Here is a 57,671-nt window from a genome sequence, read left to right as displayed (position 1 = left end):
AGTCGTGAAGTTTTGGCGCATTTTCCAAAATAGATTGGGTCTTCGCATCTTTTGAATCCAAGATACGTAATGGATTCGTGCTTAAACGGCGCTGAGAATCTTCATCTAAATCTGCTTTATGTGATTCTAAGAATTCAACCAAGGCTGCACGGTAAGCTGCGCGCTCATCCGACTCACCCAAAGTATTCAGCTCAAGCTGAACTTTATCTGCAACGCCCATGCGCTTCCACAAACGCGCAGTCATCAAAATCAACTCAGCGTCTTGATCCGGCGTCGCAACACCAAAAGTTTCTACGCCAAACTGATGGAATTGGCGGTAACGGCCTTTTTGCGGTTTTTCATAGCGGAACATTGGCCCCACATACCAAACGCGTGGCGCCGCGCCGCGCAGCAGATTGTGTTCCAGCATCGCGCGAACACAGCCAGCCGTGCCTTCCGGACGCAAAGTCAAAGACTCAGGCGGGTTGCCTTTATCCAAGAAAGTATACATTTCTTTTTCGACGATATCGGTCGCATCACCGATAGAGCGTTTAAACAGATTGGTCTGCTCAACAATCGGCAAGCGGATTTGCTGATAGCCATAAGCATCCATTAATGATGCCAAATGCTGCTCAAGACGTCTCCACGCAGGTGTTTGCGTTGGAAGGATATCGTTAAAACCTTTAATTGCGACAATTGAACTCATGATTTACTGCGTATAATTTCTTTAGATTTTGCTTCTTCAAGCGCCTTAACTCGTTGACGAACCATTGTTTCGATTTCATCAACCAACTGATTTGTGTCAATTAAATGACTTTTCTCGCCATTACGATACACGAGTGAGCGCGGACTTGCACCTACCACGCCAATATCGGCTTCTTTGGCTTCGCCGGGACCATTGACCTTGCAGCCAATGACCGAGACATCCATTGGGGTACGAATATCTTCCAACCGTTCTTCCAATGACTGCATGACTTTAATCACGTTAAATTCTTGACGTGAACAGCTTGGGCAGGCAATAAAGTTGATGCCGTTAGAACGCAGGCTCAATGACTTTAAAATATCAAAACCGATTTTAACTTCTTCTTCAGGCTCTGCCGCCAATGAAATACGCATGGTATCGCCAATGCCTTCCATCAGCAGACCGCCCAAAGCAATCGCTGACTTTACAGAACCTGTGCGGTATACACCGGCTTCAGTCACGCCTAAATGCAGCGGATTATCAATCTGCGCTGACAGCAACCGGTAAGCATCCATGGTTAAAAATACATTCGATGCCTTGACTGATATTTTAAACTCCTGAAAATCCAAGCGGTCTAAAATATCAATATGGCGCATGGCGGATTCAAGCAAGGCTTGACCCGTAGGTTCACCGTATTTTTTTTGAATATCTTTTTCCAAGGAGCCAGCATTAACACCGATGCGCATGGAAATATCGTTATGTCTGGCTGCAGCGACAACTTCACGGATTTTTGCTTCTGAACCGATATTGCCCGGATTAATACGCAGGCAGTCTGCGCCCAAATCTGCTACACGCAGCGCAATTTTATAATCAAAATGAATGTCCGCAACCAATGGCACAGTCACGCGTTTGCGAATTTCACCAAAGGCTTCCGCGGCGTCCATGCTGGGCACAGAAACACGCATGATATCTGCGCCGACATCAGCACAGCGCTGAATCTGCGCAACGGTGGCATCAACATCACAGGTTTCAGTATTGGTCATACTCTGAATGCTGATTGGCGCATCGCCGCCGACGTAAACGGAACCGACACGGATTTTACGGGTTGGACGGCGCTTTATTGGATTTACAATCATGGTTTCACTCTGCCCTCAGCCATTAACGTGATAAACGGAAATCTGCTTTGCCGTTTACGGTATATGGTGACAATGAAATCGCTTCATTATTTAAACTTAATGACACAGCAGCGGCATCATCCAAACGGATTTGGAAAGGCGGCTCACCCGACAGGTTCAGCGTAGACGCCTGACGCCCTGTCGCTAAAACTTTTCCGGTTGAATCCACAATATGCACAGATGTTGGATGGCTGAATTGCAGGGCCAATTGATCCCCTGATGCTGCTGCGCCATTCTCTAAATTTAAAACCTGCACTTCCGATGATTGAGAAGCATCTGCAGCATCCGTACTCGAGCTGTCCGACATGTTTTGAACAACAGACATCAATATCGCCAGAACAGCAATAACAGCCGCTGCGATTAAGCCGCGTTTCAGCCATTTACGGTTGCGGTCACGGTTTGAACCAGGCAGCTTACCCATAATTTTAATGGGCGAATTATTCAATGCATGGTTCGGCAGCATGCCCGTATCATTGGCGTAGATTTCATCAAAACGCTGGATAATATTGGTTGCATCAACCTTTAAGAATTTAGCGTATGTCCGGTAGTAACCCTTGATAAATGTTGCTTCTGGCAGTGATTTATAATCATCCTGCTCCAGTGCGGTCAGCGTTTTCACAGGAATATTCAATTCCTTCGCCGCATCATCCAGCTCCAGCTTTTGAGCAATGCGGATCTGACGCAAGTACTCGCCTGGGCGCTGTACATTTCCTAACGCATTTGGAGCTACGCTCGAAGTATTCGATTGCGGTGAATTAGGATTTACTTCCATACGGCCTCAGTACTGTACTGTAATTGCAAATAACGCTGGTATTCAGGGCTTTGCGGATAAAGCGCACGCAGCTGATTCACCAGCTCCTGCATCCCCATTTTGTCCCCATTCGCACGCGCAGTGCGTATACCGATCCAAAGCGCCCGGGCGCCTTGGTTCTGTTGTCCCACTGCACGCACGAACTGTTCATACATTTGCGTAGCGGCAGCGTTTTGCTGGTTCAAATAAAAAATTTCCGCCAACTCTAACATTGAAACATAGGAATCACGATTGGCTTGCAAAGCCTGTTTGAATGTTTTTTCAGCATTCGCAACATCGCCCAGTTTCAAGTAAATTCGGCCTGCGTTTTCAAGCGACCGCGCACGCTGATCATAGCCTAAAGTGGCGCCAGCGATGGTCAATTGCTCAAGCGCGTCATTATAGCGCTCAACTTGATACAAATACGTACCATAGTTGTTACGCGCCTGTGCATTTTTAGGCTCTATAGAAATTGCACGGCGGAAATATCCGTCCGCTTTTTCCATATTCAGCTTGCTGCCTTCCTGCTGCAGCAAAACGCCCATCATCATATTGGCCTGCGCATCACGCGGATTCTGTTCCAGCGACTGATCCAGAGCGCGCTTAGCCGCATCCAGATCACCTGATTTAATATATTCAACTGCCAATTGAGTGCGTACTTTAGCGGCTTTTTCCGGATCTTTTTTGCTCAATGTTTGTGGTGTCTGACATGCCGTCAGCATCGCCGCTGATAAACAAAAAGACGTAATAAAAGCAAATTTGCACGTTAAGGTTCTCAATTGACTGCCTCTTTATTATCCTTGCGAGCGCAGAATCTCGTTTTGCTGCGCCACTTTTTTCTTCCACTGCTCTGCGCGGCGGGTACGGTCTGCAACTTGCCCCACAAGCTGTCCGCACGCAGCATCAATATCATCACCGCGTGTCTGACGAATCGTACACACAAAACCGGCATCAGACAAAGTTTTTTGGAAAGAAATGATCCGGTTACGGCTTGAGCGGCCATATGGCGCATGCGGAAATGGATTAAATGGAATTAAATTGATTTTGCTTGGTAAATTTTTCAGCAGCCTAATCATTTGCTGTGCATGTTCAGGATGGTCATTCACGCCATCCAGCATCACATATTCAATGGTGACATGCTTACGCGAGCTTTCATTGCCGTCTTTGGCAATATAGCGCTGACAAGCCGCAATGAGCTGTTCCAGCGGATACTTTTTATTGATCGGCACCAATTCATTGCGCAGCTCGTCATTTGGCGCATGCAGTGAAATTGCCAAAGCTACATCAATATCTTTCACCATTTGATCAATTTTAGGCACAACACCAGACGTTGACAGCGTCACACGGCGTTTTGACATGCCGTATGCGAAATCATCCAGCATGGTGCGCATAGAGTTCAGTACAGCATCATAGTTCAGCAACGGTTCACCCATGCCCATCATGACGACATTCGTCACTGAACGTTCGCGCTCAAGCACAGGCACGTCTTCCATATATGAATAGTTGGCCATCCACAGCTGGCCAATAATTTCCGCTTGGCTCAAATCACGCTGGAATCCTTGCTTGCCCGTCGAACAGAACGAACAGTCCAGCGCACAGCCGACTTGCGAGGAAATGCATAAAGTCCGGCGTAAACCGCTGCGGTGTTCAGCAGGAATCAGCACCGTTTCAACCAGTGACCCTTCACCATCCCCGACACGGAATACCCATTTTCGGGTGCCGTCTTTTGAATAGTTTTTATGCACCACTTCCGGCGCTTTAATTTCACAAATCTTTTCTAATTTTTCACGCAGTTTGCCTGAGATATTAGTCATCTGCGCAAAATCAGTCACAAAGAACTGGTGAATCCACTTCATCACCTGCCCTGCACGGAACTTTTTTTCGCCCATGTCTTCGAAGAATTTTTCCATTTGCGGGCGCGACATGCCAAGTAAGTTCACTTTCTCCACAGCAATTTGCTGTGCAGGAGCGGATGGAGATTGCAGCTGTTCAGCCGAAACTGCAGATACAGCGACTACTTCAGTACTCATGTGTATTACCTAAACCATGTCTAAAGATGAAAGGAGAAGCTCAAAAAAAGAGCAAAGCTTTATTCAGAGAATAAAAAAACCAGATAAGTATAATAACACTTATCTGGTTTGAATACTTCGAATTAACGAGTACGCGGAGCAATCTCAGTTTGAGCGAAGAAGTAGTTCACTTCACGGTCAGCAGAGGCTACAGAGTCAGAACCGTGAGCAGCATTTTCATCGATGCTTACAGCGAAATCAGCGCGGATAGTGCCTGGAGCTGCTTCTTTAGGGTTAGTCGCGCCAAGGATGTCACGGTGTGCAAGAACTGCATTTTCGCCTTCAAGAACAGAAACAACCACTGGACCAGAAGTCATGAATGCAACTAGGTCAGCAAAGAAACCGCGTTCTTTGTGCTCAGCGTAGAAGCCTTCAGCTTCAGCTTGAGTCAAGTGTTTCATTTTAGTTGCAACAATTTTAAGACCAGCTTTTTCAAAACGGGCAAAGATGTCACCGATGTGGTTTTTAGCAACTGCGTCTGGTTTTACGATAGATAAAGTACGTTCGATAGCCATGATAGGCTCCTTAAGTCATAATGTTGACAGAAAAATTTGGCGCATTATACCGAATAATGCGCTATTTTCTGCTTTTGGAATGTAAAAAAATGGTTTTTTTCGACGCAGTGTCAGCTTGCTTCATCAATCCATGCCATTTGAATGGCTTCCAGCAAACCTTCTGTTGATTTTTCAGGATTATCTGAAAATTCCGGCAAAGCGCAAACCCATGCATGCAAATCAGTAAAACGAACCCATTGCGGATCTACATCCGGATGCGCGTCATACAGCTCAATTGCAATATCAATCGTATCTGTCCAGCGTAAGCCCATGCGACTCTTCCTAACATCCTATAAATGATTCCAAGTACTTTATCAAATTTCAAAAAAACTGCCTAAACTTTCACAGCCTGTTCAGCATTTTTTTTCAGGCTTTCTCGAGGCGATTTCAGCGCTATAAAATAATATTCAGCCATGGCGCAATCAGCACAATGGCTGATGCCACCGTCCCGCCAATGATAGCGCCGACCGCCACATCACTTGGATAATGCAGCCCCAGCACCATGCGGGACAATGCCACCAGCACCGTAAACGGCAGCATTAAAATCAGCAGCACAGGCTGTACATAGCCCAAGACCGTGGTCGCCATTACTGCATGCAAGGTATGTCCTGACGGAAAACTGAAATGATCCAGCGGGCGCTCACCCAGACGGATGACCTGATGCACTTGATAAGGCCTCGGACGGACGGTTTTTTTCTTCAGCACCTTATAAATACTGGTTCCAACCGAGCCGCCCAGCATCAGATACAGCAATTGCAGGCCATACATCAGCCCCTGCAATATCCATACTGCGCCCAGCATGACATACCAGAATATCCCATCACCCAAGCGGCTGATGACTTTAAAAAATTGCGCCACCCGTTCTGAGCGGGAAAATGTATTGAGGTAAATACAGCCTTTTAAATCGAGATCGAGCATTCTTATTTTCGCATTTTTAAGTCTCATTATTCTCTCCTCGGGCGCCTGACTGTGCTTAAATCATCTCGGGATGATCCTCGCTGCCGAGTATAGCGCCTGTTCAAATTGCTGAACTGGGTATTGCCAGCCAACACCCTGAATATCTTCTCTCGCCTTTCTTCCCATATTTTTAAGCATAGTCCGATCCGGCAATTGGCAAATGGAACTGATAAATGATGCCGTATCGCCCAGCGTGCACAGCCAGCCTGAGTACTGATGGCAGACATGCAGCTGCGGGCTTGCATAGTCGTAGGCGACTACCGGCAGTCCGCTGGCCATCGCTTCCAGCACGACATTGCCAAAAGTTTCCAGCTGACTGGCAAAAACAAATGCATCTGCGCTGGCGTAGGCTTCGGACAATTGATGACCGCTTAAACTGCCCATAAAAATCACAGGAGCTGACTGACTCAAGCGCTGCAATTTTTCACGCTCAGGACCATCACCAACAATAACCAGCACAGTTTTCTGCCTGCTGACCTTTTGTCTGGCGATGAAAGCATGAATGATCACATTAACCTCTTTTTCAGGAGATAGCCTTCCGACATACAGCAGCACGGCAGTTTGCTCATCCGCACCCCATCTCTGACGCAACTGACCCGAGGCATATTTAGGGTTAAAGCATTCGACATCAACACCGCGCCCTACCACAGCCATCGGACAATGCACCCCTAAATCTTGCAAAGTTTGTGCCGTGTCTTTACTGGGCACACAGGTTAATTGTGTATTATTGTGAAACCAGCATAAGTACCGCTGAATAGGCTTCAATAAAAATGCCAAGTCAAAAAAGCGGCTAAAATCTTGAAAAGCAGAATGAAAACCGCTGGAAACTGGAATATTCTTGGCCTTAGCCGCCTGCAGCGCAGCCAGACCCAGCGGCCCTTCAGTCACAACATGTACTACATCTGGGGTAAAATCATCTATCGCGCTGGATACCTTCAAAAACTGCGGCCAGCCAAATTTCAGAGAGGGATAGCGCGGGATCGCCTGCGCCATAACCAAGCATTCTTTATTCGGCGAAAATTGACTGCAGCCCATTTTTTGCTGCGGGCGGATTAAAAGAATTTTATGTCCCTGCTGCTGCAAACCTTTGCATAATTGCAAAAGCGACAAAGCCACGCCATTAATTTCTGGCGGCCATGTTTCAGTCACTACCGCTATTTTTAATTTTGGGCGCACAAGCTCATTCAGAGTACGGTGATCATTTTGAGTATTCTGTATATTTTTATGCTTAAAATAAAACTTAAAGCTTTCTGGAAAATCTTGTTGTTTTAAATGACCAAATACAGAGACCGGTTCCATATTTTACCTATCATTTGAGTTTTAACAGAAGTATAGCCAGCATATCTTTCACTTTGATGATGCTTCAATGACACTCCCAAGACATTGCGTATACAAAGTCCTCCCTCTCAACTGCACACCCCCAGATATTAAAGGTAAAAAAACAGCCGCCTCACATGCAATTCAGCGGCTGATGATCACTAGGGCTAGATCAAAAGAGGAACAGCTTAAAAAGACAGACTAATAAACACCACGTCGCGGTAAATGCCTGCAGGCGTATTGATGGTCGGAGCTTCCAGCAATTGCACACCGACTACATATTTATTGTCCTTGCCCGGGGAGTTCGGCGACAGCATGGCATTCCATTCGCTTTTATTTGCGCCCTGTATCCACATCCGGGTGCTCAGCTTATAGGCGCCATTGCTGACAGCGCTTTCCCCTTGCGGCGAGCGCAGGTTCATGCTGGTAAAGCGGATGCTGTAGGACTGATCGCAATTGATGCGGAAGCTCGAAGCCGCTTGGCTTTTGCGGTAAGTTGAGAGGCGCATGTCCCGCTCCGAAATTGCGCCTAATGAGCAGAAATTTGCATGTGCCATCGCGCTGCTTGCCGCAGCCGCGATAATCAGCAATGAGATAAGACCTTTCATGATTCATCTCCTTATTTGCATAATAGATCAACTGTTTTTGAAGCAAACTGCTCCAAATTTTTTGATGGAATCGTCAAAACAGAATGACAAACCCTGCCACCTGTAGTTTTTACTGTAATTGGATAAGTTCCGGGTTTGAGTCCGTATAGATATACTTTCCCTTCTGCATCAACTGGAGAATATTCACCGCTTTCAAGATCTGTATACACTTCACTGGCGCGGGCGAATGTTTCACCGTTTTCGTTCAGCAGACGGGCAACAATGAGTTTGGTTTGATAAATTGGAAAGTTGATGACATAGCCGCGTTTATCCAAACCAATCATTTTTTTACTTGAATAATCAATTTTATCATCCATCGTTATTTGATCTTGATTGAATGAAATGTCATACGTGATATAAGGCACGATATTATGAATAAAGAAGGTGCCGTCTTTTTGGGTTTTACCCACAGGCGATAATGAGCGGTATACTTCTACATCAGGATAATTTGCGACTTTGACCAAAGCAAAAGCATTGTCGACATATCGGGTCAACGCCATTTTTCCGCCCATGGCCACCAGCGCGCCGCGGTAAGACAGCTGCTTGGAATCATAATCAGATGATTGCTGCACCTGAGCAGTCATTTCGCCATAATTGGTTTGATATGCACCGTAAGCCTGATAAGTCACATCACCTTTGCGCTGGCTTGCGCCCAACAAGTAATCCAGACCACTTTCACCTACAGAACTTTGCACATATTGCAGACGGCTGAAATCTTCTGTGGAATGCGCCGCATAAACACTGCGCCCCTTGCCAAAGTTATAATTCAAGGAAAAATAAAAACCCTGATCATCACTGGAGCCGCCGACATCTGCAAAGTTTTTAAAATATGAAGCGCCAAGTGACAGATTTGAATTTACAGTTTTGGTCACGCCGACATTCAGGATTTGGCTGTCCGCCGAAAAACCTTCCGCATTATTGTTATATTTGCGCTCAATATAGTTGAAATTTAAACTGCTGAATCCGAGCCAATCATAAACATTAAAGTATGCCAAAATATCAAATTCAGGTACGCTCAAATTATCTGAATAGCCCAGCATTTTGTAATGTTCCGAAGCATAAGCGACCGATGCTCCTGCCGAAAATTTATTCCATGTGCGTGACAGCGATGTTCCAATCGAATACCCCTGCTCACCAAATGCATCACTGCCTGCCAAATACAAATCGACCAATGCAAACCGTGCAACGCCTTGCGTCCACATTAAGCCTAAATTTTTAATATCATCACTATAAACCGCATTAAAACCTAAAGTCGTTGAGGCAGTCATACCTCGGCGAAAATATAGGTTGGTGAAAAATTCACGGTAATCATCATCCTGAGTATCATAGTTGTAGCGCAGCTTACCCAGTGTAACATTGTACTCATTTAATTTGGGCAGCAATAATCGGTTGTTAATCATCAGCGGAAAACTTTGAACAGTCCGGTTGCCTAGAATATCTTCCACCACCAGCTGAGCATCGCCTGCCTGCTGAATATTCGCCCCTGTTTGCAGCACAAAATCACCGGGCGTCACCTGTTGCTGATAAATACTGACACCATTGATCAGCAAATCAACTTTGGACGGCAATGCAGCGCTTCCGCGCAATGTAGGTGCATTCCAATATACAAAATCCGGACGGTCTGTAAAATTGGTGCCAAAACTGATCCCGCCATAGCGCATTGAGTTTACAAAAGGATTCAGGACTGTAGTGCTGTCGCCCACCACAAGCTGCGTATAATTTTTAGGAAAATCTATTGAGAAAGTACTGTTCAAGCGCGTTACGCTATTTTCTTTTTGGTCTTGATCTTCAAAACGTTTTGCAATGAATGCCTGATTGAATTGCCAATAATCTTTAAAAATACCGATTTCCGGCAAGATGCTGTACTCTTTCAAATCTTCCGTGTGATCTAGAAAAACATCATAATTAATGTAAGCGCCGAAAGATGCCCGGTCAGGCTGCGCTAGGCGTTCTGCATCCAAGTTGTTCGAATAAAAATAGTTTGCTGGAAAAATAATTTTAATAGCTTGTGCGCTTTGGTCGTATTCCGACTGCACATCCGACGTAACAGTAGAACAGTAATCTGACCGCTGCGGATTTTTTTCCATTAACTCCACTTTAATTGACAGCTGCCTTAAAACATCACATTCAACATACCGATTCTGATCGTCTTCAATGACTAAAATTTCTGTTTTCCGGTCTATGCCATTGATCCAGACATTACTCAAAATCATATTATTTTCAGCAGCATGAATTGTCGTAATACACAAAGCGCTTGCCATCATACAAGGGAGAACTGCAATGATTCTGATCATGACTGTCACCTCATAAGACGATCTCTAAAGGCTTGTCACCTTTATCCGTATTTATTTTTAAAGTATATTTTTGCTGGCTTTCCAATTTCACTTGCCCCATGTCAAATTCATTTTGCTTATTGGCCAGCAAATACGTCATATTATTCGATGTAGCAATTGCTTTTCCGCTCGCATCTTCAATGGCTAAATCTTTAATCTGTATATGAGACGCGGCTTTATTTTGAAGGGTAACGATTAACCGGTTTGCACGGTAGCTAATACTTGGTGCGAGGCTTGCGCTTTTCTGTTCCCCTGCAAACAATGGCATAGAAATATTGAATAAAAAGTTCATCGCGCTTTGATCTGCGACTGGCGGAGTTTCATTAAATATAACCCGCCAAGTTCCTTCTTCCTTCAAATTCATTGCTCTAACTGGCTGAGGAAAGCCGACGCGCACAACCTGTTTTGATTCAGGCTGCAGCACAAAGTTTTTAGGATTAATCAATATATCCGGATCTGGAATATAGACGTCTTCGCCTTTTTCATTTTGTGACCATTTCACTGCGGTCGCTTCAAAGATTTTAGGTGCATCTGAACCGGTATAATCAAAAGTCACGGTTGCACTGCGCTGATTATTTTTCTCTGAAACATAAAGCTGAATAGGTGTTACCTTTAGGCCTGCATGTACGGCCGCCGATATGCAAAAAACTGAGGATAACGCTGCGCCCATTAATAATTTATTCATCGCCTGCCCCTTATTTTTTTATTGATATAAAGCAAATTCTGGTGAAGAAACAGGCCTGTCCGAAAACAAGCCTGCTTTTGAACTGTAATCGTGTTAAAGCTTAGAATGAAACTTTAATACGGTATTGTTCTGTATAAGTACCGACTGGTTTAGTTACACCAACTTCTGGGCTTTTCACTTCAACGTTATACGCTGTCCAACCGCCCAAAAGGTAAGGTTGATTAGGTGTTACACCCATAGGGATAACAGTGCCGCCGCGTGTAGTTTTGATAGTGATTGGAATTGAATTTGCACCCATTTTTAGATTGCTGTTGTTAGCAGTACTGAGCTCAATTTTATATGTGGCATTCGCGCCAACTTTAAATGAGCCATTTTTAGTATCGCCGCCAGCTTTATCTTCAAGTACAATTTTTGGTGTTAATACTTGTAGTTCGCAATGCGGATCTACTTTTAATTCAATGTCAATTTTGCCTTCGCAATCAACACTGCATCCTGAAGGGCCTGAAGGCTGACCGCCTCTATCCTCATCGCCTGCATAAATTGCTGTTGAACAGGCACCTAGTACTAATGCTGCTAAAGCAGTTTGGGTCATTTTATTCATGATTAATTCTCCATAAAATTATTATCTAGCCACCACTTCTTCGAATCGGATTGTTTAGCTCTTTGTGATCATTAGTCATCTAATCAATCTTCATTTCTCCCGAGGGCATAACCATTGTTCAACAAAATTTAAATAAAATAATTTATATGGCATTTTTCACACAATATGTGAAATCAATCACACTTTTACCAGTAAATAAAAACAAAATCCCTGTTTATTAGATATTTAAATTTATGATTGAAGGACAAGGCGGTGGCCAACCGATGCTATAAAATCTGAGCATTGCCGCGACGAGTATATTTTTCAATCACTAAATCAATGTATTTTCATCATTAACGCTTATTTTTCTCAGTTACATTAATTAACATTAAAGAGCAATTTTTCTCCATTTTTTTATGATTTGCTTATATTTTATTTGAATATTCAAGTATTTATTGAAATAAAATCAATTACATTTTCTAATTCGATAAGTTTTACAAATACTAATACCCAAAAATAGGGATTGTTTTTAACTCAAAAACTGGGTTTTTATGACTAAAAATTACACAATCTGTCACATATTTACAAAAATAACTGTGCTGTTTCAAATTCATTCTAAAGAGCAAACAAAACAAATTCTTAAAACTTAATTTTCATTTATTGGATTTATACCGTATTTATTTTTTTAATTACCTACAAAGCTACTTAGCGCCCTTTTCTGACACACCACAAAAGAATTTTATTTTCAGCCATTTTTATGCTGTATCAACTTCTCTCCAATGACAATGTAAATTCACAGAATTCATCGATTAAAGATCTCAGTCAAACTGGATATTGCCTAAAACCTTGAGTTAAATTTCCATACTCAACAGCTCAACACTCAACACTCAACACTCAACACTCAACACTCAACACTCAACACTCAACACTCAACACTCAACACTCAACACTCAACACTCAACAAAATACAGGTTTTAGCCTAAATTGATCAACCAATTAAGCTAATTCCCTAAAAAATTGAGTTTTCCAATTCCTTTAAAATAAAAAAAGTGCAGATCTAAAAATTTCAAATCTGCACTTTTATATATGAATATGATCAGAATTTACGGTCATTCAACACTGAATATTTTTAGGGCTAACCCGATACTCGTTTTATCATTACTCATTCTGCACACGGTTCAGCAGCCCATTTGTCACTTGATAAACCTGACCCTCTCCGAAGTCTATTTGCTGCTTATCGCCATGCAATGCAGGAAATCCAGAAATCTTCTCCAGCTGCGGTGAGCGCTGAAACTGCTTGGTTTTAGGATTATACATCCAATAAATAAAGCGCTTATCTTCAACTTTTTTATTATCAGCCGTGTCTGCCAGCACCACATCATAATAGCCGTCAAAGTTAATATCTAAAAAACCGATACTTCCTGCAAATGCCGTAAAGCCTGTCAAACTTTGCATTACCGTATTATTGGTTTTATTTATAATATCGATGCGCTTCAATGCTTTGCCATACGGCTGATCCGCTCCTTCTGCGCCATAGAACTTAAACACCACCACAGGTTTATCTGCCGCCTTAAATGCTGGCTCAAAATTAATGCCTTTGTTCAGAGTTTTATCTGCAGAAGTCAGAACCGCCGACAGCAACCCTGTATTTGCATCCAATTGACCGCTCAGCTCATACTTTTGCTGAACCTCAGCTTCATCCATACTGTCGATACTGACCGATTTCAGATTAAGCTGATCGCCCTTTTGACTCCCTTTAAAGGCAATGCTTCTATTTTCCGTCAAGTCCTTTAAAACACCATGCGGATTCCAAATACCTGCGTATAAATCCAAAAAGTAACGGTTATCTGCCGACCGCAGCATCCGCTGCATAGACACCCGCACATTATGCAATGTTTTATATTCACTGCCAGGAACAGCAGCCGCATTAGCGGCAGCTGCAGGAGAAACTTCGGCAAAACTGGAACTTGAGCAGATAAATGCCGCAATACAGAGGAGATTTTTTATTTTCATTGACCAGCCACACTCAAAAAACAGAATGAATTATGAGTAATGTATCACAACATTTTTACAACAGAAGACTTGTCTATATAGGAGTTTTGAAACAAAAGCATGGCCAACAGTATTTAAAATGTATGGTTAATACATTCAAGCCCCATTATAAAGTTCTAAATCAGCTAAAAAACCAAACAGCATAAAAAAGCCCGCTCAAATTGAGCGGGCTTTCGTATCAAATCAATGCTTCAAGAGATTAGTTTTTCTCTTTATCAACGATTTTGTTTGCTTGAATCCAAGGCATCATTGAACGAAGCTTATTACCTGTAACTTCAATGCCATGAGCAGCATTTTGACGGCGGCGGGCAGTCATAGAAGGGTAGTTCATCGCGCCTTCATTAATGAACATTTTCGCATATTCACCAGATTGAATGCGTTTCAATGCATTGCGCATCGCTTCACGAGACTGCTCATTGATGACTTCAGTACCAGTAACGTATTCGCCATATTCAGCGTTGTTTGATACTGAGTAGTTCATGTCCGCGATACCGCCTTCGAACATCAAGTCAACAATCAGTTTAAGTTCGTGCAAGCATTCGAAGTAAGCCATTTCTGGCGCATAGCCAGCTTCAACCAAAGTTTCGAAGCCCATTTTAACCAATTCAACCGCACCGCCGCAAAGAACCGCTTGCTCACCGAACAAGTCAGTTTCAGTTTCTTCACGGAAAGAAGTTTCGATAATGCCTGTACGGCCGCCGCCTACACCAGAAGCATAAGAAAGCGCAACATTGCGGGCATTGCCTGAAGCGTCCTGATGAATTGCGATTAAGTCAGGAACACCTGAACCGCGCTGGAATTCTGAACGTACAGTGTGACCTGGCGCTTTTGGAGCAACCATGATTACGTCTAAGTCAGCACGCGGTACAACTTGGTTGTAAAGAACAGCGAAACCGTGAGCAAATGCTAAAGTTGCGCCTTCTTTGATGTTCGGCTCAATCACGTCACGGTAAAGCTGAGACTGGAACTCATCTGGAGTCAAAATCATTACCAAGTCAGCTTGAGCAACAGCAGCAGGAACTTCTGAAACTTTAAGACCAGAATTTTCAGCTTTCTTCCAAGAAGCAGAACCAGCGCGTAAACCGACAGTTACGTCAACGCCTGAATCTTTAAGGTTAAGCGCGTGCGCGTGGCCTTGCGAACCGTAGCCGATGATCGCTACTTTTTTACCTTGGATGATTGATAGGTCTGTGTCTTTATCATAAAAAATTTGCATTGCTGTCTCCGCTAAAATGCTTTGTTTCCTTACCTTAAATTAGTGAATTTTCGATTGAACACTAAATTAAGTCCCCCTTTCTGCAAGGAAAGAGGATGTATTTATTAAAAATTAGATTGTTAAAACTTTTTCACCGCGCGCGATGCCAGATACACCTGAACGCACTACTTCAAGGATGGTATTTTCTGCTAATGCATCAATAAAGCCATCAATCTTTTCCGTCGTACCGGCAATCTGAATGGTATAAGTTGTCGGTGTAACATCGACAACCTGCGCACGGAAGATGTCCGCTGTGCGCTTAATTTCCGCACGCGCAGCGCCCAATGCTTTGACTTTGATCAGCATCAGCTCACGCTCAATATGCGCGCCTTCAGACAAATCAACCACTTTTACCACTTCTACCAGCTTGTTCAGCTGCTTGGTAATTTGTTCAATCTTGTGGTCATCGCCATAAGTCGTCAATGTCAGGCGTGACAGTGTCGGATCTTCAGTCGGCGCAACATTCAATGTTTCAATGTTGTAGCCGCGCTGAGAAAACAGCCCCACTAAGCGTGAAAGCGCACCGGCTTCGTTTTCAACGAGTACAGAGATAATATGTCTCATTTTGTACGCTCCCCTTTGCCCAACCACATGTCCTGCATTGACTGACCCGCAATAAGCATCGGATAAACATGCTCTGTACGGTCAACCATTACGTTAATGAATACGCATTTATCATTGATCGCCATCGCTTCAGCCAGCTTAGATTCAAGCTCATCCGCATGGTTAATTTGAATGCCGACATGGCCATATGCTTCCATCAGCTTAGGGAAGTCAGGCAATGAATCTACATAGGAACTTGAGTGACGGCCTTCGTAGTTCATATCCTGCCATTGTTTCACCATGCCTAAAGCTTGGTTATTCAAGCAGAGAATTTTGACATTCAAGCCATATTGCTTGCACGTCGACAGCTCTTGGATACACATCTGAATTGATGCTTCACCGGTAATGCATACCACTTGCTGATCCGGGAAAGCCAGCTTGGCCGCCATAGCATACGGCAAGCCCACCCCCATCGTGCCTAAACCGCCAGAGTTGATCCATTGGCGCGGGCGCTTGTATTTATAATACATTGCGCCAAACATTTGATGCTGGCCAACGTCTGACGTAATAATCGCTTCACCATTGGTGATTTTGTCCAACGCCTCAACCACTTGCTGCGGCTTCATCCCGCCGTCAACTGCCGGCTCGTAACGTCCGCCATGCACTTGGCGCCACTCATCAATCTGTTTCCACCAGTCGGCAATCGCTTCCGGATTCGGCTTAGAAACATTCAGCTGCTTCAGTTGCGCCAGCATTTCCTGAAGCACAGGTTCTACTGCGCCTACAATTGGAATATGCGCCATGATGGTTTTTGAAATTGCCGCAGGGTCAATATCAATATGGATTACTTTGGCATTTGGGCAGAATTTCGCAGGATTATTGGTGACACGGTCATCGAAGCGCGCGCCTACACACAGAATCACATCTGCATTGTGCATGGTCATATTGGCTTCGTAAGTACCGTGCATGCCCAGCATGCCGATGAATTGCGGATCATTGCCCGGGAATGCGCCCAAGCCCATCAAGGTATTGGTCACTGGATAGCCCAGCAAATGCGCAAGCTCTGTCAATTGTTCAGAAGCATTGCCTTGAACCACGCCGCCGCCTGAGTAAATAATCGGGCGTTTTGCATGAATCAGCTCATCAATCGCTTTGCGGATTTGCCCTGAATGCCCGCGGTGAGGGGGCTGATACGAACGCATTTTTACTTTTTCAGGATATTCGTAGGCAAATTTTTCTGCAGGATTGGTCGCATCCTTTGGAATATCCACAACTACAGGACCTGGGCGGCCTGAAGACGCAATATAGAAAGCTTTTTTAATAATTGCAGGAATTTCGCTGGCATGGCGCACTTGGAAGCTGTGCTTCACAATCGGGCGGGAAATTCCCACCATGTCTGTTTCCTGAAACGCATCCTCACCAATCAGATGCGAAGCAACCTGACCTGACAAAATCACCATTGGGATTGAGTCCATGTAAGCCGTTGCAATAGGAGTAACAGTATTGGTTGCGCCTGGGCCGGATGTGACCAGCACTACGCCCGTTTTACCTGTAACGCGTGAATAAGCATCCGCCATATGGCCGGCAGCCTGCTCGTGACGCACAAGGTAATGGTTAATTCGTTCTTGTTGAAATAGCGCATCGTAAATATGCAGTACTGCGCCGCCTGGGTATCCAAAAACATGCTCAACGCCTTCGTCCGCTAATGCGCGAACAAGCATTTCACCACCAGATAAAAGTTCCAACGTGATTCACCCTAATCTTTTATAGCCGCAAAATGGGAGGCACTTGCGACGCTTCATTCATTAACTGTCTGCACTGTTATAGCACACATATTTCATAGTTTTCATGGCAATAGGAAAAATTTGCGATCTGCCTGCTGTTTGAGCAGTATGAGATCTAAAAGCATGCTGGGATAAGCATGTTTTATTCACTTTGTTCAGCTTCTCGGCTAGAGAAGTTGTCCATTGCATGACATGACACTTATTCGAAGGGTGATCGACTAAGGCATTTAAAACTAAAACAGCATTTTTGTTGTTTCGACTATTAAAGTCAAGTTTAAAAATTCGCTTTTTCCTGTTTATTTACAGACCGTCTATTTTTTAGGCTTTGATTATTTTACCCTGAAAGCGTTTCTGCCTGTTCTTATTAAGAAAACATGCTAAACCATTAAATTAATTTATATATCAGATAAGTAATTTTAATTAGTTGCGACCCATCCGCCGAGGCATTCAGCCCGCTGTTTTGCTGCTTTTCGACAATCAGGCAGAAAACAATGAAGATCATTTGAGCGCCTGCAGGCCGCTCAGGTACTGCTGCCCGGCCTGATCATTTTCAGATAAAAATAAATAGCAGCGAGGCTGAAATAAGTGCAGAATTTTATGCTGCACACACGCTAAAACTGTTTTTTGACAAAATAAAGGAAAGAATTCAACATGAAAATTTCTGCTATAAAATTGGGGAGCGCAATCTCCGCTTTGGCGCTGATTTTCTCGGCACAAAGCAGTTTTGCGCAAAATTTTTATAAATGGGTCGATGCGAACGGCTCAACCCACTATACCGCTGCGCCGCCGCCAAAATCAGCCCAGAAAAAAGGTAAAATCGAAACTTACGGCTGGAAAAATTCATCTCCAGCGGCGCCTGTCTCACAAGGTGAAGCTCAGCCTGTTGCGGCGGAAGCTGCGCAGGAAGCCCAAAAAGCTGTTGATGAAAATGAACAGGTGAATCAGGACGCGCAGCGCGCTTTGCTTAAAGGCCAAGAGAGCGGATCTGAGGCAAGATAAAATCCCGCCCTTCTTTATCAATATTATTCCCGCATATTCGCACACGCAAAATTCACTTTTTGGTGCATTTTGCGCTATGCTGTGCAACAAACTTTTTAACCATTGTTCTTATATTACGTTTATGACTACTCACATTGACCCTGAATATCAAGCCAGTGCGATTGAACCTACAGTCCAGCAGGATTGGGAAACTCGCAAAGCCTTTAAAGTTGCCGACCAAGTTGAAGGTCCACGTCGATATATCCTCTCGATGTTCCCTTACCCAAGCGGCAAGCTGCATATGGGTCATGTGCGTAACTATACTATTGGCGACGTGATCAGCCGCTTTCACCGCTTAAAAGGTGAAACTGTTCTGCAGCCGATGGGCTGGGATGCTTTTGGCCTGCCTGCGGAAAATGCAGCCATTGCGCATCAAGTTGCACCGGCAAAATGGACCTTCGAAAATATCGCCTACATGCGCGACCAATTAAAAAAATTAGGCCTGTCTGTCGATTGGGACCGCGAATTTGCAACCTGCACCCCAGAATATTACCGCTGGGAACAATGGCTATTTGTTCAGCTTTATAAAAAAGGCCTGATCTACCGTAAACTTTCAACAGTGAACTGGGACCCTGTCGATCAAACCGTTCTTGCCAACGAACAGGTCGAAAATGGCCGTGGCTGGCGTTCTGGCGCATTGGTCGAAAAACGTGATATTCCAATGTACTACTTCCGCATTACCGACTATGCGCAAGAGCTGCTGGACGATTTAGACACATTGAAAGACGGCTGGCCGCAGCAAGTATTGACCATGCAGCGCAACTGGATTGGCCGTTCACAAGGGATGGACGTTACCTTCCCTTCGGCTGCCCCTGAAGTGTATGCCGATGCTTTAACTGTTTATACCACTCGCCCGGATACATTAATGGGTGTGAGTTATGTGGCAGTTGCGGCAGAACACCCTATTGCGCTAAAAGCGGCTGAAACAAACCCTGAATTGGCAGCATTTATTGAAGAATGCCGCATGGGTTCAGTTGCTGAAGCTGATTTGGCCACTGCTGAGAAAAAAGGCATGGCAACAGGCTTATCAGTCAAACACCCTATAACCGGTGAAGCTGTGCCTGTATGGATTGCCAACTATGTATTGATGTCTTATGGTTCAGGCGCCGTGATGGGCGTCCCTGCACACGATGACCGTGACTTTGAATTTGCCAATAAATTCGGCCTTCAAATCACGCAGGTCATCGACAATGCGAAAGAAGGCGACGGCGAATACGATGCCAAAAACTGGCAGGATTGGTATGGCGCGAAAGAAGGCAAACTGATCAACTCCGGCGAGTTTGATGGTTTAACAATTTCTGAAGCTTATGATGCCATGCTTGCAAAATTACAGCCTCAAGAATTAGCGAATCCGAAAGTTCAATTCCGTTTACGTGACTGGGGTGTTTCGCGCCAGCGCTATTGGGGTTGTCCAATTCCAATGATCAACTGTGAAAAGTGCGGTCAAGTTCCTGTGCCGGAAGATCAGCTTCCAGTTGTATTGCCGACCGACGTTGTTCCAGACGGTTCAGGCAATCCGCTGAATAAAATGCCTGAGTTCTATCAAACCGCTTGTCCAACTTGCGGCGGCGATGCACGCCGAGAAACAGATACTCTGGATACCTTTGTTGAATCATCTTGGTACTATGCGCGTTATGCATCCCCAGAATTTACCGGCGGACTGGTTGATCCTGCTGCAGGGCAAACTTGGCTGCCGGTTAACCAATATATCGGCGGTGTTGAACACGCGATCCTGCATTTGCTTTATGCTCGTTTCTTCCACAAATTGATGCGTGATGAAGGTGTAGTGCAAGGCAATGAGCCATTCACCAACCTGCTCACTCAAGGCATGGTGCTGGCGGATACCTTCTACCGCGAAGCAGAATCAGGCAAGAAAACTTGGTTTAACCCTGCCGATATCGCGCTTGAAAAAGACGAAAAAGGCCGCGTGCTTTCTGCCAAATATACAGCGGACGGTCAAGAAGTTGTTGTTGGCGGTCAAGAGAAAATGTCGAAATCGAAAAACAACGGCATTGACCCGCAGTCTATTATTGACCAATACGGCGCAGATACTGCCCGTGTGTTCATGATGTTCGCAGCGCCGCCTGACCAATCACTTGAATGGTCGGATGCCGGTGTTGAAGGTTCAAATCGCTTCTTAAAACGCGTTTGGCGTTTAACAGCGGGTTTCCTTGAAAAAGGCAACAGCGCATCAAACATCGATAAAGCTGCGCTTTCAACCGCTGCGCAAGACTTGCGCCGCAAAACCCACGAAACGATTCAAAAAGTGGGTGACGACATTGAACGCCGTCATGCATTCAACACCGCCATTGCTGCATTAATGGAATTGCTGAATGCAAACAACAAGTTTGAAGCGAAAGATGACAATGACGTTGCTGTTGCACGTGAATCAATCACTACGCTTCTGACTTTGCTTGCGCCATTTGCACCGCACTTGAGCCAAACATTATTGGCTGAGTTTGGTATTGATTTAACGGCTGTTTTATTCCCAACTGTGGATCAATCGGCATTAACACGCAATACACAGACCATTGTCGTTCAAGTTAATGGCAAACTGCGCGGCAAATTGGAAGTGTCTGTCGATGCCTCTAAAGATGACATTTTGGCGCAAGCGAAAGCATTGCCGGAAGTGCAGCAGTTCTTAACTGGCCCGACCAAAAAAGAAATTGTGGTGCCGAATAAGTTAGTGAATTTGGTGGTTTAATTTAATCCCCCTAAGTCCCTCTTTATGAAAGGGGGACTTCCGATCTGAATTAAAAAACGAGATTCTCCTCCCTGAGCAAGAGATAAAGCACGGCTTTAGAGCAAGCGCAAGAAAGGGAGGTCGGGAGGAATTAAACAATTCCCAAACAAAGCCCGTTGCCAGTCAGCGGGCTTTGACTTTACAATCTCATGCATTAAACAAAACAATATTCATCTCAAACCCCCGCTTCGGCTTGAGAAAAATCTATCAGAGGATACCGCATGCATTTGGTTCAACGCGCTGCTGCAATTGTATTAACCTTGGGTCTAGGTGCAGGCTTGACAGGCTGCGGCTTCCACTTAAAAGGCACCAACCCGAATGTTGCGCCAGTCACTTATGCCAACATGAAATTGTCTTTACCCAAAGATACCGAAGAACTTGAAGAAAAATTGAATATTTATTTAGCGGCGGCTGGCGTTAAAGTCAATAATGACGCGCAAGCCTATACTTTGCGTGTATTGGACTATACCCCGCGTCGTATGGAACTTAACGGCAAGCTGGTTGAAACCCTGCTGCGTTTAAATGTCACGTTCCGTATTGAAGATGCGCAAGGCAATCCGGTGACAGAACCGCGCACGGTGATGGCGACCCGTACGTATCAATATGATGTCGCCACAGTCAACACTGACGATCAAGAACAGACATATCTGAAAAAAGTGATTATTGATGATGTGGCGCAGCAGATTGCCCGACAGATTTCATCTAACCGCTTGCCGCTGGCGATTCACCGCACTGCAGCGCCTGCTGCCGCCCCAGCAGCAGAATAAGCTGAACTGCAGTTATGAAACTCGATTACCTGCAAGCCCTAAAACGTGTAGATGAAGCCCGCGGCGCATGGGTGCTGCATGGTCAAGAACCGCTCTTAGAGCAAAACCTGATCGACGCATTCCGCGCCAGCTGGCAAAAGCAGAACATCGAACGTCAGCGCTATGACATCAGCAGTGTCAGTGACTGGAAAACTGTCTTCAATGCGCTCAACAGCCTGTCGCTTTTTTCCAGCCAGCTGGCAATTGAAGTGCATGGCAGCATTAAGCCGGATACCAATGGCTTAAAAGAGCTGAAAAGCTATTTGCAGCACAATGAAGAAAATCTGCTGCTGGTGGTCATGCCCAAGCAAGATGCCAGCAGCCTGAAAACTGCTTTTTTTCAGGTCATTGATGCCAATGGCGTGAATGTTGCGTTGACCGCCAATTATCCCAAAGACCGTCAGCAAATTTTAGCTGTCGAAGCACAAAAACTGGGCATTAAGCTGGCAAATGACGCGTGGAAATGGCTGGAGCAGCATCACGAGCACAACCTGCTGGCAGCTAAAAACAGCCTGATGCGTGTCAGCGATACATTTTCAGATGTCGACATCATTCAGATTGATCATCTGTATTCCTGCCTGCAGGACCAGTCACGCTATACCACCTATGACATGAATGATGCTTTGCTGCAGGGCGACTTAGCGCAGTCCATTAAAATCTTTCAATATTTAATTGCCTCAGGCGAACCCATGTCGCTGATTTTATGGAGCCTCAGCAAAGATATGCGTCTGCTGATGGCGCTGTTTGAACAGCCGCAAAATGCATTGCAGCTGGGCATTTGGAAAAATAAAATCAGCCTGTATCAGCAGGCGCTGCGCCGCTTAGATGCCAACGTTTTCTTAACTTGGCCTGCCCTGCTGCTGCGCATTGATGCCTCCATCAAAGGCTTGGGGGATGAAAATCCGGAACATCTTGTGCAGCAAGCCATTGCCAGCCTTTGCGGTAAAACCCTATTTCAGGCCTGAACCCAAGGCCTGCTTTAAATAAAAATAGTAATCATTTATTTTTGTATAAAAACTTCACGATTTATCCGTATTTAGAATTTATAATTAAAAACATTATGCCTTGATACCCATACGATTATGCCAAAAATAAAACCGACAAAGATTATGCTTGCTGTAGTCTGCACACTGGCTGTTGCACTGACGGCTTGGTATTTTTTCAAACCGAAACAGGAACAGCCGCAACTCATCACAGCGGAAGTTTCCCGCGGTGATTTAGAAAACTCTGTACTGGCGACAGGTGTGCTGGAGGCGACCAAGATGGTCAGTGTCGGCGCACAGGTATCGGGTCAGGTTAAAAAAATGAATGTAAAACTGGGGGATCAAGTCAAACAAGGGCAATTGATTGCGCAGATTGATTCTGTCCGTCAAGAAAATGACTTGAAAACGGCGGAAGCCAGCATTAAAAACCAGCAGGCGCAGCTTGAGGTTAAAATCGCCAACTTAGCGAAAGTTGAAGCCGAATATAACCGTCAAAAGGCCATGTATGCGCAAGATGCAACCTCACGCGCTGAATTGGAATCTGCGCTGGCCAGCTTTAAAACGGCACAGGCTGAAATTGATGCCATCAATGCGCAAATCGAGCAGTCCCGCCTGACCTTAGCGACAGCCAAAGAAGATTTAGGCTATACCCAAATTATTGCGCCGATGGATGGCACAATTGTTGCCATTGTGACTGAAGAAGGTCAAACCGTTAACGCCAACCAAAGCGCGCCAACCATTGTTAAATTGGCAAAATTAGATGACATGACCATCAAAGCTGAAATTTCAGAAGCCGATGTTATGAAAGTGGAAAAAGGCCAGCGGGTTTACTTTACGACCCTAGGCGACAGCGAGACTAAGCATTACGCGACCTTGCGCCAAGTTGAGCCGGCGCCGTCTTCAATCAACACCGATTCGACCACCAGCTCAACGTCATCTTCCAGCACGGCGGTGTACTACAACGCTTTGTTTGATGTTCCGAATGAAGACGGCAAACTGCGTATTGATATGACTGCACAGGTCTATATCATTTTAGATGATGCGAAAAATGCGCTGACCATTCCAGCTGCGGCGATTCAAGCATCCAACCGTCCAGAGCGTAAAAATAAAAGTAGCGCCAGCACTGACGGCGCAGCCAGTCAAGCGGCCAGCAATGATCCGGCAAAAGCCAACCGCCCGAAACGCTTAGAACTGTCTGATGCTGAAAAGTCTTTAATCCAGCAAGGCAAAGCCTCTATTGGAATGGTTCGTGTTGTGCAGGCCGATGGTTCAGCTAAACCGCAGCCGGTGCTGATTGGCTTGAACAACCGTGTTACCGCACAGGTGCTGAAAGGCCTGAAGCAAGGTGAAAAAGTGGTGATTGCTGATGGTTCAGACACCAGCAATGATTCTGCAAAACGCAGCAATAACCGTAACGCCGGCCCAATGAGAATGTAATCATGAGTCAACATCAGCAGCCTCTGCTTGAGGTCAAAGATCTGACTCGTGAATTTCCCGCAGGTGAAAGCACGGTTCAAATCTTAAAAGGCATAAATTTAGAAATTTATCCTGGTGAATTAGTGGCGATTGTCGGCCAGTCCGGCTCGGGAAAATCGACCTTAATGAATATTTTAGGCTGTCTGGATCAACCGTCCAACGGCAGCTATAAAGTTAAAGGCCGTGAAACCCGCCAGCTTGAACCCGATGAATTGGCGCAGTTACGCCGTGAATATTTTGGCTTTATTTTCCAGCGCTATCATCTTCTTGGTGATTTAAACGCGGCCGGCAACGTAGAAGTGCCTGCAATTTATGCAGGTGTAGATACGACTGAACGCCAGCAGCGCGCCAAAGACTTGCTGACCGACTTAGGGCTGGGTGACAAAACCCAAAACCGCCCTAGCCAGCTGTCAGGCGGTCAGCAGCAGCGGGTCTCTATTGCGCGTGCGCTGATGAATGGCGGCGATGTGATTTTGGCCGATGAACCGACAGGCGCATTGGACAAAAACAGCGGTATTGAAGTGATGCGCATTCTGCGCGAGCTGAACGCCAAAGGCCATACCATTATTTTGGTCACGCACGATCACAATGTGGCTAAAAATGCGACCCGCATTATTGAGATCAGTGACGGCAACATTATTTCAGACCTGCCGAATGTGCCTGAAACGGATGAAGCGCCTCTAGAACAGCAGCAGCTTCAGCCTGCCATAAAAAAAAGAACGCCGGCATGGCGCTCTGCAGTTGACCGCTTGAATGAAGCCTTCCGCATGGCGCTTTTGGCTATGAATGCGCACCGCATGCGTACTTTCCTGACCATGCTGGGCATTATTATCGGCATTGCGTCAGTGGTCTCGGTTGTGGCGCTGGGCAATGGCTCGCAGAAGCAGATTTTAGAAAATATCAGCAGCCTCGGCACCAATACCATTACGGTTTATCAGGGCCGGGGCTTCGGTGACAACTCACGCTCTGCGCAAGTCAAAACCTTGATTCCGGCCGATGCCACCGCCCTGTCCGAACAGCCGTATGTAGACGGCGTCAGCCCAACTGTCAGCAGCAGTGTCACTGCGCGTTTTAAAGATACCGAAGCCTCTGCAACGGTCAATGGCGTCAGCGCAGATTATTTCTATGTGAAAGGCTTGACCTTTGCTTCGGGTCAGCCCTTTGATCAGGAAAGCGTTACTGAGCAATCTCAAGACGTTGTGATTGATGACAATACCAAAAAGACCTTTTTCAGCGACGGAACCAATCCTGTCGGGCAAGTGATTTTGCTGGGCAGCGTCCCAAGCCGCATTATCGGCGTAGTAGAAGCGCAAACCGGCATGATGGGCGGCAATGACAGCCTGAATGTCTATCTGCCTTACTCAACCGTCATGAGCCGCATGCTGGGGCAGTCAAATGTACGCAGCATTATTGTGCGGGTGAAAGATGAATATCCAAGCGCAGCCGCTGAAAATGCCATATTGAATCTGCTGGTGCAGCGCCACGGCGCGCAAGACGTGTTTACACAGAACTCTGACAGCATCCGTGAAACCATTCAGCAAACTACGCAAACCATGACGCTGCTGGTGTCGGCTATTGCAGTCATCTCACTGGTGGTCGGCGGGATTGGAGTGATGAATATCATGCTGGTGTCTGTCACAGAGCGTACGCAGGAAATTGGGGTACGGATGGCGGTTGGCGCACGCCAAAGCGACATTCTGCAGCAATTCCTGATTGAAGCGGTTCTGGTCTGCATTTTGGGCGGCATATTAGGCGTCCTGCTGTCCTTAGGCATTGGACAAATTATCAGTCATTTTGCTGGCGATACCTTCCAGATGGCGTACTCAACCACATCGATTGTCGCAGCCTTTGTCTGCTCAAGCATGATCGGCATCGTATTCGGATTTATTCCTGCACGCAACGCCGCGCAGCTGAATCCTGTCGATGCTCTGTCTAGAGAATAAGGAAATAAATATGCAATTGAATTTAACGAAGCTTGCAAGCGCCTTGGTTCTCAGCAGCACATTAGCCGGCTGTGCAGCCATGGTTAAAACGCCTTATGAACAGCCTGCGGTGAATATGCCGGGCAGCTTCCAAAACAGCAAAGAATCCGCTCAGAAGATCCATGCAGACGCCTATGCGGATCAGTGGTGGACGCTGTTTAATGATGCCCAGCTCAACCAGCTGGTCAATCAGGTGCTTGCCGCCAATACTGACCTAGCTGTTGCAGGGATCAATCTGCAGCAAGCCCGCATACAGGCAAAACAAAGTCAAAGCCAGCAAGGGATTCGAATTGGCACAGCGGGCGCATCTGTCGGTCATCGTTTCAGTTTAGATGGCGATGGCAATTCATCCGACGGAATTTCTTTAAATTATCCTGGCCTCAGCTATGAACTCGATTTGTTTGGAAAATTGGCCAATCAAACTGAAGCATCCCGCTGGGAAGCCTTGGCCTCTGAGCAGGATTTGCAAGCCACGGCGCAAAGTTTAATTGCCACCACAGCAAATCTGTATTGGCAACTGGGCTATTTAAATGAACAGCTTGCCGTTGCACAGCAAAACTTGGCCAGCACTCAAAAAACCTATGAGCTGGTCCGCGTGCAATATAAAGCGGGTGCAGTTTCCGGTTTGGACTTGACCTCTGCCGAGCAAGCGGTGCAAAGCCAAAAAGCGACATTAAGCCAAATTCAACAGCAAAAAGTAGAAACACGGACAGCTTTGGCGGTATTGCTGCAGCAGCCTGTACAGCAGCTGAATATTGCTGAACCGCAGCATTTACCGCGCACTGCTATGCCCAATATTGCGGCCGGCCTGCCTGCGGATCTGCTGTCGCGCCGTCCTGACTTAAAGGCGTCTGAGCTGCGTTTACGCAAAGCCTTAGCCACCAAGGATGCCAACAAAGCCAGCTACTACCCTTCGGTCAGCTTAACGGGCAGTTTCAGCACAGGCGGCTCAAGCACGTCGCTCACTGAAGTGCTGTCCAATCCTGCCGCAATTTTAGGTGCAGGCTTGTCTTTGCCATTTTTACAGTGGAATGACATGAAGCGTGATTTAAAGGTCAATGAACTGGAGTATGAGAAATCAATCATTCAGTACCGCCAGACGCTGTATCAGGCTTTTGCCGATGTTGAAAATGCCTTGTCTGCACGCAATGAAATAGACAAGCAAGCGGCCTTTCAAGAACGCAATGTACAGCTGGCGGAAAAGACTGAACGCTTGACCGAGGTGCGTTACCGCAATGGCGCTGTGGCATTGAAAAATTTAATTGATGCCCAGAAGACTACGCGGGATGCCCGCCTGTCCTTGGTTCAGACCAAACAAAGCCAGTACAATGCCTATGTGACCTTAATGCAGGCTCTAGGCGGCAGCCCAATTAAGCAGCTGCCTTAAGCGCCTAATTAAAATAAAAAGCCCTTTCGGGCTTTTTATTTTTTCAGCATAAGGCCTGATCATCCCATTACCCATATAAACCATAAAGGCATATTCACTGTTTATGCACTGCTAAAAAATCAGCAAAATAAAACCGGAACTTGAATTCCGGCTCGATGCTGCTTTTAAGACTAAAACGCAGTCCGCTGTTCTAAATAATCATCGATGTCCGCTAAACGCTCAATACTTTTTGCGTGCCCCATCAGACTGCCTTTCTCCAGCCAGCTGCGCGCAATATTAAGATTGCGCTCAACGCCTAAACCATAGGTATACATATGCGCGAGCTGCACATAGGCCTCCGGGTTCAGCTTATCCGCCGCCTGCTGATAAAAAGCAAAGGCGCGCTGCATATCCTGCGGGACAAATTTTCCGTGTTCATGCAATTCGCCCAATTGATATAGCGCAGCCATATCGCCTTGACCAGCTGAGGCCTGTAAATACTGAAGCGCCTGCTGCGGATTTTGCCCCAACAGCGCTTGAGCCAGCGTGGATTGAGCTTCGGCATGCCCTGAATCGGCCGCCTGCCGCAAATAAGCTTGAGCGCGATCATGGTCTTTCACATCTGTAAAAATACAGCCGGCATAAATTCGGTATAAATAAAATTGCGCCGCGGCATGCCCTTGTTCAGCGGCTGCAGTCAAATAAAATAATGCTTGGTCATGTGCAGGCAAAGGATAGGCGGGCTGACTATAAAATAAACCCAAGACATACAGAATATCGGGCTCGGCCTGAACCTTGATCTGCCAAGTCTGCTGGGCTGCCGCCTGAATCAGCTGCTGCGCCTTTGCTGCATCTTTCTGTACGCCGCGGCCTGTGAAATAGCAGAGTCCCATGCCGAATACATTATTGGCATGCGGCTCCAGCTGCTCAGCATATTCATACAGTTCAAACGCTTTTACAGGGTCATCCGCCACCAAGTAATGCTCAAAATACAGCGCTGCAATCTGGCGCAAGGCAAAGGCATTGCCTTCATTCGCCGCTTCTGACCAGAACCGGAAACCTAAGGTTTCCTGATGATCGACATACCAGCCATGAAAATGCGCAGTTCCTAAAATAGCTTTGGCTTGCGCGTTTTTATGCACTTTGGCCTGATCCAGAAGTTCATGATAAATCCGCTGGCGCTGATCCGTATCAATGGTTCCCCTCAGAACGGCCAGCTGATAATCCGCCAATCCGTGCGTATCTCCCAGCAGCAGGCAGCGCTTGGTAAATTGCAGCGCTTTGTGCGGATCTTTCGCCAAAATTCCGCCCTGCTGGTAATACTGCGCAATGTCCTGATTGGCTTTCAAATGGTCCTGATGAGCCGCTTGGAACAAATAATGCATTCCTAAGCTTAAATCCTGATGCTCTGCATCAGTCAGATAATATTGCGCCAATTGATATTGCGACCCAGCATGGCCTGCCTCGGCATTTTGCTTTAAAAGTTTAAATTTCTGCAGGACCGCCGTTTGCGGATCTTCAGGCGCAAGTTCTGCAATACGGTATTGTGCATCTAAATTACCGCGGGCAATTGCATGGCGGTACCAATACAAGGCTTTTTCAGCATCATGCTGCTGCTCATAAACCTGCCCCAGCTGAAATGCGGCTTCATCGCCGCCTAAATGAAAGGCCTTTTCCAGCAGGCCGATACCGCTTTGCATATCAGGTGTTCTGCCCTGCCCATGCATATGCATCAACCCCATTTGCATATAAGCCTGCGGCAATTCAAACTGCTTCGCAAGCTGGCTGTACAGCTGATAAGCGCGCTCATAATCGGGCTGAACCGGGTCTGCGCATAAACGCGCAGCATATTTCATCTGCGCATCGGCCTGTTCCAGCCACAAATCGCTATGTACGGCTTTCGCCTGATCACGCGTTACTGGATCCGGACGTTTCCACATCCAAAACGCCAGTGCGCCAATCCCCAAGATGAATATTAAGAAAAACCACATAGCCGCCCCATACGGTTAATTTTTATTTTAAATACTGCTAGCCATTCTAATTCCAGCAGAAAAAAAAAGCACCGTAATTGGCGCTTTAGTTTGTTATAGAATGCGCGCTGCTTCAAAGTTTTGCATATTTTGCATCTAATTTTTTCAGCACTTCAGACACCGCCACCATAGCGAAGCTGGACGTCACCACGACAGCTGAGCCGTACCCGCCGCAGCGCAAGCCTGCGCTTGAGCAAACCTCTGCGCTGGAGAACGGATTATCAATAGAATAAACACAGGTAATGCCGAATTTTTCTTTCGGTTTTTTACAGATGCCTTTGCTGCGCAATTGCGTACGAAGTTTTGCCAGCATTGGGTCTTGTTCAGTTCTGGACAAATCCGCCACTCTGATTTTGAGCGGATCCAGCTTCCCCCCGGCGCCGCCCGACACAATCAGCGGAATTTTATTGAAACGGCAATGCAGCATCAGCGCGAGTTTGGCTTTGACATCATCAATGCAGTCTAAAATCAAGTCTGGCGCGCCAGCCAGCAGCTCTTTGATATTTTCCGGCGTTAGATAATCATCAATCAAATTAATTTTGATGCGCGGGTTGATGGAACGGCAGCGCTCTGCCATCACTTCAATTTTTTCCATGCCCAGTGTCGAAGTCATGGCTGGCAATTGCCGGTTAATATTGGATGCGGCCACCACATCCATATCCACCAAGGTTAACTCCCCCACACCGGTACGCGCCAGCGCTTCAACCGCCCAAGAACCGACACCGCCAATGCCGATGACCATGACATGGCTGTTTTCATAATGCTGAAAACTGTCTTCTCCATAAATTTTGGCAGCGCCAGCAAAGCGGCGTTCATATTCATCATTTTGGAGCAAATCAGTCATGTTTCAGCTAAATCTTAAATCTGGACAATCTGCTATTTTAGCAAATTCGGCACTCAAATGTAGCTGCGCATTTCAAAAGCCTATGCATAAAAAAAGAGGCGCTCGGCCTCTTTCTTCACGTTTAAAATCAATCTTTATTCATAATAAAGAAGTATTCACGGTAATACTTCAGTTCCGCAATGGAATCACGGATATCATCCATCGCTAAATGTGACGCATTTTTCTTCAAGCCGCTCATAATTTCAGGGCGCCAGCGCTTTGCCAATTCTTTAACGCTCGACACATCTAAATTCCGATAATGGAAGAACTGTTCCAATTCAGGCATCAAACGGTGCATAAAGCGGCGGTCTTGGCAAATTGAGTTGCCGCACATTGGCGACACTTTTGGATTGACCCATTTTTTTAAGAATTCGATGGTCTGCTGTTCTGCATCCTGTGCCGTCAATTTGCTGCGGCGTACACGTTCAATTAAGCCAGACTGACCATGCTGACGGGTATTCCACTCATCCATCGCATTGAGAATCAAAGGTGACTGATGGATCGCCAGCACTGGGCCTTCCGCCAAAATATTGAGGTTGTCATCGGTTACAATCGTCGCAATTTCAATAATCTGATCGTTATCGGTGTCCAGACCTGTCATTTCAAGGTCAATCCAAATCAGGCGGGTGTCCGGTGTGCTGCTCATAAATGTGCAATCTTATTAGGCTGTAAAACTGCTATAGTAGCAAATTTCTTGACCCTGCGCTGTAAATAGCCCCCGCTTCATGCTATTTTTGCCTTCTAGATTTCATGGTTTTTTTAGGATATGAATGGCTTTAATTCGTAAGCGCCGCCTCACCGAGCAGCAGCAGCGCCGCATTCAAAAACAGCAGAAGTCGCGTCAGGAAGAAATCGATACCTCGAATGATCTTGAAGGCTTGGTTGTTCAGCATTATGGCCGGCAGCTGGAAGTTCAAGCCTTATCAACGCCTGACGTGCATCCTGAAAAACCGGCTGTTTCTGCAGGAGAACCGGAACCCTTCTGGAAGCCGATTGAACTGGGCAGCGTTTGGCGCTGCCATACCCGCACCAATTTAGAAGCGCTGGTGACCGGTGACCGCGTGAAATGGCAAGCCGATCCGAATACGGGCCTTGGCATTATCACAGCGATTCATCCGCGCCAATCTTTACTGACCCGTCCTGACCGTTACCACAAAGTCAAACCTGTGGCGGCCAATGTCAGCCTGATTGTGATTGTTTTTGCGTCTTTTCCTGAAGTTGCGCCCAGCCTGATTGACCGCTATTTAGTCGCCTGCGCTGATGCCGATATTCCAGCGCTGCTGGTATTGAACAAAATGGATCTGGTCAAAGAAAATGATCCGATTCTGGACATTGTGCAGGAATATAAGAACCTCGGCTATGAAGTCATGCAAACACAGTCCTCTGGAGATGTCTCTGCATTGTCTCAGCGCCTGTCCGGCGAAACCGTAGCTTTTGTCGGTCAATCCGGGGTTGGTAAAAGCTCACTGATCAATACCATTGTTCCCGAGGCCGCTCAAAAAACCAATATTATTTCAGAGAACTCAGCCTTAGGTCAGCACACCACTACCTCCACCCGCTTAATCGCTTTTGGTGAAAATTCTGCGCTGATCGACTCTCCTGGCATCCGTGAATTTGGCTTGTGGCACTTAACCACAGAGAGCGTCCAGAACGGCTTTACCGAAATTGCCAATTTAGTGGGCTACTGCCAATTCCGCAATTGTACCCATAAGCATGAAAAGCAGTGCGCGCTGCGTGAAGCCGCCTCAAAAGGTGAAATTTTGCCGCGCCGCCTAGAAAGCTATTTGCGTTTAATTGATGAAATTGCGGAAGCGCAGCAAAAAAATTAGTTTTAATTCCGTACTAACCCTTGAAGCGGTGATTTTGATCACCATATTTATCAGCTATACTCTGGGCAGTTTTTGAATTGTGATTAGGTGACTTGTGGAACGTTGGTTCGAATTTATGGGGAATCACCCCTTCCTATTTGGCACACTCGCTGTATTAGTGGTGCTGTTCTTCCTTTTAGAAGGCCAGCGCAATGGCCGCAAAATTTCACCGCAGTCTTTGGGGATTCTGGTTAAAGCCAAAAATGCCATGCTGATTGATTTGCGTGATGCGAAAGATTTCCGCGAAGGCCACATCAGCGGCAGCCGCAACATCCCTTACAGCCAAATTACAAAGCATTTGGAAGAATTAAAAACTTCTGACCGCCCCTTAGTATTTGTCTGCAACTTAGGTCAAGTTGCAGGTTCAGCTTTGCAGCAAGTTGGCCATGCCGATGCCTACCGCTTAGATGGCGGCATCAGCAACTGGAAAGCGCAAGGCCTGCCATTGGTGAAAGCTAAATAATTGTTTGAGGAAATTTTAAATGGCTGAAGTAACGATTTATTCTACTACTGTTTGTCCATACTGCATTCGTGCAAAGCAGCTCCTTGAGCGCAAAGGCGTGGCATACAAAGAAATTAATTTATCTAACGAATCGCCTGAAGTACGCGTGGAATTGATGCAGCGCACCAACCACCGCACTGTGCCGCAAATTTTTATTGGTGAACAATTTATTGGCGGTTTTGATCAGCTTTACGCATTAGAACGTGAAGGCAAACTCGACGGATTACTGGCTTAACCGCCAGATAACATCACATCTTCATATTAAGGATTACAGAATGAGTGAAGAACAACAAGTTCAACCGCAACTGGCGTTAGAGCGCATTTATACTAAAGATATTTCTTTTGAAGTGCCTGGGGCTCAAGTATTTACCAAAGAATGGCAGCCGGAACTGAACATTAACCTGTCATCTTCTGCTGAAAAAATTGACCCGACTCACTTTGAAGTGGCTTTAAAAGTTGTGGTTCAAGCGAATAATGCAGGCGATACTGCATTTATCGTTGATGTCACTCAGTCAGGTATTTTCTTGATTGATGCTGTAGAAGAAGAACGCCTTCCGTACATTCTTGGCGCTTACTGCCCGAACATCCTGTTCCCATTCCTGCGTGAAGCTGTGAATGACATGGTCACTAAAGGCAGCTTCCCGCAATTGCTTTTGACACCAATCAACTTTGATGCAGAATTTGAAGCGAATTTAGAACGCGCTCAAGTTGCTGCAGCTGAAGGCCAAGCTTAACCGCTTAGCTTCCAGCCATAAAAAAGACCGCGATTGCGGTCTTTTTTATTGCCTTTTATCTCCCCCCTTATTAAAGGGGAAATGAGGGGGATTTGATTCAGCTGAAGAACAATCCCTCCCAGCCTCTCTTTAAAAAGGGAAGAGCTAATTCTTACTCGGCATCCAGCATCAAGTCTGCGCTCATGCCGACAGTATTGAAACCTGCATCCACATACATGATTTCACCTGTAATGCCGTTTGCCCAAGGTGAGCACAGGAACAGCGCCGCATTGCCGACGTCTTCAATGGTCACGTTGCGTTTCAGCGGCGCAACTTTTTCATTCAAGTCCAGCATTTTACGGAAAGATTTAATGCCTGACGCCGCCAATGTACGGATTGGACCGGCAGAGATCGCATTTACACGGATGCCTTCTGCGCCCAAGCTCGATGCTAAATAGCGTACGCCAGCCTCTAAAGAAGCTTTGGCCATACCCATAACGTTGTAATTTGGCATGACGCGTTCTGAACCTTGATAAGTCAAAGTCAGCAAGCAGCCTTGACGCGCCGCTAATAAAGGCTTCGCTGCGCGCGCCATAGCGATAAAGCTGTAGGCGCTGATGTCATGTGCAATTTTAAAGCCTTCACGGTCAGTAATTTCAGTGAAGTCTCCATCTAGCGTATGCGCTGGTGCAAAACCGATTGAATGCACAACGCCGTCAAGACCATCCCAATGTTTAGCCAATTCTGCAAACGCAGTATCAATTTCTGCATCGACCGCCACATCACAAGGAAAAACTAAAGTTGAACCGAATTGTCCAGCAAAATCATCGACACGTTTTTTTAGTTTTTCATTCGGATAAGTAAATGCCAATTCAGCGCCTTCGCGGTGCAATGCTTGAGCAATACCGAATGCAATGGATAACTTGCTTGCAATACCGGCAATTAAAAAGCGTTTACCCGCCAATAGTCCTTGTGCCATGTGAATCTCACTCGATAAAATTTAATTGCATAATGCCAAGTCTAAAGCATTTTAGAAATTGCATAATGCGCCTTTTTTACAGCAATTCAAAAATGCGCCGTTTTAAGCATTCAGATTTAAAGCATCCAGGGAGTTTTGCCACAGCTTCGCTGCCAGCTGCTGTTCATCCAGATTGAGGCTTTTTGCCAAGCCTTGCAGCACATAAGGCAAATTCACAGGCGTATTGCGGGTACGCTGTTCAGCGCTGTGCTGGCAGCACAGCGGCGTCATATCGGGGCAATCCGTTTCCAGCACCAAATGATCCGCACCAAGCGCCTGCACCACAGCATGCAGTTTTTTTGCATTCGGATTGGTAATCTGACCGGTCACGCCAATTTTAAATCCAAGCTTCGCAAAAGCCTTGGCTTCTTCGACCCCGCCGCTGAATGCATGCGCAATGCCGCCCAAACTGAAACGCTGTTCTTTTAAAGTTTTCAGCGTATCTGCATGCGACTTGCGGATATGCAGCAGCACAGGTTTCTGATATTGCTGCGCCAGCTGCAGCTGGGCGCTAAAAAAGCGCTGCTGCTTAGCTAAGGCATCGGACAGTTTATGCTGCGGCAAAAAAGTATCTAATCCTATTTCACCAATAGCCGCACAGTTTTCTTGCTGCAAAATCTGCTCTAAATCCTGTAAATGGCTGTCTTGATGCTGTTCAATGTAAAATGGATGCAGCCCTGGCGCCAAATAGCTTTGCGGCGCATGCTGCAGGCCATTTAAAAAATGATGGGTTTGAATCAAATCTGCAAAGCGCGCCTGTACAAAACCAATCAGCACCAGCCCTTCTACCCCGGCCTGTTTAGCCGCTTGCGCCAGCGCTTCCCGATCCGGATCAAAATCAGGGACATCAAAATGCGTATGCGTATCAAACAGCGCCGGCAGCTTGCTCATTAGGATGCGGCTTTAGCTTCAGATGCAGGCTGGGTTCCCGCTGCTGGGAAATACTGCGGCTTTAATATCCCTTTCAGCTGCTCATAAGGAATCGTCAAGCGCGGCAAGCCGACGACATAGGGTCCGATTTCATATTCTGCATATTGCAGAATCAAGCCGTCTTTACCTAGGTAATAGTTGTCTGACCGCTTGAACTTCCAAGCCTGTTCATATTCTTGAACGCTGTCCGCCAGTTTTGAATCCATCACCCAAACTTTAAAAGCCTCATGCGCTTTCGCGTCCAGCGCGGCTTTTTGTTTAGGCTCAATAATTTCATCCAGCTTTACCAGCTTCTTGGCTTTAAGATCAAAATTATAATATTGCTGTGCGGATGAGCCATGCGCGCCGCCCAAATAGCTGCTGCTGTTCAATACCACTGTCGCCAGCGGCAATTCAGCATTTAAGATTTTCGGTTTAATCATTAGGCTGATTTTCTGCGCTGAGTTTAAGTCTTTCAGCTCTTTATCCAGCTTAATAAACGCCTGCATATACGGCGCAGTCTGTTTTTCCAGTTTAATCTTAGGGGTTTCCACCTGCGCCAGCTCAGATTTAGCATCTGAGGCCGCGGCCGCTTCACTGCCCGCCGCTTGCATTCTGTCCTGAGCCGGTTCTACAGATAAAATTTGGCCCAGCTGTTTCAAAATTTCATCATCAATAAAGCTGTCGATAAACTGTTGATTGGTATTTAGACGCTCAATCGTAATTTCAGGGCAGCTGTTGCCGTCGCAATTCGGGATGCTTAGGCTGAGTTCTTCCGAATCGCCAATCAATTTCATGCTTTGATCCGGCGCCTCAGCTTTAGGCTTTTCCTGCTCAGGCTGCGGCTCAGCCTTTTGCGGCTGGCAAGCGCTCAGCGCAACTGCAGAGGCCAAAACACTCATCATACAAATATTTTTATGCTTAAACATGAATCTACCTGTTCCTTACTTTGGCTGATCTACTTGAAAATTCAATGCCTTATTCTTAGAACATAAGCCGATATACAGCATCTTTCAAGACCTGCTGTGTTTGTTGTTTTGTTAAGTAAATATCCAGCTGCGCACCATCTTTGACAATTTCATGCGTACGGTAATGCAGCCCTACACCTTCCTGATCAAAAAACCAGTCGGCCTGCCCCCAGTAAAGTTTCTTGGGTGCAGATTGGCGCACAGCAGCATCCTGCTCTTTCAGCCATTTGGCGTAAGCCGCCTGCACAATCCCATTCATTTTGGCCTGCTGCTGCGCATCGACAATATCCAGCAAGGCTAAACTTTTCTGCGTACGGCGGTCTGCAACAAAAAAGTAGTGGCGGTCTTTGACTTTGATATTTTCCTGCGCTGTATCTACGCCGACCTGCAGCAGCACATACTGATTGCGCTGATATGGAATACGGGTATACATGGTCAATGCATAAGGCTGATTGGTTTTGAATTCATCCTGCCAAGCATCGGATTTTTTTACATACGCATTGATGGCCTGCTGCAGGCTCATGCTTTGCTTCTGCTTGATCTGATCTTGCACCACCAGCGCCTGATTGCGCTCAATCCATGTATTCAGCCAAGGATCCGCAGTTTGCACGGTCTGAATATTCAAATCGATACAGTTCTTATTTTCACAAAAAGGCAGCGCCACTTTTGCGGGCTGTTCCTGAATATTCAAATAGGGCAAGACATCTGATTTTTCAGCGTCAAATACCGATGCTTTTTTTTCTGCCTCAGGCTGCTGCGGTTTTTTAGAATCATCACAGGCGCTCAGCAGCAGGCTCATGCCAAGCATTGAAATAATGACCGCGTCCTTGATGATATTCATGATGCTTATAATTGGAGGTTTAAATTGATGTCAATCTATCACAAAACAAAACAGCTTCATGTGAAGCTGTTTTGTTTTTATGTTCGATCGGAGACTTAGTGCTCGCGGGTGTTGCGGAACTGAATATCTGGATAGCGTTCCTGCATCAGCTGCAAGTTCACACGGCTCGGCGCCAGATAAGTCAAATGGCCGCCGCCGTCAACAGACAGCTGATCATGCGCTTTTTTCTTAAATTCGTTGAATTTTTTCTCATCATCGCACGATACCCAGCGCACTGTATTAATGTTTACAGGCTCGTAAACACAGTCAACTTTATATTCTTCTTTCAAGCGGTACGCCACCACTTCAAACTGCAGCACGCCGACTGCACCGACAATCAGATCATTGTTGTGCTGCGGCATAAAGACCTGTGTTGCGCCTTCTTCTGAAAGCTCTTTCAGACCTTTTTGCAGCTGTTTGGATTTCAGCGGATCCTTTAAGCGTACACGGCGGAACATTTCTGGCGCAAAGTGCGGAATACCGGTGAAATGCAGCGTTTCACCCGAAGTAAAGGTATCGCCAATTTGAATTGTGCCATGGTTGTGCAAGCCAATAATGTCGCCCGGCCATGCTTCTTCCAAATGCTGACGGTCACCCGCCAGAAACGTTAATGCATCGCTGATGCGTACATCTTTATCTAAACGCACATGCTTCATTTTCAGGCCTTTTTCATATTTGCCCGAACAGATACGCATAAAGGCAATCCGGTCACGGTGTTTCGGGTCCATATTGGCTTGAATTTTAAAAACAAAACCTGTGAAGCCTTCTTCAGTCGCTTCGACATTGCGCACTTCAGTCGGATGCGCTTTAGGCGGCGGCGCATAATTAGAAAATGCATCCAGCACATGGTCTACCCCAAAGTTGCCTAAGGCTGTACCAAACAGCACAGGCGTTTGACGGCCTGCCAAGAAATCTTCACGGTTCAGCGGCTCATTCGCCATTTGCACCAATTCCAAAGATTCTTCAAAGGCCGCCCATGCCAGCTCGCCGACTTTTTCACGCAAATCTGGATAATCGTAGCCGTCACGCACTTCAATTTCTGTAATGGTTGAACCGAAACCGGCTTTATATACGTAGAATTTTTCTTCAATTAAATTGAATACCCCCGCAAAATCACGGCCTGTACCCAATGGCCAAGTCAATGGCACACATTTAATTTTCAGAACATTTTCAATTTCATCCAAAAGCTCTAAAGGCTCACGGATTTCACGGTCCATTTTGTTCACAAATGAAATGATTGGCGTGTCGCGCATGCGGCAGACTTCCATCAATTTCACAGTACGGTCTTCGACGCCTTTTGCGCCGTCAATCACCATCAAGGCCGAGTCAACGGCTGTCAAAGTCCGGTAAGTATCTTCAGAGAAGTCTTCATGCCCCGGAGTGTCCAGCAGGTTGATCATTTTGTCTTTGAACGGAAACTGCATGACTGACGTGGTGATGGAAATACCGCGCTCTTTTTCCATTTCCATCCAGTCCGAAGTCGCGGCGCGGTCTGACTTGCGGCTTTTCACCATGCCCGCAACCTGAATGGCCTGTCCCCATAACAGCAGTTTTTCTGTCATGGTGGTTTTACCGGCATCGGGGTGGGAAATAATAGCAAAGGTTCTACGAGCCTTTACCTCTCTAGCTAATTGATCTTTAAACATGAGAAAAATCTACAATATGTACACAGTTATGTACACATTTCTAAATATGTACTAAAACTGAAAAAGTGGGAATTCAAAATTGGCGTAATTGTAGCAGATTTAAATAGGATTTTACTGATTGCGGATATGTCTTGATTTATCCACAATTGAAAGTATTTTTATCTTTTTAATCTATATCTTTGCTTCGGACTTTTCGGTTTATCAGGAATGGTACGTTCAATCAAATTTGCTTCTATTGCAGGATTCAAGTAATTCTTTTGGAACGTTGCTCGATGCGTTAATCCAACCAATTGCATCAATTCAGCTAAAGTATAATCTTCTTGCTTCATTACCGAAAGTAAACGCTGAACTTGGTCGCTAACTTGTACGTTAACTTGAGCGGTAACATGACCGCTATCTTGAGCGGTATCAGTTGAACTAAGAATTGCATCTAAAATCATCTGTAAGATGAATTCTATAAATGGAGCTGAATCTGTTCGGTCTGTACTTGCTTGCAAAGCCTCATAGTAGGCTTTTTGATTTTGATAGATCAAACTCTCAACAGGAATATTAGCAAAGATTGGATTCCATCTGCTTAATATTAAAGTTTGCCATAGCCTTCCCATGCGACCATTGCCATCCGCAAATGGATGAATGAATTCAAACTCATAGTGAAATACTGAACTTTGTATAAGAGGATGCACTTCGCTATCATTTAACCAATCAAGTAAGTCAACCATCAGTCGATTAATTTGATTTGTAGGCGGAGCCATATGCACCACTCGATCACCTGACATTACACCGACACCACCATGACGATACTGACCAACTTCATCAATCAAGCCTGTCATTAAAATTTGATGAGCTTGTAGTAAGTCCGACTCTTGACTTGGTTGCCACTGCTGAAAGGCTTCATAGGCTTTAATCGCATTACGCACTTCCTGAACTTCTTTTGGAGGTGCAATTACGGTCTTACCATTTAGAATCGCCGTGATCTGTTCCGTACTTAAAGTGTTCCCTTCAATTGCAAGTGAACCTTGAATAGTACGTATACGATTGGCTTTTCGCAGTTGTAATCTATCCTGAATTTCCTCTAAAACAGTCAAACGCCCTATATTCTCACTAATCTGTGCAATCAGATGAATGATTTTTGAGGTGATGGTATAAGGCGGTTGGTATTTCATTATTTATTCAACTAAGCTTATAGCTTTCAAATTAATTAAAACCTATTTTTAAAATATTCAAATTCAATTGACTGGTTATAAATAAATTATAGAAATATTAGACCTCTTGCGAAAGTATCGTTTACCTAATTTTTGAACTGGCTAAAACCTTATTAAATGTAGCTTTAGGCTGTTTAAATTTTGACTAAAGCAAGAAGTCTATTATCTCTAAATTTTCAAACCAATCTCTTGAAAAAAAGTGTTCATGTCTATACAGCGAATACCAAGATCATTAGCAATATCAGGAACTTTAGGACTTTGTGTTGGTTGGTTTTTATTTAAATTAAAATTCTTAGTTTCACTTGTTACAATTACTAAATTATCTTTTTTTGCTATAGCAACCAACCAGCCATCAGCTATTTTTTCACGTGTCCAACTTTTGTCATTTGTTAAAGCTTTTTCACTATAACAATCATGAGTTGCAATATGTTGAATAACTTCACCCCATAAATCAGCATAATCTTTATATCTACAAGAGGCGCCTGTAAAGTTATCTTCAAGCCATTTTTTAAAACGTTCATCTTGATAATGTTCATTAACTACAATATCTGGAAGTACTACTTGTGAATTGATGATGACTTTAATTTTCTCCCAAAAACTTGGGAAGAAATCAAATTGATAATATCTTTCATAAAAATTGATATAAATATTAGTGTCCAATAAATATTTAGTCATTGCCACCTCTATTCATCAAAATTTTATATCCTTTAAAACCAACACCTACAATATTAAATGCATCTGTATAAGAAATACGATCATGATTTACTGCATTCATTACATATCTGAAAAATCTATTATCGACTCTAAATCTAATATTATTTGTATAACTTCCACCATTAGATTCACTTGGTAAAAAACGCTCAAGGTTTTCCTTTAGGTCTATAGTCCGATTCAGGTATTCTTCACGTGTGATCTTATTTAAGTCTAATAACCTTCTAACAATTACAAATTCACTGACTTTAAATTTTCTAGCTAAAAAATTACTATCAGTTGAATTAAACTCTAAGAAAACCTTTTGGGGAACTAAAATTTCTGCTGTTACTTTATTTATAAACGCTTCAGTTCGATCAAATTGATAATTACCAGTATCTACAATATTAAATATTTCTTCAGTACCTACAAAAATATGCACTAACTCATGTACTAACGTAAAAAGTTGACCAGTCTTAGTATCCTTTTGATTAATAAAAATTATAGGTGCTTTATGATCAAGTAATACAAAACCTCGGAATTCCTTCACACTAAGAGGCCTATGTGTATTGTCTTTCACTTTTCCATTAAAAAAAACAAATACACCTATATCATTAATCTTATCACGTAGATAATTTAATGGATTATCAGCTTGATTCTGAAAAAACAAAGGAATTTCTAGCTTATTACGTATTTTTTGAGCCACCTCTAGAAAGTTGGAATCAATAGAAAATTGACCCACAAAATCTAAATTGTCAGTAATTTCATTCTTCAAAAATTCCTGCTTGACTTCCATTTCTGCAATCGTATCTCTTAACTCTTCACTTGCTTCATCGATTGAATCAGACTCAAGTGTCCTAAAGTCCAATCGTTTGATGTCAATATCAATAGTTTTATTTAGTAATAAGAGACCTGTTGGAACATTTATTTTTTTTGCTATTTCAGATAACTGATTAAAAGTTGGCTGTTTTTCTCCACTTAAAATTTCATCTAAATTATTAATTTTGGTTCTTAAAACACTCAAAGAAATTTGGGCATTTTGAACATAATAATTCAATGTGTTAGTGTCGATACGCATTGACATTACATTCCCTCCTCTATGCCCATTTGACCTTGTCTTATGCTAACATAAATTAACTGTGCAATACTGTCTATAAACATTCATAACAGCACGGCACAATTTGACGTGAAATTTTAAAAAGAACTATTTTGAAGCTTTCTTTTTTGTCCGTGTATAAATATGCTTCGCCAATCGCTTAGCAACTTTTTTACGCAATTCATCCGTACTCATGACCTTATTACAGACTTCCTCATTTCCTGCAAGTCGAACAAGAAACAGATCAATTAACTTTCCAGATAAGTACTCTGTAAAACTGTCTAGAGAATTTGCGTTCACCGCTTGTACTATCTCTTCATTTTCAATAGCTGCTTGCTCAACCTGATCAAAGAACAATTGATCAGCTACCGTAAAATCAGTACCAAATGCCTCATTCAATTCATCAATCAGATGCGATACATTATCTGTAGACTCTGCCTGCCCTGTTCCCACATCCGTTGAACCTTTCAAGGCATTCGCTTCACCATGCCCTAAATCGATACTATTTTCACTTAACTTCTGTAGTCGATAAAATTGAAGTTCAACAATTTTAGATAAATCAACTTCATTTTCTTTAGAGCCTTTAGGCAACTTTTGTAGTAAAGCTTTTAAATACGCATATCGTTGCTCATGCTCTGAATCTGTAAAGTCCATGATTTGCGAGACAAAGAGATATAAATTTAAATAGCTTTGTAATTGGCTTTTAAATAGTTTTTGTTGCTCTTGTTGATGTACAAGATCATCAGGATGAATTTTCTTATATTTATCAACAGCACGGTCAATAATACTATTCAACTGTTTATGTTCATGCCCTGTTAGCTTGCTTCTATCCTTAAACCAAATATTGGCAAACTCATTTAAATCAACTTCAAAGTAAAACTTCCATTGATCCAATGTATGACCAAGCTCATTCAACTTTTGCTCATTTGGAATATCGCCAAGTTTAGTCAACTCGTAAAATGGTTTAAATGCTTTATAAATGTCTTCATGGGTATTCACAAAGTCCAATACAAAAGTATCTTCTTTACCATAAGCACAACGGTTCAGACGAGATAAGGTTTGTACTGCTTGAATTCCCGATAGCTTCTTATCTACAAACATGGTGTGTAGTAAAGGCTGATCAAATCCTGTTTGATATTTTTCAGCAACCAAGAGTACTTGATAATCATCTGTGTCAAATTGATCAGGTAATTCAGTTTCTTTAAAACCGTTCATTTTAGGTTCTGTATATTCAGTACCATCGACCTCTAATTTCCCTGAAAAAGCGACTAAAGACTTAATCCCTGTATATTTTTTTTCTTTAATATATTCATCGAATGCCAGCTTATAGCGTACTGCTTGTTCACGAGAATTCGTTACAACCATTGCTTTGGCACGACCACCAATTCGGTGCATCGTCACTGTTCTAAAATGCTCGACAATAATTTCTACTTTCTGAGCGATCACGCTTGGATGCATGGAAACAAAACGAGCCATTAAGGCTTTGGTTTTATTTTTTGCAAGTTCTGGATCATTGTCAGCGATTTTGATTAATTTAAAGTACTGTTCATAAGTCGTGTAGTTTGCCAATACATCTAAAATGAAGCCTTCCTGAATTGCCTGTTTCATACTGTAATGATGAAACGGAGCTTCGCCGTTATCACCCGCTTCATCAAAGCAAGCGAGTGTTTTCCATTTTGGTGTAGCGGTAAAGGCAAAGAAACTTAAATTAGGCTGGCGACTACGCTTTGACGCTTCTGCAAATAAATGCTTTTTCACATCATCTGTGAGTTCACTTTCATCCTCATCGCCATCATCTAAAAACTCTTGAGCAATTGCAGATTCAATCCCATCTTTATTGAGAATTTTGCGCAATTCCATTGCCGTTTCGCCACTTTGTGAACTGTGGGCTTCATCGACAATAACAGCGAAATTCTTACCTTCTGTACTCAAATCAACCTTAATTCCTTTTTTCGCTTGGGTACGAATAGATTGCATGATGTATGGAAATTTTTGAATTGTAGTAATAATGATCGGTACATTCGAAGCTAAGGCATTAGTAAGCTGTAGCGTATTCTCATCAATCTTTTGTACCACACCATCTTTATGCTCAAACTGTGCAATGGTTTCTTGTAACTGTCGATCAAGTACAATACGGTCAGTAATCACAATAATGGAATTAAAAATTTTTTGATTGTCCGCATTGTGCATCGATGCCAATTGATGTGCGAGCCAAGCAATGGTATTTGATTTGCCTGAACCTGCTGAGTGCTGAATTAAGTAGTTATGACCTGAACCATTGGCTTTACTGTGTTTTGTGAGTTTACGCACAGCATCTAATTGATGGTAACGTGGGAAAATCACGGTTTCTTTTTCGATATATCGAAAACCAGTTTCAGTTCTAATTTTTTTGGTTTCTACACTCAAATGCATGTATCGAGCAAAGATTTCCATAAAGCTATGACGAGCTAAAGTTTCAGTCCACAGATAATGCGTGCGCACATCACCTTCTACAGGTGGATTACCTTTACCGTTTAAATAACCTTTGTTGAAAGGTAGAAAAAACGTATTTTCCCCATCCAACTTCGTGGTCATATAGACATCGCAGGTATCTACTGCAAAATGAACCAAGGTGCGCTTTTTAAAGTCAAATAAACGTCCTTTGGCATTCCGATCTTTTTTAAATTGAATTTTGGCATCTTCCACATTCCAGCCTGATGCTGAAAACTCATTTTTAAGTTCAAGCGTGATCAATGGAATACCATTTAACGAAAGCACCATATCTGGAATTTCATTAAATTCCGTATGGAGCTGACGTGTACATTTAAGTACGTTTGCATCATATTGTTCTTGAGTGGTTTTATTGATGCTGGTATTGGGTGCAAAGTAAGCCATTTTAATTTTTTTACCAAAGCATCTAAAGCCTTGGCGTAAAACCGATAGAGCACCTTCGGTATCTAAGGCATGTGCTAAATCATTGACAATACGATTTGCTGTTTCTTCTTGGCATGAACTATAAATTCTGTCCCAAGTTTTTGGTTGCGTTTCCTGAATAAAGGCAACGATATCTCTGGGGAATAAAGCAAGTCTTGGATCATAGTCTTTAGGGTTGCCTTTTACATAGCCTCCATCTGTTGTTAAGCTGTGTTCTATAGCTTGTTCAAAATAATATTCGCTATGCATGACATTTCCCCAAAAAAATATGACCCAATGATTTTTTAGTTTACTTTAAGATTTCGAACATCGATCTTCCCTGTCACCACTTGGGTGATTAAGGTTGAGCGATATTCCTTTAACTTATTTTTTAAGACAATAGCTTTATTTTTCAACTCTTCTATACCTCGTAGCTCTGTTTCAATAAAATCAGCAATTTGATTTTGCTCTTCGATTTCAGGAAGTAAGATTTTTAATCGACCAATAACTTCTGCAGATATCCCAGGTTGAGCAGCAGTTGTTGAGTATTGATTCAAATTCATTGCCATTAATAGAAATCCTAACCATTTGTAATTTAGGTCTATCAATGGATTAACTACAACTGCATGCTCCGTTGCAAAAAAATAACCTGAGGCAAAGTTAATGTTTCCACACAAAGCACCTTGACGACCAATTAGCACATAATTACCTTGATGGGTATATCTATCAATATATCCTCTAAAACCATTTCCACCATAAACTGGATAATCACCATCTGCTACAAAATCTAATGCAGTAATACTATCCCCACTGATTAATCTGACAATGAAATGTAATGCTATTAATTTCCAATGCTTTGGAATTTTCCCAAAAAAAACATCTCTGCTGTCTTTCAACTCTACATCAGGATTTAAACCCTTAGTCACTGCATGAGAAATCAAAGCCACACGTTGTTCAGCCAATTTCTCCAATAAAATTTCTTGCTTAGAAATTAAAGCATCAACTTGGGCAAGACGTTTATCTAAAAAATCTGCAATGATTTTTTGTTCATCTAAGCTTGGGTAAACTATTCTAAATGAAGAAATTTCATCCCAACTTGCTCGAGGCATTTTAGAACCAAAAGTTGTTCCATTAACTTCATTAATGAAATCTTGCGATAAACAGTAATAACTTAAAAACTTTGGATAAATTACTTCAGAAGATCTAAACACCAAAGCTTCGGTAGATGATAAACCTTCTTCTTGAGCTAAAAAAACTTTAGCTAAATATGGTCTTAACTTACCAAATAGTACATCATCCTTTTGGAATCTATGACCTATCCCCTCACTTTCAAGCTCTACTGAATCAAGTAATTTACCTGTAAATGATTCAATATTTTCTAAACCAAAATATCTAAGATCAGATTCTTTGGCATCAATTTTATCCCCGACATTAGCGACTACAAATTTCATGCGTTTAACATCCCAATGGCTAGGGATTTCCCCTAACCATTGCACGCCACTATCCTTATAACTTTCGTAACGTGGTAACTGACTCATGCAGACAAACCTCCTAACATCTGCATGATCTCCTGCTCAAGCTGAACAATCTCAGACTTAATTTCCTCCAAAGGACGTGGTGGCTCATAGACATAGAAATGACGGTTAATTGGAATTTCATAACCCACTTTGGTTTTACTATAATCAATCCACGCATCAGCCACGTGCGGTAAAACTTCCGCTTTTAAATAAGCTTCACAGTGCGCTGTAACCAATGGTAACAACTCAGATAAGTCAGGCTCTTTGTCATAATTTACAGGTAAAGGTAAAGTCAGATGTTCAGGGAATGAAACAAGCTCTGTATCACGCAATTGCGTATCTGGCTCAATATTCCCTTTACTGTCTTTGCAGACATCCGCAGTCTGATCACGTTCAGACAATGCTTCCAAAATCGCTTTCTTCACAGGTGCGCCAAGCTTAAAGCTTAATCCCTTCAAAATTGGATCAAGGACTTTTAAAAATTCATCACGATTCTTCCAAACCTGATCAGAAATTTTTGCTGTAAGTGCCTTTTTAATCGCTTCCTGTTGTAAACGACCTGTTTGCTCTTCCTTCGAAATTTCAGCAGTATCTTTTACTTTCTTACTCTTTGCCAAGTTTTCAAATGCAGATTGCTGATCTAACAAGGCAATACGTTCAGCAGAAATCATAAAGTTCAAACGCAATGGACGTTCTACAGTCAGCTTCAAATAACCAAAATCTTGATTATTAAAAATCTTCGAACACACCTTCGCTTCACCAGCTTTGGTTTGAATCATTGCACTGGTGTCTTGATCTTTAAATTTCGAATAGAACTTCGTCAGTTCAGCAATATGGTCTTTAGATAACTCATGACGCTTGTTACCTAAGCTTTTCGCCATTTTCTGATAATGCGCCGTACCATCTATCAACTGCACTTTGCCTTTACGCTGTTCAGATTTTTTGTTCGAAATAATCCAAACATAAGTATAGATACCCGTGTTATAGAACATCTGATCAGGCAAAGCGATAATCGCTTCAAGCCAGTCATTTTCGATAATCCAACGACGAATATTACTTTCACCACTGCCTGCATCACCTGTGAATAATGGCGAACCATTAAATACCACAGCAATACGTGAGCCTTCCCCACCATTTTCAGGCGAAGGCTTCATTTTAGAAATCATGTGTTGAGCGAACAATAATGATCCATCATTGATACGTGGTAAGCCTGCACCAAAGCGACCTGAAAAGCCTTGCTTCTCTTCCTCATCAATAAATTCTTTTTGGTTTTTCCATTCCACACCAAAAGGAGGATTTGAGAACATATAGTGAAAGTCTTTATCTGCATGACCATCACGAGGAACATAACCATCTTTTTCCTTGGCATTTTTCACACCAAGCGTATCGCCATACACAATGTTTTCAGCAGGTTCATCTTTAATCAACAAGTCAGAACAACAGATGGCGTATGACTCAGGGTTATACTCTTGTCCATACATATCAAGGCTAATCTTGTCATTGTATTTTTTGAGAAACTTTTCAGACTCAGACAACATCCCGCCCGTACCTGCCGTAGGGTCGTAAATACTACGGTGTACACCTGCTTTAACAAGTTCGTCCTGATCTTCTTCAAAGATCAAATTAACCATCAGTTCAATCACTTCACGAGGCGTAAAGTGATCCCCAGCTTCTTCATTGGCTTGTTCATTAAACTTACGTACTAACTCTTCAAATAGGTAGCCCATTTGTAAGTTACTTACACTACTAGGCGCAAGGCTTAAACCTGATTCAACCAAACCATTACGAAACTCTTGAAAGACTTTATATAAACGGTTTGCATCATCAAGTTTTTCAATTTCTTTAGCAAATTCAAACTTGGCAAAGATATCCTTCGCTTTAGGTGAGAAACCATCAATGTATTTTGTTAAATTTGCCGTAAATTGATCTGGATCATCTAGCAGTTTTTGTAGATTAAAACCACTGATGTTATAAAGATTTTGCTTACGATCTTTATCCGCAATTTGGCTCAACTGCTTTTGTAAAAAGACATTTGGGGTTTTATCTTGCAAATTCGCCACAGCTTTTTCATAGCATGCTTTCATCTCATCTGCATACGGTGCAAGAATCGCATCAAAACGCCCTAATACAATTAACGGCAACATCACACGACGATACTGCGGTGGACGATAAGGTCCACGAATAATATTGGCAATACTCCAAACTAATCCTACAATTTTGCCATGTTGTGAGTGTTGATTTACTTCATTTGTCATTTTCATTTCTCCAATTCAAAAATTCGGTTTATTGCGCCACTTTGGCTTGCACTAAAATTTGTTCGCTCTTCGCTTGATTGTATTCAGCTCTTAAAGCTGTCAATTGTTTGAATATTAAAGCTTCATTGTGTGCTTCTTCGGCAAGTCGAAGAATCTCTTCTTGTTGAAACATAGAGGGAATAACTATTTCAGCTTCTTTTAAGGTCGAAATACTGAGCATCATGAGCAATGATCCTCGACTATTCATTTCAAAATAAGATCGCATTGCTTGTGAATGATTAAAGTACCAAGCTAAAAATTCTGGCTTTAGGCTATCTACTTTGAGATTCACTACAATAAATTGATTACTTACTACAACTTGATCTGATTCATTACCTTTGAATACATAGGCTTTTGGCTCTCCACGAGCGACCACAATAATCGAGTTATATTTCAAATATTGAGGTCTTGAGTCGTAAGCCCATTCAAGTTCTGACCATTGATTTTCTGAAATAACTACTTGATCTTTGGATAAATCTTTAATTTGAATTGCTTTTACATCAAAAGTCACTGCTGGTTTCTCAAGGGGGCGTTGTGTAAACCCTGTATAAATCTCAGCAATATTTTTTAATTTAGTCTCCATAGTCCTTCCTTTAATAAACTTGGAGTACTTCGTTATTTTTCAGATATAATCTGTTTAACAAAGTCTCCTGTGATAGTGGATTTTGTTTTGAAAAGTTATCTGATCGCCAAATCCTAACTTTTCAAATCACGCAGTAGAACTCGTACTGAGTTTTTACTGCGTGAAGTTACTATACGATGCTTCCTTTGTTAAAGCAAATATATTTTGCACTTTTTATCGTACTGCAAAATATAATTATTTAATTTTCTAACTCTTCGTGATATTTTTTATAACCAATATACCCCTTTAATGACCATCTTTTCATCGCAAACTTAATGTAACGCTCTTCCTGTTCATCAATAATTTCACTATAAAAATCAGAATAATAATTAATAGTTTTCTTGACATCACTCACAGTGTTAAAGGTTTTCCGAACACTTTTACCTGCTAGTCGTACATGATATAAATCTGTTGGAGCTTCTTGTTCAAACCCGTCAAGATATCGATCTGCTTTAACCCATGCATCATCATTAGTACCTTGAATATTTAAACGGAGTTCAAGTAAGACGAAATTTCCAAGTCTTCTTTTTTGATAACGATCAACTTCTCTACAATTTTGTCCCTCAAAATTTCTATTCTCTGTCGCCCACAAATGCTCTACCGACAAATAATCATTGGTTTTACCAGATGATCTACTCTTTAAAATCTTATCTATATTAATAGTCTTATTAGGTTGTAAAGAAGATTCATAGTTCATTAAGAAGTAGCGAAGTCCTCTCCACCCATAAAAATCAAAAGAACTCTTACCATCCAAATAAAATGAGGCTTCGAACCAACCATCATGCGCAAGATTTTGAGTAAAACTAACCAGTAAATATTCCAATGCTTGGTCATCATTTGTTAGTGTTGTTTTTCCAACTACTCTATTCTCCTCTGCAATAAAACTGTTTAACAAACTCCCATAGTAGTACCTACTCGCATACTGGTATAAGTCACCCTGACCTGTATCTTTTCTAAATGTCATGCCGTTAGCGATATAAACTCTAAAATTTAACGTTTCTAATAATTGTAAATGCCGTTCAAGCATCTCACCCTTACCTTTATTTTTGAGTACCAATGCTAAAAACAAGGGCATAATTGAAGCATGAACATTCTGAGCACGAATGTTTTCAATTAGTGGTTGAATAGCTTTATCAAGCCCAACATAATTAGGGGCATAAAGATGTTCGTACCATTTTGCAGATAATTTTAAAAATTGAATAAAATCTTGTAGTTTGGTTATTGTTTGATTTTTCTTTTCACTGGACTGCAAACATTGATCTATTTTTATTCTTTCCTTAAGAACATCATACCCATACTGGCTATCCGTTTTATTCATTTTAAAAAATACAACCAAACAATATCTTAAAAATGAACTCTCTTCATTTGGTGATGTTTTTTTCGCTTTATTTAGTGATTGTAAAATATCAGACCAATGTTCAGTAATATCATCCCGCAATGAAAAAGCAGATAGCTTAATTGAACAATAAATTAAATAGTTTTTGACTTTTTCCAATTCACTGAGTTGTTTACCTCGATTGTTAATCACTTCAAACATGATACCAGTTTCAGCATCTTCAACTGGCGAATAAACTAAAAACCCTAAACGCTCTTCTAAAACATTTAAAATCTGCGTAATAAGAACTCCTGAAGAAGTTTTTTGAGTCAACCATTTATGGATCAAATCATGAGCATTCAATAGTCGTTCGTGTGACTCTAATGTAATAGGGCAATTTTCTAAATTACGATCAGATAAAATAACTTTCTCAAAAAATTTATTAGTATCTAAATTCAACTTCAAAACAAACTGATCATTACCAATATCACCACGCTTTAAATATTTGGTGCCAATACTCTCTTTGTCCTCTCTATCAGCAAATAGAGAAATACATTTTAAAAAAATAACCAAGGTAGTTAACCGCTGTTGACCATCTACAATATGATATTGATTAGACTGATCTTTATTCAGTGATAAAACAAGTGTACCTGTATAGTGCCTAACGGCTGAAGTATCTAAAAGAAGATGATCAATATCTTTCAATAATTCATCAATCTGCTTTTCATCCCATGCATACCCTCGCTGATAGTCTGGGATACAAAAAAAATTCCCCTCAAAAATCTCTGGTAATGTCCGAAGCTGATGTACAAAGTTATTTTTCATTAGGTGCCCAATAAATGATTTTTTGATTATGAACTAGAGTGACCAATTATATTTCAAATTCATTTATAACAATCTCAATTTAATCAATTTATTAAAAATAAGGGGCTTGCACCCCTTGCTATCCAGTAACCCTCAATTCACCGCCCTCACACTCCCCTGCAAGCCCTTCTGCATATCCTGCACAAAACCCTCACCTTGATTCGGCTTAGACATTGCCTTGGTTCTCGCTGTGGTTACAGACTGTGCTTGTTCAACGTCTCCCTTTTGATTTTCATCACTATAAAACTCCTCCACTAAATCCAACCCTTCTTCGCTGTTGACTTCAAACTGTGCATTGGCAAAACCCTGCCTTGCTGTATGATCTAACGCTGATTGATTAAAGCCGCTCTGCTTACTCTGTTGATCAATGTCTTTCGCCATCTGAATCGCTTGTTGAAGATTAACTCCCTCCCTGAGTGTCAAATCTACGTAATACACAGGAGTTCGATAACTTTGCGTGGTGGACTTACCTCTTAGGGTCAGTTGAAACGGTAGACATGACAGCAATCCATTCGATGCTGCATGGTAATAATTTAGCCGTGCTGCCAAAGTGCGGATACTGTTAAAACCTGTGGTTCTAAAAATGAATGTACCGAGTTCATCACTTTCATCCAAATTGACATGTAAACGTCCATAGGGCTTGCAGTTTCCTCCTTGTGCCAATGAGCATAAATCAGGGGATGGACAAGGATGTTGCTCTACGCCTTGATTAGTTAAACGTTGGCAAGTTTCACCATTACCGACACAGATAGGTCGCCCAGTCTGTCGGTCAAACAAAGTATACTCAGCTCTAAGATTCAAATCAGGATCATTGAAGATCATCCTTACTGGAATGGTACGGAGTTTTTGATTCGGTGCTTTACTGCGTAATTGCTCATCAAGCGGATGTTTGATCCACCCCTCTTTGCTTTGGATTTGACTGGTAATGGTAAATTGGTCGTCCTTTTCAGGCAGTCGTTTACCGTTCTTTTCAACAACTTTACCAATACTGATACGTCCAAGGATCGGTGGTGTGATTGCTAAACCTTTAATCATGATAATTTTCCTCTAAATAAAATTTTACTGTTGACCCTTTGTTATGTAAGCAAATACAAAACCGTTTAAAGATCAGATGAAATGCAAAGACCGCCATTGTTGGCCTACCGCTCCTTCGGGAGTCGGTAGGTCGGGGGTGGTTTTTTGCGCTTTTTTGAAGACTGGAAATATCGACGTGATGAATTCAGTCATTGGTATAGATCTGAAAGCGTCGTGTTCCTGCTTTGTTTTGCGGAAACTGCTCAAGCATTTCTGGGTGAAGTTTGAGTAAGGCTTTGCTGTCTAAACTGATTGAATCTTTGGATTTCTTCCACGTCACCGAACCATTCGCAAAGGTTGCTCGTTCAGCATCCTTCATCAACATCTGGATTTGATGCTTAGTTTCATCAAAGTTATTTTGATGCTGCTCAATGTGATGCTTTTCTTTAATCAGTTGAGCAAACAATTGATTGGCATGTTCGTTATGACTCAAGTCTTCAACAGTCAACGGAATATGTTGTGGATAAAGCTGCTGTATGGCTTTGGCTGCCGACTCACTGGCATCTGCATCAGGTGGTATATCTTTTTCCACACAATCCCAGAAGTAATGTTCCGCATTGATGATATGTTTGATCACGGATTCGGAGCGCGTCACTTTGAAGATTTTGGTTTCATGACCACAAATCAGCACACAAACATGTGCTGCTCGTTTGCCTGTCACTGCTAATTGATGTTGTACCTGACACAAGACATATAAAGGCACACCCTCTCGCCAAAGTTTTGCGCCGTACTCTCCTGCTGTTTTGCATTCCAGAATTTGAACTTCATCACTACCCACAACGGAGTAATCCAGATTGGCAAGCATAAAATGCTTATCAGGATCTGGATGCTGAAGCACTGCATTGATTCTGCGTACCTTGTTATTGGTATGCATGCTGTAGTACTCAGCCACCAATGGCTCTAGTTGCTTGCCCCAATAGAGTGGAGAGACACCTGAACTTTCATCTTCAATCGATTGTTTGACTCGCCCTGTCTTGATCATCCAAAGTTCGAGCATCGACATATAGGGATTCAATCCACAGGCTGCTGCACAATCACTACTGCCAATACCTTGGCGACGGACTTCAAGCCAGTCAGATTGAGTCATATTTTTAGTATTGACCAAGCGTTTTGCTGTAAACAGTTTTGGGGCATTAAAGGGTTTGCTGGCTTGTTGAATGGATGGGTTTAATATTGCTGTATTCATAGCTTGCTTCCTCATTTTATATGGATGGTGGCAAATAAAGGGCATAAAAAAACCACAGCCGAAGCTATGGTTTTAATAATTTTTAAAATTCTAAATTCCATTTAAAAATGCATAGTAAGGTCTAACTTTCCATGATTGAAAAATGTATATTTCGCACTATGCAAGCATGTTAAGAGCCTGCTCCAATCCTCGTTGCTTGATCGCTGCTCCTGCACCAAACCAAGCTGAATCGAGTCGATGATCTGTACTCATGGCACGTCGTTCATGATCAATAAATTCTGTAATTGAACACAGTAATCCATAGGCTGTTCCTTTAGCAGAACTCAACTCTGCACCACGTCCCTGACCATTAAACATGTCCATTGCTTTTGTCATCGCCTTGGCATTAGGTTCAGCTTTTTCCTTGGTATTTGCATGTGCCGCCTGAGTCGCAACATCACGGTAGAACTGAATAATATTGTCCTCCTGATCTGCCACACTCATGCTGGTGTTGTTGAACACTGCATCAAAGAAAGCTGCTGCTTCTCCTTGGGTGACTCTACGCTGACAGAGTTGCTTCATTTCGTACATGTGTTCATCCCATGCACGTACTGAAATGCCCAATTGCTGTTTGACCTTATCTGCATCAAACTTGGTGCTATGCGGAACCTTCACTACACCTGCACTGCTGTTCTGACCACGTAAAGCAATCGCCAAAGTGTTGTTGCAGACGACACGAATGGAAGTAAATTGTGCTGTTGTCGCCAGTGTTCCATCACATGCAGTTGCAAGAAGAATATAGCCATTACTAACATCCTTTCCTTTAAGTGCAGTAGATTGACCTGTACGTGCCAGCGCCCAGAATTTCTTGCCACCTTTAAGCACGCCTGCGGTTTCCAATTCAAAGCCTGATTGTTCAGTTAGATCACGATAGAACTCTAAGATCTCACGAGGTTGTACTTCCTGAAAACGTTGACTGACCACTGACAAAGGTGCATGGGTATCAGAACGGTACAGTACACGCTGTTCTTCATACGGCATGATGATGCTTTGTCCACGTTCATTCTGTGCCATATAACTGACATTAGATGACTCTATACGCCAGTCCATGCCTGCCTGCTGTGCCCAGACCTCAATCGGTTGGTTTTGACTTAGTTGATTTCCTAGTCCATGCCAAGGGGTTTCACCGACATAAGCCATTTGTTCAAGTTGATGTGCCATGGTTGTATTCCTTTTAATTTGAAATTTGATTCTGTGTTAATACCAACGATCTTTAGTGCAGAAGATGCGTTGGAAATTTTTGGTAGCAGTTATGACAGAAGCACAAACTTTGCTGTGGAGGTGTGCTTTGTTCTGTAAAAGAATTAAACAAACCACCAAGTACAGTTCCTGCAATTCCTCCAACGATGGGAGGTAAATTCAAAGACTTCGCAACGGTTGTGCCTAAGGCCCCTAAAGCTGCGGGTGATGCAAGATTTGATAATGTTGAATTTGCTTGTTGCGCATTCGCTTCAACAATCATGATATCGGTTGAATGACAAAAGGGACAATTCAAGCTCATGACTTGACTCCTAAATTTTGGGCATAAAAAAGCCTGCACGATGGCAGGCTTAATATTCATTTCTCATGTGTACTCAAAGAGCTTCATGATTCTCATTAGGATGTTATGTATCTGAAATAATTTGGAATACTATTCAGTGTAATCAGCTAATTGCATTTTTTTGATGTTTTCCCGCCAACTGCTTTGCTGTTATTTTATTTAACAAAATCTATATTACTCCCATGCCGAAGAGGAGTTAATTATGGCTTATTTATATCAATGTGCAGGATGTTATACAACACTTTATGGAGATGCCTTACCAGAAGGTGAGCATTACAATTATATCGTCAATGGAGAACTTTGCTCTTCATGTCAAGCAGAGCAAGACAATGATTATTATGACGATGATGATTGATATGAAGTTTTCGAATAACAAAGACATTCATCAATTCATTACGAAGCTTCTCAAGCAAAAGTCTATTCAGTTAGCTAAAGGGAAAAAGCACAACTTTTTAATGATCAATAATAGAAAGTTAGCCATTCCATCTACTCCGAGTGATTTTAGAAGTTTTCAACAATTTAAACATGATGTAAATCGATTTTTAAGAAGAAACTAATATGCAAACTCCAACATTACAATTCCCTACTGGTACAGCTCTTCTCAGAGAAATGGCAAATCATTTTGGTTTAAAGAACTATACTGGTCTAGCAAAGCAAGTGGATGAATATACAGATAATATTCACTATCCGCATTATTTTGAAGAGAGCTTTATCAAAGCACTTTTTACTACCAAATATTTCTCAGCAAAAACTCAAAGCAAAATGATTCATGCATTCAAGCAAGCGATGCAGGAATTTTATAGTTTCCAATTATTGTTCAGCCTGAATGGTGATGCTCATCAAAAGACCACAGATGACTTTCTGAACTTAATGATCTCAGTAAAATTTGTTCCTATCTTGAAACATCATTTGGTTTCACTTGGGTATGTGAGCAAAAAGCAAAAAACTCATTTTTTGCGTGAGCTTCTTAAGCAGAATTTTAATGCTAAGAAATTGGATAAAGAGCTCCAAGATCGATTCCGAGTATGGGGTAATTTAGATGAGCTGCCTGATCCCCAAAACCTACAACTTATTGTTAAAGATCATATCCATTTTACCAAGCAGATCGATACTCTCTCTGCTCTTTTAACAGCTCGAGCTTTAGACAGCCTTTATAAAAATGGCGTGACTGAGAAGGAAATATCAGATCAAGAGTTTGCTCCTTTTATTCAGCAACACCTCAATACTGAAAATGAATCCGCATATATACATTTATCTTTAAATGAGTTTATTTTCTCATCTTTATTACAGATCCCCAAAGACAATATTATTTTAGAGGAATACAAAGGTAATGCAGAAGGCACATTAGCACTATTAAATAAACGTATTCAGGGACTGTCTGACCAACTTCGCTTTAGTCTCACCAATATTGATTTATTTATGGATTCAATCAACCAAAACCTAGAGTTTGAAAGCCTTCGCTTTAGTGGTCATTGGGCTAAAGCACGTTATTGCCTATTTACTGGCAAGCTAGATGATGCAATTCAGAATTATCTAGAATGTGTGGAATGTTGTATGCGTTACGATGGACGTAACCTAGAACAAGTTTTGACTGAAGCCTTCACCGCTTGTTCTCTACTTCAAACTCCTAAAAATGACATACTTAGAAAATTCGCCAATATCGCCATTCGTTATCATCTACGTTTATCTAAAGTTGATTTAGATTTCGATAATCTTCCGCAAAAGTTTAAATTGGAAAATGTGTTCGAGACATGGGAACTTATTGCTTTTAGAGCAAGTACATATGAAGTCTTCGACGAAGAATTATTCCTTATGGAAGAATGTGATTTCCTAAAAAATATCCCGAAACAAAAATTTCTAATGTTGAAAGACAATATAAGAATTGACCTGACTCGACCAAACAAAGTTATCAAAGTCGATAGCCAAAATACTGTAAAAATGCCTCAATTGTTACATGCAATTCAGGTACGTGATGTTAAAGCAGTTAAAGCTTTACTTGATGCAGGTGCAGATGTTAATCAAATGAGTATCAACAACAATTCTGCTCTTACCATGTGCTTAAATGATAATATTCTTGAATTAACTGCTGAGCAAAGACAGATCTTATCCATGCTCTTGGAGCATACT

The 57,671-nt window shown here is 43.0% G+C and carries 50 protein-coding genes (1 of these 50 running past the window's edge); 13 read left to right on the top strand and 37 right to left on the bottom strand.

Translation table 11 applies throughout. The features are described from left to right. From hisS to AZH43_RS02540, 17 genes are all read right to left on the bottom strand, one after another. Window positions 1–685 carry the 5' portion of a histidine--tRNA ligase gene (gene hisS / locus AZH43_RS02620; RefSeq protein ID WP_067666339.1) on the bottom strand. Its footprint begins 611 nt before the window's first position, so only the first 685 of its 1,296 coding nucleotides appear in the window; the start codon lies at window positions 683–685; its stop codon lies beyond the left edge, outside the window. Continuing rightward, the gene (ispG, locus tag AZH43_RS02615; protein ID WP_067666338.1) at window positions 682–1,797 is read right to left on the bottom strand and encodes a flavodoxin-dependent (E)-4-hydroxy-3-methylbut-2-enyl-diphosphate synthase; all 1,116 of its coding nucleotides are present in this window, start codon (window positions 1,795–1,797) and stop codon (window positions 682–684) included. The genes hisS and ispG overlap by 4 nt, the downstream gene beginning before the upstream one ends. Window positions 1,798–1,819: 22 nt before the next feature. Further along, a complete protein-coding gene (locus tag AZH43_RS02610; RefSeq protein ID WP_067666335.1) occupies window positions 1,820–2,608 on the bottom strand; it encodes a helix-turn-helix domain-containing protein in 789 nt (262 codons plus the stop codon). Further along, complete coding sequence (gene pilW / locus AZH43_RS02605) at window positions 2,599–3,348, bottom strand: type IV pilus biogenesis/stability protein PilW (RefSeq protein ID WP_067666332.1); 750 nt, start codon at window positions 3,346–3,348, stop codon at window positions 2,599–2,601. The genes AZH43_RS02610 and pilW overlap by 10 nt, the downstream gene beginning before the upstream one ends. Window positions 3,349–3,420: 72 nt before the next feature. After that, window positions 3,421–4,656, bottom strand: coding sequence for a 23S rRNA (adenine(2503)-C(2))-methyltransferase RlmN (rlmN, locus tag AZH43_RS02600; RefSeq protein ID WP_067666331.1), 1,236 nt, complete (start codon window positions 4,654–4,656; stop codon window positions 3,421–3,423). 122 nt (window positions 4,657–4,778) lie between these two features. After that, entirely contained in the window at window positions 4,779–5,210 is a 432-nt protein-coding gene (gene ndk / locus AZH43_RS02595; RefSeq protein ID WP_035265623.1) for a nucleoside-diphosphate kinase, read from the bottom strand. A 110-nt stretch (window positions 5,211–5,320) separates the two neighbouring features. Next, window positions 5,321–5,521 carry a Fe-S cluster assembly protein IscX gene (gene iscX, locus AZH43_RS02590; RefSeq protein WP_067666330.1) on the bottom strand — a complete coding sequence of 67 codons (201 nt, stop codon included), beginning with the start codon at window positions 5,519–5,521 and terminating at the stop codon, window positions 5,321–5,323. Window positions 5,522–5,642: 121 nt separating this feature from the next. Next, window positions 5,643–6,194, bottom strand: a complete 552-nt coding sequence (locus AZH43_RS02585) for a phosphatase PAP2 family protein (protein ID WP_067666328.1) — start codon at window positions 6,192–6,194, stop codon at window positions 5,643–5,645. Window positions 6,195–6,227: 33 nt separating this feature from the next. Further along, a complete protein-coding gene (locus tag AZH43_RS02580; protein ID WP_067666326.1) occupies window positions 6,228–7,505 on the bottom strand; it encodes a glycosyltransferase family 4 protein in 1,278 nt (425 codons plus the stop codon). 206 nt (window positions 7,506–7,711) lie between these two features. Continuing rightward, window positions 7,712–8,131, bottom strand: coding sequence for a hypothetical protein (locus AZH43_RS02575; protein ID WP_067666324.1), 420 nt, complete (start codon window positions 8,129–8,131; stop codon window positions 7,712–7,714). Between the two features lie 11 nt (window positions 8,132–8,142). Further along, window positions 8,143–10,464 (bottom strand): fimbria/pilus outer membrane usher protein, encoded by a 2,322-nt coding sequence (locus AZH43_RS02570; RefSeq protein WP_067666323.1) that lies wholly within the window; start codon window positions 10,462–10,464, stop codon window positions 8,143–8,145. Window positions 10,465–10,474: 10 nt separating this feature from the next. Then, entirely contained in the window at window positions 10,475–11,188 is a 714-nt protein-coding gene (locus AZH43_RS02565) for a fimbrial biogenesis chaperone (protein WP_067666321.1), read from the bottom strand. Window positions 11,189–11,288: 100 nt separating this feature from the next. Next, window positions 11,289–11,789, bottom strand: coding sequence for a hypothetical protein (locus AZH43_RS02560; protein WP_067666319.1), 501 nt, complete (start codon window positions 11,787–11,789; stop codon window positions 11,289–11,291). A 1,137-nt stretch (window positions 11,790–12,926) separates the two neighbouring features. Further along, entirely contained in the window at window positions 12,927–13,781 is an 855-nt protein-coding gene (locus tag AZH43_RS02555) for an XAC2610-related protein (RefSeq protein WP_067666317.1), read from the bottom strand. A 238-nt stretch (window positions 13,782–14,019) separates the two neighbouring features. After that, the gene (ilvC, locus tag AZH43_RS02550; protein ID WP_067666315.1) at window positions 14,020–15,036 is read right to left on the bottom strand and encodes a ketol-acid reductoisomerase; all 1,017 of its coding nucleotides are present in this window, start codon (window positions 15,034–15,036) and stop codon (window positions 14,020–14,022) included. Between the two features lie 111 nt (window positions 15,037–15,147). Then, window positions 15,148–15,639, bottom strand: coding sequence for an acetolactate synthase small subunit (ilvN, locus tag AZH43_RS02545; RefSeq protein ID WP_005016393.1), 492 nt, complete (start codon window positions 15,637–15,639; stop codon window positions 15,148–15,150). Then, window positions 15,636–17,363 carry an acetolactate synthase 3 large subunit gene (locus AZH43_RS02540; protein ID WP_067666314.1) on the bottom strand — a complete coding sequence of 576 codons (1,728 nt, stop codon included), beginning with the start codon at window positions 17,361–17,363 and terminating at the stop codon, window positions 15,636–15,638. The genes ilvN and AZH43_RS02540 overlap by 4 nt, the downstream gene beginning before the upstream one ends. A 690-nt stretch (window positions 17,364–18,053) precedes the next feature. Here AZH43_RS02540 and AZH43_RS02535 point away from each other — a divergent pair. The 7 genes from AZH43_RS02535 (at window position 18,054) to AZH43_RS02505 (ending at window position 27,817) form a co-directional block, all read left to right on the top strand. Next, complete coding sequence (locus AZH43_RS02535; RefSeq protein ID WP_067666313.1) at window positions 18,054–18,401, top strand: DUF4124 domain-containing protein; 348 nt, start codon at window positions 18,054–18,056, stop codon at window positions 18,399–18,401. Between the two features lie 121 nt (window positions 18,402–18,522). Beyond that, complete coding sequence (gene leuS / locus AZH43_RS02530) at window positions 18,523–21,144, top strand: leucine--tRNA ligase (protein WP_067666312.1); 2,622 nt, start codon at window positions 18,523–18,525, stop codon at window positions 21,142–21,144. Window positions 21,145–21,404: 260 nt separating this feature from the next. After that, window positions 21,405–21,950 (top strand): LPS-assembly lipoprotein LptE, encoded by a 546-nt coding sequence (locus AZH43_RS02525; RefSeq protein ID WP_067666311.1) that lies wholly within the window; start codon window positions 21,405–21,407, stop codon window positions 21,948–21,950. A 14-nt stretch (window positions 21,951–21,964) separates the two neighbouring features. Beyond that, on the top strand, window positions 21,965–22,954 hold the full coding sequence (gene holA / locus AZH43_RS02520; protein ID WP_067666310.1) for a DNA polymerase III subunit delta: 990 nt from the start codon (window positions 21,965–21,967) through the stop codon (window positions 22,952–22,954). A 117-nt stretch (window positions 22,955–23,071) separates the two neighbouring features. Next, the gene (locus AZH43_RS02515; RefSeq protein WP_067666308.1) at window positions 23,072–24,409 is read left to right on the top strand and encodes a MacA family efflux pump subunit; all 1,338 of its coding nucleotides are present in this window, start codon (window positions 23,072–23,074) and stop codon (window positions 24,407–24,409) included. Window positions 24,410–24,411: 2 nt separating this feature from the next. Next, on the top strand, window positions 24,412–26,391 hold the full coding sequence (locus AZH43_RS02510; protein WP_067666305.1) for a MacB family efflux pump subunit: 1,980 nt from the start codon (window positions 24,412–24,414) through the stop codon (window positions 26,389–26,391). A gap of 10 nt (window positions 26,392–26,401) precedes the next feature. After that, window positions 26,402–27,817 (top strand): efflux transporter outer membrane subunit, encoded by a 1,416-nt coding sequence (locus AZH43_RS02505; protein ID WP_067666302.1) that lies wholly within the window; start codon window positions 26,402–26,404, stop codon window positions 27,815–27,817. 170 nt (window positions 27,818–27,987) lie between these two features. On the opposite strand, the gene AZH43_RS02500 is transcribed toward AZH43_RS02505, so the two are convergent. The 3 genes from AZH43_RS02500 to orn all read right to left on the bottom strand — a co-directional run bounded on the left by AZH43_RS02500 (window position 27,988) and on the right by orn (window position 31,355). Next, window positions 27,988–29,787 carry a tetratricopeptide repeat protein gene (locus AZH43_RS02500; protein ID WP_067666300.1) on the bottom strand — a complete coding sequence of 600 codons (1,800 nt, stop codon included), beginning with the start codon at window positions 29,785–29,787 and terminating at the stop codon, window positions 27,988–27,990. A gap of 112 nt (window positions 29,788–29,899) precedes the next feature. Continuing rightward, window positions 29,900–30,670, bottom strand: coding sequence for a tRNA threonylcarbamoyladenosine dehydratase (locus tag AZH43_RS02495; RefSeq protein WP_067666298.1), 771 nt, complete (start codon window positions 30,668–30,670; stop codon window positions 29,900–29,902). A gap of 127 nt (window positions 30,671–30,797) precedes the next feature. Next, on the bottom strand, window positions 30,798–31,355 hold the full coding sequence (gene orn, locus AZH43_RS02490; RefSeq protein WP_067666296.1) for an oligoribonuclease: 558 nt from the start codon (window positions 31,353–31,355) through the stop codon (window positions 30,798–30,800). A 124-nt stretch (window positions 31,356–31,479) separates the two neighbouring features. Here orn and rsgA point away from each other — a divergent pair, with 124 nt between their 5' ends. From rsgA to secB, 4 genes are all read left to right on the top strand, one after another. Then, on the top strand, window positions 31,480–32,538 hold the full coding sequence (rsgA, locus tag AZH43_RS02485) for a ribosome small subunit-dependent GTPase A (RefSeq protein WP_067666294.1): 1,059 nt from the start codon (window positions 31,480–31,482) through the stop codon (window positions 32,536–32,538). A 94-nt stretch (window positions 32,539–32,632) separates the two neighbouring features. Beyond that, window positions 32,633–33,040 carry a rhodanese-like domain-containing protein gene (locus AZH43_RS02480; protein ID WP_067666291.1) on the top strand — a complete coding sequence of 136 codons (408 nt, stop codon included), beginning with the start codon at window positions 32,633–32,635 and terminating at the stop codon, window positions 33,038–33,040. A gap of 19 nt (window positions 33,041–33,059) precedes the next feature. Next, complete coding sequence (gene grxC, locus AZH43_RS02475; RefSeq protein WP_067666290.1) at window positions 33,060–33,314, top strand: glutaredoxin 3; 255 nt, start codon at window positions 33,060–33,062, stop codon at window positions 33,312–33,314. A gap of 40 nt (window positions 33,315–33,354) precedes the next feature. Next, on the top strand, window positions 33,355–33,813 hold the full coding sequence (gene secB / locus AZH43_RS02470; protein WP_067666288.1) for a protein-export chaperone SecB: 459 nt from the start codon (window positions 33,355–33,357) through the stop codon (window positions 33,811–33,813). Window positions 33,814–33,964: 151 nt separating this feature from the next. On the opposite strand, the gene AZH43_RS02465 is transcribed toward secB, so the two are convergent. The 17 genes from AZH43_RS02465 to AZH43_RS18015 all read right to left on the bottom strand — a co-directional run bounded on the left by AZH43_RS02465 (window position 33,965) and on the right by AZH43_RS18015 (window position 55,505). Next, on the bottom strand, window positions 33,965–34,771 hold the full coding sequence (locus AZH43_RS02465) for an enoyl-ACP reductase FabI (protein ID WP_067666286.1): 807 nt from the start codon (window positions 34,769–34,771) through the stop codon (window positions 33,965–33,967). A gap of 102 nt (window positions 34,772–34,873) precedes the next feature. Then, window positions 34,874–35,701 (bottom strand): TatD family hydrolase, encoded by an 828-nt coding sequence (locus AZH43_RS02460; RefSeq protein WP_067666284.1) that lies wholly within the window; start codon window positions 35,699–35,701, stop codon window positions 34,874–34,876. Continuing rightward, window positions 35,701–36,648 carry an RsiV family protein gene (locus tag AZH43_RS02455; protein ID WP_067666282.1) on the bottom strand — a complete coding sequence of 316 codons (948 nt, stop codon included), beginning with the start codon at window positions 36,646–36,648 and terminating at the stop codon, window positions 35,701–35,703. Before AZH43_RS02455 ends, AZH43_RS02460 begins: the two co-directional genes overlap by 1 nt. Window positions 36,649–36,703: 55 nt before the next feature. Next, window positions 36,704–37,528 (bottom strand): hypothetical protein, encoded by an 825-nt coding sequence (locus tag AZH43_RS02450; protein ID WP_067666281.1) that lies wholly within the window; start codon window positions 37,526–37,528, stop codon window positions 36,704–36,706. A 95-nt stretch (window positions 37,529–37,623) separates the two neighbouring features. Beyond that, on the bottom strand, window positions 37,624–39,213 hold the full coding sequence (locus AZH43_RS02445; protein ID WP_067666278.1) for a peptide chain release factor 3: 1,590 nt from the start codon (window positions 39,211–39,213) through the stop codon (window positions 37,624–37,626). A 158-nt stretch (window positions 39,214–39,371) separates the two neighbouring features. Next, window positions 39,372–40,376, bottom strand: coding sequence for a Fic family protein (locus AZH43_RS02440; RefSeq protein WP_067666276.1), 1,005 nt, complete (start codon window positions 40,374–40,376; stop codon window positions 39,372–39,374). Between the two features lie 207 nt (window positions 40,377–40,583). Further along, window positions 40,584–41,090 carry a DUF4411 family protein gene (locus AZH43_RS02435; protein ID WP_067666274.1) on the bottom strand — a complete coding sequence of 169 codons (507 nt, stop codon included), beginning with the start codon at window positions 41,088–41,090 and terminating at the stop codon, window positions 40,584–40,586. Next, entirely contained in the window at window positions 41,083–42,189 is a 1,107-nt protein-coding gene (locus AZH43_RS02430) for an ImmA/IrrE family metallo-endopeptidase (protein ID WP_067666271.1), read from the bottom strand. Before AZH43_RS02430 ends, AZH43_RS02435 begins: the two co-directional genes overlap by 8 nt. A 120-nt stretch (window positions 42,190–42,309) precedes the next feature. Then, window positions 42,310–45,363 carry a type I restriction endonuclease subunit R gene (locus AZH43_RS02425; protein WP_067666269.1) on the bottom strand — a complete coding sequence of 1,018 codons (3,054 nt, stop codon included), beginning with the start codon at window positions 45,361–45,363 and terminating at the stop codon, window positions 42,310–42,312. A 35-nt stretch (window positions 45,364–45,398) separates the two neighbouring features. Next, entirely contained in the window at window positions 45,399–46,631 is a 1,233-nt protein-coding gene (locus tag AZH43_RS02420) for a restriction endonuclease subunit S (protein WP_067666267.1), read from the bottom strand. Next, window positions 46,628–48,865 carry a type I restriction-modification system subunit M gene (locus AZH43_RS02415; RefSeq protein WP_067666264.1) on the bottom strand — a complete coding sequence of 746 codons (2,238 nt, stop codon included), beginning with the start codon at window positions 48,863–48,865 and terminating at the stop codon, window positions 46,628–46,630. The genes AZH43_RS02420 and AZH43_RS02415 overlap by 4 nt, the downstream gene beginning before the upstream one ends. A 28-nt stretch (window positions 48,866–48,893) precedes the next feature. Further along, window positions 48,894–49,487, bottom strand: coding sequence for a restriction endonuclease subunit S (locus AZH43_RS02410; protein WP_067666262.1), 594 nt, complete (start codon window positions 49,485–49,487; stop codon window positions 48,894–48,896). Window positions 49,488–49,725: 238 nt separating this feature from the next. Then, window positions 49,726–51,666 carry a DUF262 domain-containing protein gene (locus AZH43_RS02405; protein ID WP_067666260.1) on the bottom strand — a complete coding sequence of 647 codons (1,941 nt, stop codon included), beginning with the start codon at window positions 51,664–51,666 and terminating at the stop codon, window positions 49,726–49,728. A gap of 132 nt (window positions 51,667–51,798) precedes the next feature. Then, complete coding sequence (locus AZH43_RS02400) at window positions 51,799–52,740, bottom strand: recombination directionality factor (protein ID WP_067666258.1); 942 nt, start codon at window positions 52,738–52,740, stop codon at window positions 51,799–51,801. Window positions 52,741–52,924: 184 nt separating this feature from the next. Further along, a complete protein-coding gene (locus AZH43_RS02395; RefSeq protein WP_067666256.1) occupies window positions 52,925–53,965 on the bottom strand; it encodes a YqaJ viral recombinase family nuclease in 1,041 nt (346 codons plus the stop codon). 156 nt (window positions 53,966–54,121) lie between these two features. Continuing rightward, window positions 54,122–55,165, bottom strand: coding sequence for a DUF932 domain-containing protein (locus AZH43_RS02390; RefSeq protein ID WP_067666254.1), 1,044 nt, complete (start codon window positions 55,163–55,165; stop codon window positions 54,122–54,124). A gap of 52 nt (window positions 55,166–55,217) precedes the next feature. Continuing rightward, entirely contained in the window at window positions 55,218–55,505 is a 288-nt protein-coding gene (locus AZH43_RS18015) for a hypothetical protein (protein WP_016654406.1), read from the bottom strand. A 241-nt stretch (window positions 55,506–55,746) separates the two neighbouring features. Here AZH43_RS18015 and AZH43_RS18635 point away from each other — a divergent pair, with 241 nt between their 5' ends. Both AZH43_RS18635 and AZH43_RS02375 read left to right on the top strand, forming a co-directional pair. Continuing rightward, window positions 55,747–55,899, top strand: a complete 153-nt coding sequence (locus AZH43_RS18635) for a hypothetical protein (protein WP_162840074.1) — start codon at window positions 55,747–55,749, stop codon at window positions 55,897–55,899. Window positions 55,900–56,102: 203 nt separating this feature from the next. Then, on the top strand, window positions 56,103–57,671 hold a 1,569-nt coding region (locus AZH43_RS02375; protein WP_067666250.1), incomplete at its 3' end, for a hypothetical protein.

The organism is Acinetobacter pragensis (assembly GCF_001605895.1).
GTDB lineage: Bacteria > Pseudomonadota > Gammaproteobacteria > Pseudomonadales > Moraxellaceae > Acinetobacter > Acinetobacter pragensis.
Note: the sequence above shows the minus strand (reverse complement) of the source record. Positions and strands in the feature narration are given on the sequence as shown.

Excerpts from the sequence above, each read along its gene's own strand:
- AZH43_RS02410 (WP_067666262.1), bottom strand. The coding sequence starts at position 49,487 with ATGGAGACTAAATTAAAAAATATTGCTGAGATTTATACAGGGTTTACA.
- iscX (WP_067666330.1), bottom strand. The coding sequence starts at position 5,521 with ATGGGCTTACGCTGGACAGATACGATTGATATTGCAATTGAGCTGTAT.
- AZH43_RS02400 (WP_067666258.1), bottom strand. The coding sequence starts at position 52,740 with ATGATTAAAGGTTTAGCAATCACACCACCGATCCTTGGACGTATCAGT.
- AZH43_RS02420 (WP_067666267.1), bottom strand. The coding sequence starts at position 46,631 with ATGAGTCAGTTACCACGTTACGAAAGTTATAAGGATAGTGGCGTGCAA.
- AZH43_RS02560 (WP_067666319.1), bottom strand. The coding sequence starts at position 11,789 with ATGAATAAAATGACCCAAACTGCTTTAGCAGCATTAGTACTAGGTGCC.
- AZH43_RS02610 (WP_067666335.1), bottom strand. The coding sequence starts at position 2,608 with ATGGAAGTAAATCCTAATTCACCGCAATCGAATACTTCGAGCGTAGCT.
- AZH43_RS02425 (WP_067666269.1), bottom strand. The coding sequence starts at position 45,363 with ATGCATAGCGAATATTATTTTGAACAAGCTATAGAACACAGCTTAACA.
- AZH43_RS02500 (WP_067666300.1), bottom strand. The coding sequence starts at position 29,787 with ATGTGGTTTTTCTTAATATTCATCTTGGGGATTGGCGCACTGGCGTTT.
- grxC (WP_067666290.1), top strand. The coding sequence starts at position 33,060 with ATGGCTGAAGTAACGATTTATTCTACTACTGTTTGTCCATACTGCATT.
- AZH43_RS02405 (WP_067666260.1), bottom strand. The coding sequence starts at position 51,666 with ATGAAAAATAACTTTGTACATCAGCTTCGGACATTACCAGAGATTTTT.
- AZH43_RS02465 (WP_067666286.1), bottom strand. The coding sequence starts at position 34,771 with ATGGCACAAGGACTATTGGCGGGTAAACGCTTTTTAATTGCCGGTATT.
- AZH43_RS02415 (WP_067666264.1), bottom strand. The coding sequence starts at position 48,865 with ATGACAAATGAAGTAAATCAACACTCACAACATGGCAAAATTGTAGGA.
- ndk (WP_035265623.1), bottom strand. The coding sequence starts at position 5,210 with ATGGCTATCGAACGTACTTTATCTATCGTAAAACCAGACGCAGTTGCT.
- AZH43_RS02455 (WP_067666282.1), bottom strand. The coding sequence starts at position 36,648 with ATGTTTAAGCATAAAAATATTTGTATGATGAGTGTTTTGGCCTCTGCA.
- AZH43_RS02440 (WP_067666276.1), bottom strand. The coding sequence starts at position 40,376 with ATGAAATACCAACCGCCTTATACCATCACCTCAAAAATCATTCATCTG.
- ilvC (WP_067666315.1), bottom strand. The coding sequence starts at position 15,036 with ATGCAAATTTTTTATGATAAAGACACAGACCTATCAATCATCCAAGGT.
- AZH43_RS02450 (WP_067666281.1), bottom strand. The coding sequence starts at position 37,528 with ATGAATATCATCAAGGACGCGGTCATTATTTCAATGCTTGGCATGAGC.
- AZH43_RS02580 (WP_067666326.1), bottom strand. The coding sequence starts at position 7,505 with ATGGAACCGGTCTCTGTATTTGGTCATTTAAAACAACAAGATTTTCCA.
- AZH43_RS02510 (WP_067666305.1), top strand. The coding sequence starts at position 24,412 with ATGAGTCAACATCAGCAGCCTCTGCTTGAGGTCAAAGATCTGACTCGT.
- holA (WP_067666310.1), top strand. The coding sequence starts at position 21,965 with ATGAAACTCGATTACCTGCAAGCCCTAAAACGTGTAGATGAAGCCCGC.
- AZH43_RS18015 (WP_016654406.1), bottom strand. The coding sequence starts at position 55,505 with ATGAGCTTGAATTGTCCCTTTTGTCATTCAACCGATATCATGATTGTT.
- AZH43_RS02525 (WP_067666311.1), top strand. The coding sequence starts at position 21,405 with ATGCATTTGGTTCAACGCGCTGCTGCAATTGTATTAACCTTGGGTCTA.
- AZH43_RS02585 (WP_067666328.1), bottom strand. The coding sequence starts at position 6,194 with ATGAGACTTAAAAATGCGAAAATAAGAATGCTCGATCTCGATTTAAAA.
- AZH43_RS18635 (WP_162840074.1), top strand. The coding sequence starts at position 55,747 with ATGGCTTATTTATATCAATGTGCAGGATGTTATACAACACTTTATGGA.
- AZH43_RS02575 (WP_067666324.1), bottom strand. The coding sequence starts at position 8,131 with ATGAAAGGTCTTATCTCATTGCTGATTATCGCGGCTGCGGCAAGCAGC.
- AZH43_RS02565 (WP_067666321.1), bottom strand. The coding sequence starts at position 11,188 with ATGAATAAATTATTAATGGGCGCAGCGTTATCCTCAGTTTTTTGCATA.
- AZH43_RS02505 (WP_067666302.1), top strand. The coding sequence starts at position 26,402 with ATGCAATTGAATTTAACGAAGCTTGCAAGCGCCTTGGTTCTCAGCAGC.
- ilvN (WP_005016393.1), bottom strand. The coding sequence starts at position 15,639 with ATGAGACATATTATCTCTGTACTCGTTGAAAACGAAGCCGGTGCGCTT.
- secB (WP_067666288.1), top strand. The coding sequence starts at position 33,355 with ATGAGTGAAGAACAACAAGTTCAACCGCAACTGGCGTTAGAGCGCATT.
- pilW (WP_067666332.1), bottom strand. The coding sequence starts at position 3,348 with ATGCTGACGGCATGTCAGACACCACAAACATTGAGCAAAAAAGATCCG.
- rsgA (WP_067666294.1), top strand. The coding sequence starts at position 31,480 with ATGGCTTTAATTCGTAAGCGCCGCCTCACCGAGCAGCAGCAGCGCCGC.
- AZH43_RS02535 (WP_067666313.1), top strand. The coding sequence starts at position 18,054 with ATGAAAATTTCTGCTATAAAATTGGGGAGCGCAATCTCCGCTTTGGCG.
- rlmN (WP_067666331.1), bottom strand. The coding sequence starts at position 4,656 with ATGAGTACTGAAGTAGTCGCTGTATCTGCAGTTTCGGCTGAACAGCTG.
- AZH43_RS02390 (WP_067666254.1), bottom strand. The coding sequence starts at position 55,165 with ATGGCACATCAACTTGAACAAATGGCTTATGTCGGTGAAACCCCTTGG.
- orn (WP_067666296.1), bottom strand. The coding sequence starts at position 31,355 with ATGAGCAGCACACCGGACACCCGCCTGATTTGGATTGACCTTGAAATG.
- AZH43_RS02555 (WP_067666317.1), bottom strand. The coding sequence starts at position 13,781 with ATGAAAATAAAAAATCTCCTCTGTATTGCGGCATTTATCTGCTCAAGT.
- AZH43_RS02395 (WP_067666256.1), bottom strand. The coding sequence starts at position 53,965 with ATGAATACAGCAATATTAAACCCATCCATTCAACAAGCCAGCAAACCC.
- AZH43_RS02445 (WP_067666278.1), bottom strand. The coding sequence starts at position 39,213 with ATGTTTAAAGATCAATTAGCTAGAGAGGTAAAGGCTCGTAGAACCTTT.
- ispG (WP_067666338.1), bottom strand. The coding sequence starts at position 1,797 with ATGATTGTAAATCCAATAAAGCGCCGTCCAACCCGTAAAATCCGTGTC.
- AZH43_RS02495 (WP_067666298.1), bottom strand. The coding sequence starts at position 30,670 with ATGACTGATTTGCTCCAAAATGATGAATATGAACGCCGCTTTGCTGGC.
- AZH43_RS02435 (WP_067666274.1), bottom strand. The coding sequence starts at position 41,090 with ATGACTAAATATTTATTGGACACTAATATTTATATCAATTTTTATGAA.
- AZH43_RS02430 (WP_067666271.1), bottom strand. The coding sequence starts at position 42,189 with ATGTCAATGCGTATCGACACTAACACATTGAATTATTATGTTCAAAAT.
- AZH43_RS02570 (WP_067666323.1), bottom strand. The coding sequence starts at position 10,464 with ATGATCAGAATCATTGCAGTTCTCCCTTGTATGATGGCAAGCGCTTTG.
- AZH43_RS02515 (WP_067666308.1), top strand. The coding sequence starts at position 23,072 with ATGCCAAAAATAAAACCGACAAAGATTATGCTTGCTGTAGTCTGCACA.
- leuS (WP_067666312.1), top strand. The coding sequence starts at position 18,523 with ATGACTACTCACATTGACCCTGAATATCAAGCCAGTGCGATTGAACCT.
- AZH43_RS02460 (WP_067666284.1), bottom strand. The coding sequence starts at position 35,701 with ATGAGCAAGCTGCCGGCGCTGTTTGATACGCATACGCATTTTGATGTC.